This is a genomic window from Nostoc sp. DedQUE02 (assembly GCF_034531035.1).
In the GTDB taxonomy this organism is placed as follows: Bacteria; Cyanobacteriota; Cyanobacteriia; order Cyanobacteriales; family Nostocaceae; genus Nostoc.
In genome coordinates this window covers 57,672-110,151 of sequence record NZ_JAVRBY020000021.1, presented here as the reverse complement: position 1 = coordinate 110,151, position 52,480 = coordinate 57,672, and the positions used below count along the sequence as shown (strand labels likewise).

Below are 52,480 nucleotides of genomic sequence, written 5' to 3'. Positions count from 1 at the left end.
CCGCCGCCGAAGCCGCCGAAGCCGCCGTCGGCGCCGTAGCTGCTGCCGCCGCCGCCGCCGAAGCCGCCGGAGCCGCCGAAGAAGCCGGAGCCGCCGAAGCCGCCGTAGTTGCCGTTGCCCCCGTAGCCCCCGTTGTCGCCAGTGCTACTGGCAAACAGTCCGCCGCCGCCGTTGCTGCCGTTGCCAAACATACCGCCGCCGCCGTTGCTGCCGGAACCGCTACTACCACCTTGTGCTGCGTTATTACTAAAAGCAACATTCGTGAGGGAAACATTGCCATCATAGATAAACAAGCCGCCGCCCATACCAGCACCGCCACCACCACCGTTACTATCTCCGCCTTTAGCTCGTCCGTTGGTGATGGTTAAATTGGAAATACCGACTGTTCCTGACAAGATGAATAGGGGGCGCAAGTCGCCGTTATCGTTGATGCCGTTGTTATTAGCATCACCGCTAATGCTGTGGTTGTTGCCCGTAATAGTGATGTTGCTGTTCACCAAGGTCTTCATTACCCCAGTGATGCGAACATCGTTATCAATGGTAATGGTGTCATCCCCTGCTAATTGGTTAGCTTGGCGAATGGCATAACTGAGGGTGCCATTCGTATCACCAAGACCGTTATCAGTGGTTTGGTTAACGATGAAATTTGCCATTTGATTGATTTCCTCTGGTGTTAGGTAAATAAGAAAAAATACTAGGTTGGGTTGACGCAACGAAACCCAACATCTGCAAGTCTTTGTTGGGTTTTCACACGGTAAGCCCAACCTACAGTCTCTATGCAGCAACAAAGAGAGAAAATTCTCAGCTTGATGAATTCGCCGCTGGTATCGGCTGGGCGACAATCACATTCGCTCGGCTATTACTGGGGTTCTGCCAAAAAGACAACGCATCATATTGAGCAAATAAATCCGGTGGTAAGATTGTCGATCGCGGTTTAAACTCAACTTTGCGACGCACCTGATGTAAGCCTTTGGTATTCAGCCGAGAATCAAATTCCTCAGCTTCGTATTCCACACGATCGAAATCATGCTCAAAGGGTTCTTCTTCTATGAATTGATAAATTAGCGATAGGGTTTTATCCGGTGCTTGGGTTAATAAGTCATAGTCCACTAAAAGTAAACTTGCGCTGTGTTCGCTATAAAACGCTTCTTTGAGAGCGTTATAAGCAAACCCGACTAACCTTCCCCCACCACTCAAAGCTTCGGTGCGGGTGTAAACTGTGGAACCTTCGCCAGCATTGTTAAACATCCGCGACACATCAAAGGCGTTTTTTCTAATTAGCCGTTCGATGCTGTCCATAATCCAAGCCACATTTCGCACACAGCAAATTACCTTGGAGCCAGGAAATAGCTCGTGAATTAAGGACAATTTGCTACACCACAAGCGGTTAGTGTCAAAGATGACTTCTTTATCAGCTTGGGGCTGGTAGAATGTGGAAAATATCGTTAAGGTTAATGCCCGTTTTTGCTCTGGGGTGATAAAGACAGAATATTCGTTGTCTTCGCTCATCGCTTCCAGCATTCGGTTTACCAAACTCCCGACGGGACTTGTCATACTGGCGTGAAATCGGGGATTTTGCCGCAGTAAAGCTCCGAGTAAGGTGGAACCGGAACGAGGTAAGCCGGAGATAAAGTGGATTTTGCCAGTCATTACGGTTAATTAGCTTTGATTTGTTGCCTTGATATAAAAGCTTTTGCACCTATGGGTTCAATACTTTTCCGTTAAAGGGAAAAGGTAAAAGGGAAAAGGTTTAAATGCACCCTTTACCCCTTACCGTTTACCCTTTTCCCAAACCGCCAAAGTGGTGTTTGGCACTTATCCGAAAAGTATTGCCTATGGGTTGTGATTTCACAGGCTAGGCAGTTGTGACAATTTTGCTGTAGCGAAAGAAATTATAGAGCGATCGCTCCAACGACCGCATCGGACAAAGATCCAAGTTTTGACTAGGATCTTTGTCCTATATAATTAATACTTATGCCCTTATGCCGTTTTCGGTAAGTGATGATTAGCACTAGTATTTAAAGATTGAGCTAAGTGAATTTGTGCAATTTCAATGCCACAAAGGTGCAAGGCAATGCAATCAAATTGCTCTTGAAGACAACAAAGGTGCAAGTCGATGCAACAAAGGTGCAGGTCGATGTAACAAAGGTGCAAGCCAATGCAATAAAGGTGCAGTTAGGTGAGCAAGCATTTGCCCACCCAACAAAGTTAAACTTTCACAAAAAATCTGATGTAGATGTAGGTTGGGTTGAGGGATAAAACCCAACATCTCAAAGCACTATTTAGGTTGGATTCTCGCACGGTAAGCACAACCTGACTTTTCACGGGATCTGGAAAACCTCTCTCTAAATCTCTCTCCTACAAGGAGAGAGACTTTGAATCTTCCCCCAACGCTAGTAGGGAAGGGGGTTAGGGGGTTAGGTTTTTCGTTGGCTTTTCCACATGACGTGAAAAGTCAGAAGCACAACCTACGCATCTAAAAGACGTTGGATAAAATAGCGATGATTAAAGTGTGACGAAATTAGCAGCAGTCAGCGTCGTAGTATTAATACCAGTCAGCGTCGCCAAAATTTCATTAGTGGAAGTGACTAAGATATTGTTACCAGAGAAACTTAATTGCCCAAAGCTTAAACCACCATACAATCCAATCAGATCGCTACCCTTAACAAAATCAGTAATGGTGTCAGTACCTTGTCCACCAGCAAAGGCAAAGATATCGTTACCATTGCCACCTGTAAGGGTGTCACTGCCAGCACCACCATAAAACAGATCGTTGCCATTTCCACCTGTGAGGCGATCGCTACCACCACCGCCATAGAGGGTATCATCACCATTACCACCGTTGAGGGTATCGTTACCCGCGCCGCCATCCATCAGTCCATCGCCATACAAGATGTCGTTGCCATTACCACCGTCGAGGCTATCGTTACCCGCGCCGCCGTAGATGGTATCGTTGCCATTGCCGCCGTTGATGATGTCGTTACCAATAGTGCCAATTATGTTATCCGGTTGATTCGTGCCATTATTGTTAATACCGACAGCCACTGTCACTGTACCAGTATCAGTGAGGCTACCATCGCTAAGGGTGTAGTTAAAGCTGGCATTACCAAAGAACAGAAGATTTGGTGTAAAGGAAACAAAATCATCTGCACTGTTGTTGGCTGTGCCGTTATTATTCAGGACAGCAGTACCGTTGGTCGCACCGCTGACACCAGTGATGCTAAGGGAGGTGCTATCAACATCGCTATCATTGGCTAGTAGGGTGGCAACTGAAATGTTGACGGTAGTACCAAAGAATGTGGTAGCAGTATCATCAACAGCAACAGGGGCATCGTTAATAGGGGTGACAGAGAAAGCTTGAGTTTGTCCGGTTAAAGTCGCTGTGCCATCAGTGACATCGTAGGTAAGGTTAACAGTACCATTAAAGTTGGCATTTGAGGTGAAGGTATAAGTGCCATTGTTGTTATTTACCAATGCCCCGTTAGTGGCAGTCAAGTTGGTAACTGAGAGGGTATCACCAGCATCGACATCACTGAAACCTGCTAATAAGTCAGATGTATTAATGGCGATGGCAGTATCTTCTGGTGTGTTGCTTAATGTAGCTGTAGGCGAACCTGTGGGCGCATCGTTGACACCGTTGATGGTGAGGTTGACTGTAGCTGTGCTAGTGCCGCTACCATCGCTAATAGTATAAGTAAAACTGTCGCTGGCAGTCGCACCCGCAGCTAAAGATTCAAATTGACCGTTGGGGTTGTAGTTATAACTACCGTCACTATTGAGAGTTAATAATGCACCAGAAGCTAAGGTAATTTGATTACCCACATTAGCAGTATTGCCGTTGACTGCACTAACAGTGAGGACATCACTTGTATCTAAGTCACTATCATTGGCTAGTACGGTGTCACTGAAGGCGGTGTCTTCATTGATAGTGGCGCTGTCATCAACGGCAACTGGAGCAAAGTTGAATTGAAAGCTATCATAAGGAAAACCTCTAGGATCCGTTATGTTGTTAATACTAATGCGGGTAATGTTTGTGAATGATGATAAATCTACAAGATCTGAAGTACGACCATTACCATCAGTGATGATATCGACTGTAATGGGTGACGAACTTGTAGTTGTATAAACATCAATTTTGGCAACAGTACCAGCCCTATCATCTCCTCCTGCTACAAAAAACGATAAATCATTAACTGGTTGAGCAAAATCAACATTAAGATTTAGGTTTCCATTAATCTGGCCGCTTGAATTGAATGTACCGATTACGTTTGGTAGAGAAGGCCCAAAGGGATAAAAAACTGTTCTGACCGAATTCCCTGGATCGGATGAAAACGTTACTCCTGAATACTGATTAGTTAAAACTGTACCAGGAGTTAAATCGTCAAAATTGATAGTTGTCATAGTTATTACCTTCGTCGTTTGTTGTTAAGTTTGCTGTGGTGAAGTAGACTATAGAGCGGTGTCTGACGACAAGCGGAAGCAGCGCGTCTACCCCTCTGTGACTGCATCGGACAAACATCCAAGTTTTGACAAGAATCTTTGTCTTATATAATTGATACTTATGTGAAACGTGAGAGTGGCGTAGGCGTAAGCCTTGTCGTAGACATCGCTTCGGAGTTTTTCAAGCGACTTCCAAGCAAAAAATATTTGTTTGTAAGGACGCACAGCTGTGCGCCACTAAAGCGTATTGCATCCAAACGAGAATGCTATATCTAAGTGGCTCAATACCGTTTTGGCAAAGGAAATAATTTATCCTTAAACCTTTGACTCTCTGTGCCTTTGTTCGTTCAACGATTAATTAGGTTTGATTTGTTGCCCAGAGAAGTTGAATGTTCCTAGAGGCGAGACATTGTTTAACAACGGATTAGCATTGAGGTTGAAAAGGCGCAATGTGATAGTCCCTTGTACTGTCTGCGTTTGGGGATTAAAGGTGGCTTGGTAGTTGGCGCGGCCAATGCTACCGGCTCCTGCACTTCCAGGAAAAGCAAAGGTGATAGACCTAGCACTTACTCCAGTTTTGCCATTACACTTCCAAGCGCCTTGTCCACTAGTAAAGGGATTGAAGACCTTGGTTACACCACCTTGATTGGAGTCGGTGACAAAAAAGTTACCATCTGCGGTCAGTGTAATAACTCCACGAGAGGCGACGCTGTTATCTGCGTTGAAGATTGTTGTTAGATAAGCACCAGTGACATTAAGGCGACAAGGTGCTGTATTTACTAAAGTTTCGGGTACGGTGAAGTCGTTACTCCTAGCAACGTTAGGACTAGCAAGTAAGGTACTTGCCAAAACTGAACTAAACAATAAAGTATTGCCAAACCAAATTTTATTCATTGTCGGGTGAGGTAATTGCCTAAATTTTGCTGTGGCGAAATGGATTATATAGCGATCGCCTCAATCACCGCATCGGACAAAGATCCAAGTTTTGACTAGGATCTTTGTCCTATATAAGTGTTACTTATGCTTATTTGTAGTGTTAAAATTTTGCTGACGGATGACAAGTGATAGAGAGCTTTGCAAGAGAGGGGTAAAGGTTAAAGGGTAAAGGGTAAAGGGAAAATAACAAACCTTTTCCCGACAAATGCCAAGAAGTCTAAGGTTCTCATCTATGCAACAAAGCGATCGCACAAGTAATGTAAGTGCGATCGCTCTCTTAAAATGCGTTAATTTTACTTAGCTAATGATGTAACTGACTTTTTACGGCTAGGACGCTTGTACTCCGATTTTTTCTTCAATCCTACTGCTTGGGCTTGATCGCTATCTAATCCATATTGTCCGCGTACAACTTCTTTCATTGCTAAGACCGTATTGTGAAATTCCCATTCTGCTAATCGTGCAGCATCAGCCGCAGCCCGGTATAAAGTTTGTTTTTCAGTTTCCGCTTGTTGCTGGGCTAACATAGCTTGATAAGCTTGCTGTAATTTGGCAGCAGAGGCTTCAGCACGGTTAGTTTCATAAGTATTGATGGTTTGTAAACCGTGCCATGAAGTAACATCTTCACTAATTAATTGAGGGCGCAAACGGCGTGTTGTATTTTGGGTGGTCATATTAACATACTGCTGTCAGTGATGTATTTAATGTACCCATTGCCACTCTAAAGCTATCAGTAAGGTGAAAAATTTAAGTAGGGTGCGTTATGGACGGCAGTCCTAACGCACCGTAAATCCTTGGCGGTACGTTACGTTCGTGCGATAACACACCCTACAAGACTTATACTGAACAAAAAGAGTGGCAAACGTCACTACTCCCAATACTTCTCGCTTTGTGCATTTTTAACTCGGAATCGGGTTTGGGGTAAAGGGTAAAGGGTAAAGGTTAAAGGTTTTTTCTTTCCCTTTTCCCTTTCCCCTTTTCCCCTTAACCGAGAAGTATTGTCACTACTCCTTAATAACTGAGTCACGCTCATTTGTACAACTTGAATGCAACAAGGGTATATCCTAATACAATCAAGTTGCAAGTCAATGCTACTAAGTTGCTAGCCAATGCAACAAAGGTACAGGTTAATGCAAAGGATATCAGCATCAAAGAATTATCCAAGTAGATGCGATCGCTCTTTTTGCATGAGAAGCGATCGTCTGAATAAACGTATATGATGCTTGTATATATTTGATACAATTAACTAATGACTCTGGTTCTAATCGTCCTGGGTATAGTTACTGGCATTTGTTTATATGTTGGTCTGTTTCACCTGCTGATTGCCTGTGGAAAATTACAAACCAGGCTTCATTTGCACTTTGGGTTAGTTTGCTTAGGATGTGTTAGCTATATCCTAGCTTTAATGCTGAGATATCAAGCTGCTAACGTAGAAGACTACATCGCTGCTCAAAAATTGGTATGTTCTGTAGGATATATTTATGCTGTGACTGTTGTATGGTTTATAGCTGTTTTTACTAAAATAAAGCCAGTGCGTTTAATTTTGGTACTGAATAGCCTGTACGCCATCAGCCTGTTAATCAACCAAATTTCCCCAACAGGGATTCTCTACTCTCATGTAAGTAGCCTATCAAGTGTTTCTTTGCCTTGGGGCGAATCTATTTATTACCCAGAAGGTACACTCAATCCCTTATTCGGTTTTCAATTATTAGCTTTAAACAGTAATACTATTTTCGCTGTTTCTACTTGTTACCTTCAATATCGGCGCGGTGAGAAGCAAGCAGCACTTAGTTTAGGCGTGAGTTTAGCGATTCAGATAGTAGCTGTGCAACACGATCGCCTAGTAGATTTGGAAAAGATCCAATTTATCTACCTGACTGAATTTGGATATCTGTCCTTCGCGATAATTATGAGTCTACGCTTATCCAAAGATTTAATGCAAGCGGTGAAACTACGCGAACAATTGCTAGAAAGCGAACGGCTACGAAAAATTGCTGTGGAAGTTGAGCGAAATCGCCTCGCTCGTGACTTACACGATTCAGTCTCGCAGACATTGTTTACTGTAGCGACAACTGCCGAAGCTTTACCTAGAGTTTGGAAACGCAACCCAGACATAGCCCAACAAGGATTAGAGGAACTCGCCCAACTCACACAAGGGGCATTAGCAGAGATGCGAAATTTACTAATCGAGTTACGTCCCGATGGTTTGGCAGAGAAACCGTTAGGTGAACTAATACAGCAGTTAACCAAGGCAATTTCTGGACGGGCAAGTTTACAGGTAACAACAACGGTAAAAGGTGATTTTTCTTTATCTAGTGAGGTAAAGCTCGTTTTCTATCGGATTACTCAAGAAGCACTTAATAATATTATTAAACATGCCCAAGCAACGCTTGTATCAGTCAGCCTTGAGTACGATTCACAAAAGCTGGTTTTGGGTATCAACGATAATGGCTGCGGTTTTGACCTCAGACAGATACCGATATCATCTGGTCATTTGGGAATAGCAATTATGAAAGAACGGGCTGAGTCCATTGGTGCTACTTTCCATTTGTCAAGCTATCCAGGGGAAGGGACTGAGATTGTTCTGAGTTGGTCAAGCGCTGTAAATAAAAGTATTGGGCAGAAATAAAGTTAACTACTGAAATTGTCATTTGTCACTTGTACTGAGTTTCGACTACGCGGTAATCGAGCGAAGTCGAGATTCAACTACCTCGGAGCCGAAGTATTTTTCATATTTCATTGGTAAGGGTTTTAGATATATTGATTTTTGTAATATAGTGATGTTTATTTTCATTGACTCGCTTAAAAAAGACAGATTTTCATACTATGATTGTGGGATTTTTGCGTGATTGACTGGCGGCAAATAAAAAATTAAAGATTAAGAATTTCACGTATAAATACTGAAAATGGAAGAATAATGTAATGTAAATGTTTTAAAAATAGCTTTAATATCCCGGATTTATGTATGGAATATATGGAAAAAGATAAATCATTGAAACCGATTCGGGTAATTAGTGTTGACGATCATGAAATCCTGCGGGGAGGTATTAAATTTATCTTGCTGGCGTTTGATGACATTGAATTAGTGGGTGAAGCGCGTAATGCAGATGAAGCAATACATTTGTGCGAACAGTTGCAGCCAGATGTGGTGCTGATGGATTTGATGATGTCGGGGATGAATGGGGCACAAGCAACAAGAGCTATCCGCAAAAAATACCCAGAAATTCAAGTTTTAATTTTGACGAGTTTTCTAGAGAATGACTTAGTACAGCAAGCAATGCAAGCCGGAGCCATTGGCTACCTACTCAAAGGTATCTCGATTGATGAGTTAGCAGACACCATACGAGCTGCTGCGATGGGTCGCTCTATGTTGGCAGCAGAAGTGATTCAGGCTTTGCTGCAACCGAGCAAACCGTCATCCCAAACTGTCTATGAATTGAGCAAGCGACAGCAAGAAGTCTTAGCACTACTGGCTTTAGGATTAAGTAATGAAGCGATCGCTCAACAGATGAAACTGAGTCCTTCTACTATTAGGCATCATGTCAGCCAGGTACTAAATAAATTAGGAGTAACCAACCGCACTGAAGCTGCAACTACAGCAGTGCGAGTCGGATGTCTTTAGTATTGGTGAATCAACTTAGTTAATTTTGAATATTTTATATTGCAAAGTTTTAAGAAAATTGATTTTAACAAGAGTAGTAGCGATACCTACGGTGGGCTACGCCAGCGCTACTACTATTGTGCAGGTCGATGCAACTAAATTGCAAGTCGATGCATTTAAATTGCAGGTCGATGCAACTTAGTTGCGGGTAGATGCATCTAAGTTGTATCGACTTGCATCTAAGGTGCAGCCTGGTAGAGAAAGGAAAAATTCAAAGTTTCATTAACTCACAGCTTCCACTAGCTGCAACTAGGAGAATGCAAGTCGAATGTGTTTAATCATTCTAAACTCGTTGGTGCAAAAAGTTGCAGTGTTAGCGATCGCTAGTATTCTAAATACTAGCGATCGTCATATTTGCGATCGTTATCCTCTTATACTGGTTGTACCTACCTTCACCTTCTGCGCTCCTTCAACGATTTGGTAAAGTTTGTGTTCAAATTTCTGCATACACGCTGACCAATCAAATTCGAGTATAGAGGGGCGAGCGTGTCTAGTCATATCTGCTTTCAAACCGGGATTTTCCAGAATCGCAATTACCTTTTGAGCGAAATCTGTGGGGTTGTTAGGTTGGGCAAGGAAGCCGTTACGACCAGGAAATACCTGTTCTGATGTTGACGGTGCAACAACAGCAACCAAAGGGGTTGCAGATGCTAATGCTTCGTTATTTGTAGTGCAGAAGTTCTCGGTGACGGAGGGGTTAACAAAAACATCTGCTCTGGCAAACCAACCTAGAAGTTCTGTACCATGAGACTCACCCCATACAGTAACACCCGATCCAAACTTTTTAGCACGCTCACGAATCTCTTCATCTAGTGGGCCACTACCAACAATCACCAGATGCACATCAGGAATTTTCGCAGCTATGACTGGAAAGATATCAAGCAATTGGTTGACATTCTTTTCGGGTGTGATGCGTCCGACAAACAACAGAGTTGGTCGATTATCGTTAGGAATGGGATCGTAACAAATGTTTCGCGGGTGAAATTTCTCGCAATCGATACCTTGATAAGCGACGTATTCAGCACGTTGGCATTTCAGTTCTTCGTATTTAGTCAGTTGTTCTTTAGAAGAGAAGTAATTGAAGTCATAAGACTCACTAAATTGCTTGACTAAAACGGGAACGATGGGACGAACCAAATTGAAAAATCGCTCTCCAAAGTAATATTTGATATACGCAACAATATCTGTATGGAAGAGTGATATTATTGGTGTGCCTGTTCGTTTTGCATATTGAGTGCCGATTGGACGACCATAACCTTGTAAGAAAAATGAGTATAAACCTCTCATTTGGGCTGCTTCTTCAACCACGATAATATCGGGCTGAAATTTCTCCAACAACTTGGTATCGCTCCAATGCCGATAGTTTAATGGTTGAGGAAGAGACTTGTAAAATACCAGTGGTTCTGTAGGGAATGCGTAAGCAGAAAAATTGGGGAAAGATTGAATTTCTTCTAAACCTGGCATGGGGCGATCGCCAACATTTTTGGGGTAGCGATCATTGATTTGCGGATGGATTAGAAAAACCTCATGTCCCTGCTCTAGCAACCAACGAACTCGTTGGTGAACTGCAACGGAAACACCAGTTAAGAAAGGAGCATACAACCCTGTAAACAGTGCAATGCGAAGTTTTTGCTTAGTCATAATAAAGGGGAATATTTCACAAAATTGCTGGTTTTTAACTTAGGATTTACGCAGCAAATGTTTGATGAACATCCTGATTATTTGGCTCAGAAATTCCCACTAATACAGTTAGACTAAGGATTTACGCATTGTTAAATAGCCAAAATTGCCGATTATGAAGATGATGTTTCTAAGGTTTCTTGTTTGCGTGTAATAAACTCTGACCTCACTTCCATATACAAAGAGAGAAGCTTACTCCCTTTCCAGCAACAAAAGTTTTTCCACTTCCGTCTCAAAAGAGACTTAAAAAGACGTAGATAAGGTGTTGCTGGTTAGGTCTGGATTAGAAGCAAACCGCTATATCTACCTGGCTTAGAAACTATCAAGCTATCCAAAATACTAAGTCAAAATTCCCCTTAATATATTTCTACAAACCCTTGTCATGAATCGAAATAAATTTGGTTAATCAACAAACAAAAACTGTATTTTGACAAGGGTTATAGCTAATATAGTTCTACTAAATATAAGATAATATAATTTGAAGACTAGGGAATGTTTAGTGTAAGAACTTTCATACCCTAGTTTATATCTAACAATTTATTTCAGAGAGAAACCTTGCTATTAATCGGCTGATCCAACCATTGATAAGGGCGATATTCAACTAACCGAACATTCCAGGGCCCTTGAACTCGATAGCTGACACCGCGCCAAGTGACTGTTGAAACCCACAGGGATGATAGCATCGCTAACCCATAAACCCACTGTGTCAACGGAATCCCAATTAACATTTTAATGATTGTAGCAGCTGATAATTTTGTGATCGCCTGGTCATTAGAGCGAACTACTCGCTGTATCTCTAATTCCAACACCAGCATTATCAAGAGTAATGCGACAGTATAGACTCCATAGCAGCCTAACAAGAGAGTCGCAGCTTCCCATTTTGCCTCTAACAACGACTCTAGAACTAACACAATCAGTAGAGTCGGAAACAAAATGCTAGAAACAGCTTCACTAACAAGAGCTAACCAGCGTGGGTGATACAGTCGAGAAAAAAGGATGAGGCGCTTGAGATAGTCTATTAAGTTGAATAAATCAGTCTCTTCACGATTGACTATTAGCAGCGAAGGTACAAACTTTACCTGAAAACCATGTTTTTTCAGGATGTCGTGCATCATAAAATCTTCGCCTAAAGCTTGTCCCCACTTATCTAGCAGTTCTGTTTGGCGAAGCACTTCTGTTTTCACAGCCAAAGTTCCACCCCAAGGAATCTGAAAGATAAACATTTGCACTACTGTAGACACATTGCCGACGTACCGCACTAAAGAACCCCAATACCTACCTGTTGGCACGTACCAACGATTGCCGGTTGTTGCGCCTACTTTCGCATCGCCTAAAGGACTGACTAATTCTCGTAGCCAATTCACATGAACTATAGTATCAGCATCTACTAAAGCAACCACCTTGTAGGAATCATCCAACTCACGGACAGCTTGGATTAAAGAACTGCATTTGAGACTACAATTGTTGCGTACTATTCTTAAAGGGCTGATTTGAACATTAGTTGCTTCTTGCTCAGTGATAGTTTCACTGGCAATTTTCCAAGCGGGATCTTCGTGACTATCAACGATCAACTTTAAATCATACTGTGGATAGTTTTGATTTAGGAGCGATCGCAAACATCTAGGCAAAAACGGATCGGCTCCGCGTAAGCAAAGAATTACTGCGGTTTTAGGTAACTGATCGTCTGGTAATAAGTTTTTTTTAGATGAGCGCAGATACCATATAAAGACAAGCGTGAAACACACCTGAATAACCAGCCAACCCGTCAAAGACTTAGACAGAAATATCGCCAAATCTTCCATTAAATTTTTAGTCTCCGACAGAATGAGGGATTGGGCATTGGGCATGGGGCATTGAGAAGAGACAAGGTAGACAAGGAAGAGGGGGGAGACTTGGGAGAGAGTTGTTCAATAATTCCCCCTTGTCCCCCTTGTCCCCTTGTCTCCTTGTCCCCTTGTCTCCCTACTTCCCATTCCCTTTACGAATCCAGCGAATATTTCATGATGATATTAACTGTTGTATTTTTGTTTACAACAAAACTGGCATCACGAAACTTTGGTGTACCTGTTTTTATGGACACAGTTGGATTTTTAGAAATTCCAAAACCTTCTTTGGGAATACCAAAAAAGTCTTTATTTAATTTGCGATCGCCATTTTGATCGTCAACTACAGCGACAGCATAAGTTCCAGGTTTCAAACCGGAAAATTCTTTTTTTACAGAAGTGCCAGTAATCTTAGCGCAGCCACTTTGAGAGCCACTAGAATTACTCATCGGAAATCCTTTTTCACTTGAGTAAACTCGGAAGCAAATCTCACCTTTTTGGTGATGTATTCCATTTACCACAACACTAAGTGTTGCAGTTGGCTCTGCATTCACTGTTTTAGCAAAGCTGATGCTCGCTAAAGCCGCAAGCAAAACATGAGATAGTTGAGATAATTTCAGCATAATTTTGTAGTCAGAATAGGTGATTTTGGGATTGATTAAAAGCTGTATTCACCAGCTTTAATTTATGAACTGATCCGTTCAAAGTGTGATTTGCTGTTCTTTAATTGATGCTGGTTGCCAACCTTGCCAAAGTCTTTGCAGCGCTATTAGCAAATCTTTCAGCAAAAGATATTCTGTACCTTTTAACTGCTGATGTAGACTTCGATGACAACACAGGCGCTCATTCAAACTCAAGGGAGTACGCCATATAGAAAGTAAATACTCCCAGATAATTCTCCAATGTGGCAATAAAATTTGTCCTTTTTTTGCTGAATCAAACCACACTGCATACCCATAAAAATCAGGTAGTATACTCAATGAGGATTTTTCATTGTTGTTTGCTAACAACAAATAATTCGGAAAAAACATACTCATTGATTGTTGCGGATGACTTCTGGCAAAAAACAGGTATTCAGGGATTTCATAAAACCTACCAAGAATACCAAGTCTTAACAAAAGAATTCCATCTGCATTACCGTAACCACCCATAGGTGGTATCATTCTCAGGACATTAGCGCGAATTACACCATAACATTGATAACATAAATGCTTGGTCAGCAATTCGTGAAACCGCTCGTGTGGTTTTAATGCATCTGCCTTGAGTTTGATATCGTAGTTTTGGAGAAAACTCCCCTTTTCATCAATGAAATATACCTGGGAGTGACACAAGATTATAGTAGGGTCTTGGTCAAGCACCTCAATACACTTCTTGATAAAATCTGGAGCATGTAGATCATCATAGGCTACCCATTTAAAGTACTCACTTGAAGACAATTCAAAGACGCGGTTAAAGTTACGGGCACAACCGATATTTGTATCATTGCGGTAGTAAGAGATACGCTGGTCTTGTTCGGCATAAGCTCTACAAATTTCCTCAGTTTTATCTGTAGATGCATTATCTGAAATAATTAGTTCAAAATCTTCAAAGGTCTGAGCCAAAATTGAATCTATGGCTTCTCTGAGAAATTTTTCACCATTGTATACAGGTAATCCGATGCTCAATCGTGGCTGATTGCTACTCATAGAAAACAAGTATGCGGAAAATGGTGGATTATTTAATGCTTAATTACTAAGAAGTCAGAATTAAGAATACTTTGATATCAAGCTTAATAATTTCAAGTAAATCAAGCGCCTTCTAGCTTCTTGATTTTGTATCATTCTGAATTCTTACTTCTGACTCCTGACTTCAGAATTGCCAAAAATCTGTGAACTATTTCATCAAGCTTTGAATATCTGTTTTTTGCAGCCATTCATGTGTTCGCTGCATTCCTGATTCTAGGTCAATTGTTGGTTTATAATTTAACAGATTTTGGGCTTTGACAATGGAACAAGCGTAGGGACGAGTCATAAAATCTATAGACTCTGGAAAAATATCAACTTTTTTCCGAAAAAGTTTTTGCCCTTGAACACGTAACTTTAGAAACAACTTGATTTCATCTTTTGATAATGAAAGGGGTGCTTGTAAACCTTCCATTGCTGCTAAACGCATAAAATACTCTTTCCACGAAGTTTCTTGTCCGTCGGTGATATTAAATATTTCACCGTAGGTTTCTTTTTCCATCGCCAGAAAGATGCCATCAATCAAGTTATCTATATATACATGATTGATCACTCCTTTACTATCATTGGCACAAGCAAATAATTTTTGACGCATCATCAGAATTGGTCTAACTATCCAGGGGATACTTCCTGGGCCGTAAACATCTCCAGCCCTAATAATGATGATGCCAAAATCTGGGGAATTATTCAGTTCTAAGAGTGCTGTTTCAGCTTCTATTTTCGTTTGACAGTAGGGATTATTTTCGCCAGATAGTGGGCCGGATTCTGTAACCCCATTAGGATAGTTGAAACCGTAAACCATTACACTGGATAGATGCACAAATGTTTTGACACCAGCCTGTTTAGCAGCTTTAGCCATGTTGACAGTACCGCCAACATTGATATCACGAAAATGGTTAATTGTACCAGCTTCTTCGGCAATTTGATCTGTATGTAAAACGATATCTACTCCCTGACAAGCCTTTTGGGCAATAGTAGAATCGGTGATACTACCAATAATTATCTCAACACCTAAATGCTGTAATTGTTTGTTCTTTTCTGTAGAACTTTGTAGTCCACGAACCTTCATTCCCTGCGCTATTGCTAACTCGGCTGTACGCAAACCGACAAATTCATCGATTGCAGTAATTAGGAGAGTTTTGTTGTTGAGGTTCATATATTAAGGGTTATACCAATTTTAGATTTTGGATTAGAAGTCTGTTTTCGGTGAAAGAATACCAAATATTTTTATCTTATGCAGAAGTGCATAGAGAAAAGATAGGTAATCTTATAGGACTCATATTTGATTGCGTGAAAAAACTCAGTACAACTCAAAGAGTTTTCTTGACTATTGCCTATTGCTGCCTCCTACAAAAATAAATTTATAAATCAAATCGCATTGCTATTGTAGAGCTTTGCATCAGTTTATCGGAAATCGAATGGACAAGCTTTTCAAATCGCCATTAGTTAATGCAAAGCAATACTTTTAACAAGAATATAGTAATTGCTTAGAAAATATCTCCTGGATCGGCGGAACGGAGTTTATTGATAGCAAGCGCCCCAGAAGTTATGCACATAAGAACTGTTGAAGTTAAGACAATAAGTGCATTATTATTGGTCATAATTATTGGTAACTTAGTTGCTTCTGCTGCAAAGCTATACAACAATACAGAAGTAATAAATCCTGGAATATAACCTAAAATTGCCAAAATTAAAGCTTGTTGAAATACCACATTTAATAAATAGCTATTGGCATAACCAATGGCTTTTAAAGTGGCGTAAGCAACAAATTGGGTAGCAATATTGCTGTAAAGAATTTGATAAACAATAACCACACCAACAACGGCAGCCATTGTCAACATCAAGTTAAGAATAAAACCAATGGGTGTTCTAACAGCCCAATAGTTTTTTTCAAAATCAATAAAGCCTTGGCGGGTAAAAACTTGGACATCACTAGGCAAATTTGCCTGTAAATTTTTCAGTACGTTTTCAGCATTAGCACCAGGTTTGAGTGAAATCAAACCGATATCTATCATATCCGCCGGACGAGTATTGGGATTTATCCTCAAAAAAGTTGAGTCACTAACAAGTAAATTTCCATCTACCCCAAATGAAGGGCCTAATGTGAATAAACCACCAATTCTCACTCTATAGCCAATTAAGGAATTGTAGGGAAATATTTCAATTGTCTGTGCAGTCTCTCCCGCATTAAATTTTTGAGCTATTGGGCCAAACTCTGGGCGAGAACCTCGGTCAAAAAGCACAACATCGGGAATTTTGAGTTTATCTAAATTTTTCTCCACTTCTGGGAGATTCATCACAGGTCTACCTGGGTCGAAACCAATAACATATATTGAATATTTCTCACTAGTTGCCGGATTTTTGAGTTTGGCAAATTGCAAATACATCGGGCTAACTGACTCTACGCCATCAAAGCCTAGAGATTGATATAAACGAGTTCGCGAAAAACTTTGATTTGAGGTCAAAGATTTATATTGCGAACTCACTAAAAATAAATCTCCTTTGAGATTTTGATGCACAGCAGTTGCACTGGAATAAAGAGCATCTTGAAAACCAAGTTGCACAAACATGAGCAGCACAATAAAACCAATTCCGGCTACAGCTACTAGTAAACGAACTTTTTGCTGGGCTAGCTGTAGCCATGCTAAAGGAATTTTGAAAATCATGGATTTATTTGTTATTTGTCATACCCTGCGGGAAGGCGTTCGCGTAGCGTCTCGTAGAGAAGCGCCTATGTCATTTGTCATTTATCATTTGTCATTTGTGAATGACCAATGCTCCATGCATAATGACTAAATATGAATGGCGACATCCACCTGTAAGTTGGTTAAACGAGCAACCTTTTGACTATCTGCGGGATTATCGATGGAGATTTTCACTTCAATTATTCTGCGGTCTGTATCTGAGCCAGGGTTGATGCTGAAGATATTTTGTTTGTCAACTTGCCAACCAACTTCTTTTACAGTTCCTTTGATTGTTCCAGGAAATGCAGTGCTGGTAATGGTGGCTTTTTGTCCTACACGCACTTTTTGAATATCGGTTTGATACACCTCTGCAATCACATACATTTGAGATGTTTTACCGATTTCAGCAAATCCTTTATTGGTGCTGATTACTTCTCCGGTTTTAGCATGAATTTTTAAAATTTTGCCATTTATGGGAGATTTGATGTAACTTAAATCCAAGTCGGCTTTTGCTTGTTGAACAGAAGTTGTGGCACTGTTAACTTCAGTTTGTGCCACCTGAACGTCTACACTACGCACTTCGCTAATGCTGGTGAGTTGTGCTTGTGCTTGCTTGCGTTGTTCTTGGTATGTGTCTTGAGTCCGCTTGAGAGTGGCTTGGGCTTCTGTTAGTTGTTGTTGTGTAGTCTTTAGTTGCAAAGCTTTGCTATCTGCTACAGAAGCCGCGATCGCACCTTGTCTATATAATTGCTGATAGCGATTATTCTCGGCTTGAGCATTGTCTACTTCTGCTTGGATGCGGTCAATTGTCGCCTGTTGTGTCGCAACGTCTCCTTTATATTGTGGCTCTAAACGGGCAATTACAGCCTTTTGAGCATCAACATCTCCGGTTTTACCTCCAGATTTCACCTGCGCTAATTTAGCTTTGGCAACTTGCAGCTGGTCTATAGCCTGTTGCAATGCGGTTTTAGAACGACCATAATTTTCGAGATAGGCCAATAATTGCCCTGCTTTAACCGTATCTCCTTCTTTCACCAACAGTCTGTCTACTCGCACCCCATTATTGGAAGTGGGAGCAGTCAAAGTAGTAACTTCGCCTTCTGGCTCTAAACGTCCCAAAGCAGTCACAGCAACTTTCGCAGGCGTGGCAGCTTTTGGAGGATTTGCTGGCGCTGTCACAACTTTGGGTTTATACCAATAGGGTGTCAAACTATAGAAAGCGATTAATCCAGCCGCCAAAGTCAGAGAAGCTGCTAAAATTACTTGCGATCGGCCTACGGGTTTTCTGAATAATCTACTTTCTTTATTTACTGCCATCTTTTCATTCCAATTCTGCTTTTTTAGGAGATAACCTGGTTATATTTAGTCCATTAGATATAGACTCATCCTCAAATTACCAAGAGGGCTTTTACTCTAGGGTTTCTACTTTAATCAAATGGATGGGTCTAAATTGGTTTTATATGAATTGTTGTACGCTTTTGCCGCCCAAAATCACTATTTTGGCGTGAAAATTAATGGTGGTGTTACTTCAAAGCTTCCTAAGTTATATCCTAATTTGACATCTAAACCAGTAGCGTAAAATACAATCTCGCTAACCAGAAAACTTAACTCTCAAGAACAACGAAGCGCTAATAAAAATGCAATCAAAACTTGGATAAACTTTTCATTAACTATGGCTTAAAAAATAATTTTTGTCAATCGGTTCACTTTGCATAAATCTTGATTCTCTCACTACAATATTTGGTTTTAGTAGGATCAAATGCTGAGGTGATATATTCATCAATAATATATTGTCTGATAATTGAATACCAATAAATAGTTAATTGTTAAGCAGATTTGATATTACTAACAGATTATTGTTAGCAAGGTTGTGTAGTATAAGACATTATTATTGATTTTGCTCATAATAATTAATCGACGGTAAGAAACTGCGTTTACGTAAGACTTTACCCATCTCCGTAGGTTTCAAATAACTAATTTTTCTTAGTCAGTGGAGACAGACTTTATTTGTGTAGCCACAGATTCTATCCGCTTCAGCTTTATAACTGTCTTTTTAACTGATGCAATCATGATTATGTTTATCAAGTAACATACTAAAAATTAATATTTGCTTTATAAATAACCGCTTTGCTTCTTAACTTGACTTATATTGAAAAATAACCCAAAACTTTGGCTCAATTATGATGTTTCTCTGAGAAAACACACTTATGGTTATTCAGTTTATCTATGTATTCAGTGAATTGTTACTTACTAGACAACAGATTTAGATTGTTAACTTAATTCAGCACAAATTTATGGTTAATGCGTAGATAACAAAATATATGGCACATTTATATAGTGGCAAATTATACTTTTTTGCTTAATTTTATGCAATTTAACATCAGTAATTGTGGACGTTTCTTTATAAAATAACTTTAAAGAAATGATTTAATTTCTGTAAAGTATGTTAGTGTTTTTATTAATTCAATGCTTTAAAGTGGTTAAACAAACTAGTTATTTAATTGAAATTTTGAAATTAAAAATAACTAAAAATAACTGCTTTACCATCGCAGTCTGCCCGTTTAATTACTTTTTCAACTTGCATAAATTTGGATTCAAGGTGGTGTCTTTTGTGTAACGAACTTGTCAACTTTGCTGGTTCAAATAGCATAAAATACATTATCCCGGACGTTGAAATTGGCTATGGCATTGATTAAGATACAGAACGTTGCTATTAACAACAGCTATGTTGCTGTGGTTAGGCTAGATAATCAAAAGCTTTCGGGTGAAAAAACGTTTCTGTTCTCTTCGCTACTCCTCAGTTTTCATCACTCCAGTAGGATACCATTACTCAAAATCTTTACCATTACAAATGGATTAAATTAACTGGTCAAGCAGCTATTACACTCCAAGACTATTTTACCAGTTTTAACAACGTCATTGACTTATTACCACAATTGCAAAAGTCTAGCGTTGGATAACATTTTTTCGCAGTGTACCAAAGTCACCTAGAAACATAAGGCTTTACCTGGCATAATTCTAATTACTTTTTCGCCAGGATTTCAGAGGTGCTAACTGGTTGCACAACAAGAGTTTTTCATTAATTAGTAGGCAACAGAAATTACTGTAGCTACACAATCCACAGTACTCACTATGCCCTATGTCTGCTTATTCAATTGATACTGCCTTAGCGGAGTTAGAAAGCCTTATCAATAATTGTGAACAGGCTGTAATTAAGTCTATCGAGGGAAAAAAGATGAAGTTAGATAAATCAGTGTCAATCAACAAAATTAACAGACAATTACAACACAATCCTATCGCCATTGTTGGCATGGCTTCTTTATTGCCTCAAGCTAGAAACTTGCGGGAATACTGGCAAAATATAGTAAACAAAATTGACTGTATTACTGATGTTCCTTCGACTCACTGGAGCGTTGAAGATTATTACGATCCAAATCCTAGAACTACTGAAGATAAAACCTATTGTAAAAGAGGCGGGTTTCTTCCAGAGGTAGATTTTAACCCGATGGAATTCGGCATACCACCCAGCATTTTAGAAGTCACAGATGTATCGCAACTATTAAGTTTAGTGGTTGCAAAAGAAGCGATGGAAGATGCAGGTTATGGCGAAAAACGCGAATTTAACCGCGAGATGGTTGGGGTAATCTTAGGCGTGGCTATGGCCAAGCAATTAGGAATGCCACTTTCTGCCAGGTTGGAATATCCGATTTGGGAAAAAGCACTCAAAAGTAGTGGTTTATCTGACGAAGATACTCAAAAAATCGTTGATAAAATCAAAAGTGCTTACGTTAAGTGGGATGAGAACGCTTTCCCTGGAATGTTAGCTAACGTAGTCGCGGGTAGAATTGCCAATCGCCTAAACTTTGGCGGGATGAATTGCGTAGTTGATGCCGCTTGCGCTAGTTCCTTTGGTGCTTTAAAAATGGCAATTAGTGAGCTAGTTGAGCATCGTTCTGACATGATGCTAACTGGTGGTGTTGATACCGACAACACTATCATGGCTTACATATCGTTCAGCAAAACACCGGCGGTTTCTCCTAGTGAAAATGTCAAACCTTTCGATGCTAAATCCGATGGGATGATGCTGGGTGAAGGTATCGCCATGATGGTTCTCAAACGATTAGAAGATGCTGAACGGGACAACGATAAAATATATGCCGTAATTAAAGGTATTGGTACTTCCAGCGATGGACGTTACAAGAGTATTTATGCTCCGCGCAAAGAAGGTCAAGTTAAAGCCTTAGAACGTGCTTATGAAGATGCCGGCTTCTCTCCCGCTACTGTTGGGTTAATGGAAGCACATGGTACAGGTACAATGGCTGGAGATCCGACAGAATTCGGTTCTTTAAAAGATTTCTTTGATGTGCATGATGATAAAAAGCAGCACATTGCTTTGGGTAGTGTGAAATCGCAAATTGGACACACAAAAGCGGCTGCGGGTGCGGCAAGTTTGATTAAAACTGCTTTGGCTTTACATCACAAAGTATTACCACCGACAATTAACATCACCGAGCCAAACCCCAAACTCAACATTAAAAATTCATCCTTTTATTTGAATACCGAAACTAGACCTTGGATTCGTCCAGAAGGGGAAGCACCAAGACGCGCAGGTGTCAGTTCCTTTGGCTTTGGCGGCACTAACTATCACGTTGTTTTGGAAGAATATGAAGCCGACCAAAACGCCGCTTACCGCTTACACAGTGGTGCTAGTGAAGTGCTGTTGTTTGCTCCCACAGTAGAGCAATTGTTGAGCAAATCGGAAGAGATTTTAGGTAAGTTGCGATCGCCATCAGGTAATGCACATTACACACAATTAGTCAATGAGTGCAAATCGCCACAAATTCCCCTCTCTGCTCCCCGATTCGGGTTTGTCGCTGAGAATCTCGAAGAAGCTTGCAAGTTATTGCAAACTAGCATTGACTGGCTGAAACTCAAAGGAACAGCAGCATCTTGGGAACATCCCCAAGGGATTTATTACCGTGCTTCTGGTATGGAATTGGGCGGAAAAGTTGTCTCTCTATTTTCTGGTCAAGGTTCGCAATACTTGGAAATGGGACGCGAACTGGTGATGAATTTTCCTTTGATGCGCCGTCTGCATGGTTATATGGATAGCCTGTTGCTCAAAGATAATTTGCAGCCACTTTCAGAAATCGTTTTTCCTCATCCTGTGTTTGGAGAGGCAGAAAAAAATGTCCAAATTGCTGCCTTGCAACGCACAGAATACGCTCAACCAGCCATTGGGGTGTTGAGTGCAGGGATGTACAGCATCCTGCAACAAGCTGGATTTAAGTCAGATTTTGTTGCCGGTCATAGCTTTGGTGAACTAACAGCGCTATGGGCTGCGGGGGTTTTGAGTACAGAAGATTACTTGTTCTTAGTGAAAGCTAGGGGTCAAGCAATGGCTGCACCCGAAGATCCGGATCATGATGCGGGTAGTATGCTGGCTGTCAAAGAAGACATTAGCAAAGTGGAAGCAGTGCTGAGGCATTTTCCGCAAGTTGCGATCGCTAATCAAAATTCTCCTACTCAATTTGTCTTGGCTGGGCCTACCGCAGAAATAGCGAGAATCAAAGAGGCTTTACATGAGAAAGGATATACAGCTGTATTGCTACCTGTTTCAGCAGCGTTCCATACACCGCTAATCGCCTTTGCTCAGAAATCCTTTGCGATCGCTACTAAGTCTGTCAAGTTCCAAACTCCCAAAATCCCTGTTTACAGCAACGTTACCAGTAAGCAGTATCCCAAGGAAGCCCAAGGTATTCAAAAGATTCTGGAAACGCACCTTTCTAACTCAGTGCTGTTTAAGCAGGAAATTGAAAATATCTATGCGGCGGGTGGTACTTGCTTTGTGGAATTTGGGCCGAGAAGAATTCTTAGCAACTTGGTGAAAGAGATTCTTGGCGATCGCCCACATATTACCGTATCTTTGAACCCCAGCACTCAAAAGAATAGCGATCGCTCTTTGCGGGAAGCAGTTGTGCAGTTGCGGGTGATAGGCATGGCTTTGAATAACCTCGATCCTTACCAACTTCCCCAAACCATCCCGCCAATTGAGACTAAGAAGACATTAAATGTCCGTTTAAACGGAATAAACTACAGATCCGAAAAAACGAAAAATGCCTTCGCTCTCGCTTTGCAAGATGGGCATCAAGTCACATTACCTACACCCGAATATCCTGATGCGGCTCCCTTATTTAGCAGCCCAGGTGTAACTCCACCTCTGGCTGTAATTGAGACTAACGGACATAAAAAATCCACCCCAGCCATGAACGGTGTGACATTTAATATCATCACCCAGCCAGAGCAACAGATGAATCCTGTTACCCTGTCCCAACCAGTCCAGGAATCTAAGATGCAACCAACACCAGAAAAGCTTACAAATTACGAACAACTTTTAGCAAGTTTAGAATACCTCCTGACGCAGTTCCAGGAAAATCAAGCTGAGAATTTACAAGTTCACGGTACTTATCTCAACCATCAAATGGAATACGCCAAAGCGTTTTTCCAATTGATGCAGCAGCAGAATTCCTTGTTGAGCGAAAGTAAATCAACAGCCGAAACTGCCAAAATGAAGCTAGTTGTCATGGAAAGCTTAGAGCGTAGCATGATGCAGTTTCATTCCCAACAAGGTGAAACCCTACGCATCCATGAGCAATATCTTCAAGAGCAACTGGAATATACTAAGAGCTTTTTCCAACTCATCCAGCAAGAGTATTCTCAAATCATCTCAGGTGAGGGAGTAAGCGAACTAGCAGAGAAACTCAGCAATTTCACTCCGTTCACCACAGAAACAACTGTTACTGATGCACCCGTACCTGCTACTACCAAGATAGTAGAAAGCCAGCCTTTGCCTGTAACTGAGCCTGTAGCTAAAAATGGCTTAAATGTTACCCAAGAACCTCTCTCGGCTGCTGTAGAGCCTGTAGTTGAAACTTCTTACTCCCCACTTCCTACTCCCCACTTCGGAACTGTCGAGACAGTAGAGCCACCTGTCCCAGTAGTAGAACCTCAAGCTGAGGTTGTAGTCAAAATTAGCGCACCTCCAGTCGAGGAAGTTGTTGCCTTCACCCCAGAACCAGCACCCACAACTGCTGCACCTGTACCTGGCGCAACCATCGATATTGTTGACTTGGATAAAAACCTGTTAGCCATCACCAGCGACAAAACGGGCTACCCAGTCGAGATGCTGGAAATGGACATGGATATGGAGGCGGATTTAGGAATTGACTCCATCAAACGGGTGGAAATCCTGGGGGCGCTACAAGAAATGTACCCCAACCTACCCAAGCCGAATTTAGAAGAACTGTCAGAAAAACGCACCATCGGTCAAGTTGTAAAGTATCTGCAATCCCATGCTTCCAAAAGTATTACTGTAGAAATTGCAGTTCACGAAGTACAACAAGCAACTGAGATTGCAGTAGAGGCTGCACCCGTAGTTGAGGTAGTCGCTGCACCGGAACCAAGCGTAGTTGTTGCATTCACCCCAGAACCAGAACCCGCTCCCGCTCCCGCTACAAGTGATGAATTTGCAGACTTAGGTGAAACCCTGTTAGCTATCACCAGCGATAAGACAGGCTATCCAGTAGAGATGCTGGAACTAGAAATGGACATGGAAGCCGATTTAGGGATTGACTCGATTAAACGGGTAGAAATCTTAGGGGCGATGCAAGGAATGTACCCCAACTTACCCAAGCCGAATATCGAAGAACTCGGCGACCTCCGCACCATCGGTCAAATAGTCGATTACCTACAGCAGTTGGCTGGAGGTGAAAAAAAAAAGTCTGAGCCTGAGTTTGTCCAACAACCACCGGAATTAGAGCATAATATCCAGCGCCATCCCGTCAAACTCAGAAGCCTAGCACAACCCGATTATTTGGATTTCACGTTACCAGAGGGACACATCGGTTTAATCACCGATGATGGTTCCCTCACCACCTATAAATTAACTGAATCCCTAATCGAGAAAGGCTGGAAAGTAGTAGTTATCAGCTTCCCCCAATCGCTGATCGCTCAACAAGCGCCTTTACCCACAGGAGTAACCCGCGTCACCTTAGCAAACTTGAGTGAAGAACATCTGCAACAACAATTGCAAGCGATCGCATCTCACTGCGGAACGATTGGGGCCTTCATCCACTTACATCCAATGTTTGTAGGAAATCACATCGGCAGTATTTCTTATAACGAATCAGAAAAGGCGATCGTCAAGCACGTATTTTTGATGGCGAAACACCTGAAACCTTCTCTAAACGAAGCCGCAAAGCATGGACGTAGTTGTTTCTGCACAGTAGCTCACCTTGATGGAGCCTTTGGTTTAGAGTACAAAGTCAACTTCGGTGCGATCGGTGCTGGTTTGTTTGGATTAAGCAAAACTCTCAGATGGGAATGGCCAAAGGTGTTTACTCGTGCGATCGATTTAAGTCCCAGACTTGATGCTAAACAATCAGTACAAAACATCATCGCCGAACTCCACGATCCCAACCTTTATATAAGTGAAGTTGGGTATGGCTCACAAGGACGAGTTACCCTCATCGCCGATTAAAAATCTCTTCTCTCTTCTCTCTGCGCTTCTGCGCCTCTGCGTGAGATTTTCCTTTAGTGAGCAACATCTAAGTACGAGTTTCGTAAATTTGGGGACAATTGAGGATTTAAGTTTAAACGCAAAGGGGCGCAGAGTAAAGCGCAGAGGAACGCAAAGTAAGTTTTGAGTCGATTCGCTACGAGCGAGCTGAGGCAAAGAACCGCAGAGGAGACAGAGGAAGAGATAGGAAACAACTTGTAACCAGCTTTCTAGAGCATCTCTTAATTACGAATTGCGAACTTGTACTGAGCGTAGCCGAAGTATTACGAATTACGAATTAATACCAGAGGATTTATGACACAAACAGCCCAGCTTAGTCCATCATCTGTCTTTGTCGTGAGCGGCGGTGCAAAAGGGATTACGGCTGAGTGTACTATCAGATTAGCCCAACAGCAACCTTGCAAATTCATCCTCCTCGGTCGCTCTGAACTATTAGAAACCGAGCCAAATTACGCTCAAAATGCCGATGAATCCGCATTAAAAAAATGCATCATGGAAAATCTTCTTTCTCAAGGAGAGAAGCCTACACCCATAAATGTGCAAAAAATATATAACAAAATAACCTCTAGCCGCGAGATTAAAAAGACTCTAGCAGCAATTGAAAAAACCGGAGCTAAAGCAGAATATATCAGCGTCGATGTTACAGATACGTCAGCTTTACAAGAAAAACTTGCCACTGCTGTCCAACATCTCGGCCCAATTACCGGAATTATTCACGGCGCGGGAAACTTAGCTGATAAGTTAATTGAAAAGAAAACAGAAGAGGATTTTGAAAAGGTTTACACCGCTAAAGTTCAAGGTTTAGAAAACCTGCTAAATTGCGTCAATCCTAATCAACTTCAGCATTTAGTTTTGTTTTCTTCAGTAACAGGATTTTACGGAAATCCCGGACAATCTGATTATGCGATCGCAAATGAAATTCTGAACAAATCAGCCCATATATTTAAGCAAAGTTATCCCTCATGTCATGTAGTCGCTATCAACTGGGGCGCTTGGGATAGTGGCATGGTGACAGCAGAATTAAAGAAGATTTTTCAAGAGCGAAAAATCGAGATAATTCCCATTGCAGCCGGGGCACAAATGCTTGTTAAAGAAATGGATAATGCCAATCATCCAACTGCACAAGTTGTGATTGGTAGCCCATTAGTTCCAATGGCTACAGAGTTAGATTCAGAACTACGAACTCATCGTATCCGTCGCCAAATGACATTAGAGGCTAATCCATTTTTGCACGATCATACGATTGCTGGTTCTCCAGTTTTACCAGCAACTTGTGCAATGACCTGGATTATCAATGCTTCTGAACAATTATATCCTGGTTATAGATTATTTAATTACCAAGATTTTAAAGTTTTAAAGGGGATTACTTTCAATGAAACATTAGCGAAGGAACATATTTTAGAAATAGAAGAAATTTCTAAAGTTAATCTTGAAAGAATCGAACTTAAAGCCAAAATTTCGAGTAAAAACCCTGAAGGGAGAATCCATTTTCATTTTAGCGCTCAACTCAATCTCCAGCGTGAAATTCCAGATGCACCCATTTATGAATCTCTCAATCTCGAACCAGATAACATTATCACCGCGACAGGAAAAGCTTTTTACCAAAATGGTGGGGCGACATTATTTCACGGCCCCGGTTTTCAAGAAGTTAAAAGAGTTTTAAACATCAGTCCTGAAAAAATCACTACAGAATGTCTTTGGCCAGAACTCACACCACAGCAACAAGGACAATTCCCGGTGCAATGGGTAAATCCTTACACAACTGACTTGAGTATGCACGCCTTATGGATTTGGACACAACACTTTCATCAAGAAGGTTGTTTACCAGGAAAAGTGGAAAAATTTGAACAGTTTGAAGCAATACCACATAACGAAACATTTTACGTTTCTTGTGAAGTACTATTTAAGACACCAAGTAGTGCGATCGCCAACTTTATCATACACGATCGCCAAGGTAAAATCTATTCACGAATGCTCGGCGCTCATGCCATTATTTGGTCAATGAAAATGCTCAGAAGCTAGTAATTGGTCAAGTTTAAAGTTCGTAGTAAGGACTTTAGTCCTTCTTAATATAAGCACTGAAGTGCTTACTACAAACTATCAAAACCTTAGATTGCTATAAAGTGCCTCGTTCAAAGTTTGGGGAACAGCGTAAATCCTGCCTTTTAATTATCTCTTGCTAAATACCCAAACTCGGAGCATATAAATCGTGGAAAAAATAGCCATCATCGCATTATCATGCCTATTCCCCGATGCAAAGAATCCTGAAGAATACTGGCAAAACATCGTTAATCAAAAAGATTCGACATCCTCTGCAACCGTCGAAGAAATCGGAGTAGATCCGACAATCTTTCACAATCCAGTTAAAGGTACACCAGACAAAACTTATTCACTCAAAGGCGGATACATCCGCAACTTTCAGTTTAATCCATCTGAATACAATCTACCATCAGAATTTGTTGATAGCTTAGATAACACCTTCAAATGGTCATTGTATGCAGCTAAACAAGCAATTGAACAAAGTGGTTATTCGGGTAATCAAACTGTCCTTGCAAAATGTGGCGTAATTTTAGGTAATTTATCATTCCCAACAAAATTATCTAATCAATTATTTTCTCCAATTTACCAGCAAGCTATTAACCCTGTCCTTAGAGAGTTTTTGCAGTATGAAGACTTTAATTTAGCTGTCACAACAGCAACTAAAGCCTCTTTATACAATGCGATGATATCTGGTTTACCAGCATCTATCGTAGCTCAAGCTTTATCTCTATCCCAGATTAATTTATGTCTGGATGCTGCTTGCTCGTCATCATTTTACGCGATTAAACTAGCATCTCATTACTTATGGTCACACAAAGCTGATGTCATGTTAGCTGGAGCCATAAGTTGTGCAGATTCCCTGTTTGTGCGGATGTTATTTTCTGGTGTTCAAGGGTATGCAGAAAACGGCATCAGCCGCCCTTTAGATAAGTCGTCTAGAGGTCTAATTCCCGCCGATGGTGTCGGGATGGTGATGCTAAAAAGATATTCTGATGCCGTTAGAGATGGCGATAATATTCTTGCTACTATCTGCGGTAATGGATTATCGAATGATGGCAAAGGGAAGCATTTACTCAGTCCGAATCCTAAAGGACAAACCTTAGCTTTTGAACGAGCCTACAATGAGGCGAATTTTAGTCCAAAAAGCATCGATTATCTAGAGTGTCACGCCACTGGCACATTATTAGGAGATACAACCGAATTCAATTCTATCGAAACATTCTTTGGTCAACATCAAGCTGCGCCTCTAGTGGGTTCTGCTAAGGCCAATACTGGTCACTTGTTAACTGCTGCTGGCATGGTTGGCTTGACTAAAGTGATTTTGAGTATGTCTCATGGTGTAATTCCAGCAACCATGAATGTTTCGGAACCTTTAACTTCAGAAAAAGGTACAATTTCTGCCGATAAAATTGTTAGAAAAGCTACAGCATGGCCTAATAATAATGCACCAATTAAACGGGCAGCTATTAGCGCTTTCGGTTTTGGTGGCACTAATTCTCATCTGATTTTAGAACAAGGAAATACAGCAGAATCAATTGAATCAACTCCACCTGTTCCATCTACCAAAGTCGCTATTGTCGGCATGGATGCCTTTTTTGGTAGCTGCAATGGTTTAGATGCTTTTGAACGCAGTATTTATGATGGTACACAGCATTTTACTTCTCTACCGCCTCAAAGATGGCATGGGATAGAAAATCAAGAAAGTGTCCTGAAAGAGTACGGTTTAGCAGATGGAAAAGCACCAGTAGGGGCATATATCAAAGATTTTGAAATCGATACTTTATCGTGCAAAATCCCACCGAATGAAATAGAGAAATTAAACCCACAACAATTGTTGCTTCTGAAAGTTAGCGATCGCGCCGTGAAAGATGCGAAACTACAGGAGGGTGGCAATGTGGCTGTGATTGTCGCCGCCGAGACAGAATTCTCTGTGCATCAGCTACAGCAAAGATGGAATCTATCTTGGCAAGTTAAGGATGGCTTACTCAACCAAGGAATTTCTCTACCTGCGGAACACCTTTCCCAACTGGAAACCATTGTTAAAGATAGCATTCACCAACCAGTAGAAATCGGCGAATATGTCAGTCACATCGCCAACATCATGGCGAGTCGGATTTCTGCTTTGTGGAATTTCACTGGCCCTGCATTTACCATCAGCGCTGGCGAAAATTCCGCCCTCAAAGCGTTGGAAGTTGCCCAAATGCTACTCGCTACGGGAGAAGTTAATGCAGTGGTTGTTGGTGCAGTAGATTTAGCCGGTGGTGTGGAAAATGTCTTGTTCCGCAACCAATTTGCCCCAATTAATACGGGTGTAAATACGTTGGGTTACGACCAACAAGCTAATGGCTGGACGGTTGGCGAAGGTGCGGGTGCTGTCGTCCTCAAGCGCTACGAAGAAGCTAAGGAAGATAATGAACGCATCTATGCAGTAATTGATGCCATGAGTTTTGCACAAGGTAATTCTACTTTGAGTGACACTCCGGTAAAACCTGATGCTTCAGCTATCAGTAATGTCTGCAAACAAGCTTTCCAAATGGCAGAGATTCAACCCACAGAGGTTAACTATGTGGAAGTCTTCGGTAGTGGCGTTCCCCAGGAGGATGAAGCCGAAATCACAGGTTTATTGCAAGCTTATCCGAAGGTAGGTAATGGTTTGCACTGTGCGTTAGGTAGCGTCAAATCCAATATCGGCCACACCTATACAGCATCGGGAATTGCTAGCTTAATTAAAACCGCTCTCTGTCTTTATTACAGGTATATTCCCGCCACACCAAAATGGTCTGGTGTCAAAACACCGCAAGTATGGGAAGGTAGCCCCTTCTATGTGGCGATGGAATCAAGACCTTGGTTTGTCGATAAAGGCGGCACACGCAGAATAGCAGCAATTAATAGCATGGGTATAGATGGAAGTTACGCCCATTTAATCTTATCGGAAGAACCCAGCCAAGAGGAGCGCGACAACAGATATTTGCAACAAATGCCTTTTCATCTGTTTCCAATCGCAGTTAGCGATCGCTCCACTATACCCGATTTACTTAACCATCTGCAAAAATCCATCGAAGCCAGTTGTTCTTTATCAGCTACCGCCAGCCAAACATTCGCTACCTTTCAACAGCAATCTGATCCAAAATACGTCTTATCAATCGCAGGACGTAACACCAAAGAACTACTCAAAGAAATTGAATCTGCCCGCAAAGGTATAAATAATGCCTTTGAAAATGGCACAGATTGGCAAACACCAATAGGTAGTTATTTCACCGCGAAACCATTGGGTAAAACTGGAGCAGTTGCTTATGTTTATCCCGCAGCAGTCAATTCTTATATCGGCATTGGTCGCACTGTCTTCCGTTTATTTCCGAAAGTTTTCGAGGATTTAAAAAGTAACAATCTCTACAATCGGGCTGCCGATGTTGAAAAGTTAGTTTATCCCAGAAGCTTACCTAAATTGACAACTAGGCAACTAGAAACTCTCGAAAAGCAATTGTTAGATGATTCACTGGCAATGTTTGAAAGTGAAATCGCCTTTGCTAGATACATGACGGCAATTTTCCGAGACGATTTTAAAGTCAAGCCGCAATCTGTATTTGGGTATAGCTTGGGTGAAACTAGTATGATGGTTGCCCAAGGGGTTTGGAGTGATTTTGAAGGTGGAAGTAACACCTTAAACTCATCACCTCTATTTGGCGACAAGTTATCTGGGCCGAAAAATGCTGTGCGTGAATATTGGGGATTAACAGATTCACCAAACAACAATTTTTGGAATACCTATGTTCTCATGGCGACTCCATCGCAAGTTAGAGAATGCCTGAAACATGAAAATCGCGTCTACTTAACTCAAATCAACACACCAGAAGAAGTATTAATTGCTGGTGAAGATGCCGCCTGTAAGCGAGTGATTGCGACTTTAGGTTGCAATGCCTTCCCTGCTCCCTTCGACCATGTGATACATTGTGAAGCGATGCGATCGCAGTACGAGGAAATCAAGAAGGTAAACAGCTTACCATCACAAAATCTTCCTGGGATTGTGTTTTATTCTGCCGCCGATTATCAGCCAATTACACTTGATAGAGATACCATTGCCCACAACATCGCCAAAGGATTGTGCCAAGAACTTGATTTTCCGCAATTAGTTAATCGTGTCTACGGTGATGGAGTCAAAATATTTTTAGAAGCGGGTGCTGGTAATGTCTGTTCGCGATGGATTGATAAAATTCTCGGCAACAAAGAACATATCACAGTCTCTCTAAATCGTAGAGGCATGGATGACCATGCTGCAATGGTCAAAGCATTAGCAAAATTACTCAGTCATCAGGTGAATGTGGATTTATCACCACTGTATAGCAAAGCCCAAGAAAGTGCTAATTCCAGTAAAGCAACATTGAGAACAGTTACCTTGGGTGGGAAAGCGATCGCTGCTACAATTTTGAGTGATGAAAATCGCAAACTAGTTGAAAATTTGGTTGAGGATATTAAGTGCGAACGCTTCAAAATACAGCATCCAGATATACCTAATCTCCAACAATCTGAAATCACAGATTTTCTTAATACTTCCAACCACATCACCCCAGAAGAAACTTATTCCTCTAACATCTTGCCTCAGCTAGAAGAAGTAAAACCGAAAAATATCATTGATAACGTTTTTGAATCGAGAGAACAATTACAATCTTCTGAGTCAAGCGCAATTGGGCAGCAAAATCCTCTTTCTTCGCCACCTGTCATCACTCCAAAAACTAGTAGCATCATCAGCATGTTCGATTTAAATAAGACTCAGTATCAAAAGCTCAATGCTAATAATTCAAAGATAACTAAAGCACACACTGCCTTCTTACAAGCTAGACAAGATTACAGTCAACAAATGAGCGAAATAATTCAATTGCAACTAGCTTGCGCCCAAAACTTGCTTAACGACGAATCCTAATAATCCCAAATGTAGACTCCTGTCAATATGATTCGGTTAAGATCCCCCCGCCTACGGCGACCCCCTTAAAAAGGGGGTGAATAAAGAAAATAGCCCCCCTTTTTAAGGGGGGTTGGGGGGATCTTCAAGTGATAAACAAGCTAACCAAACCGTATTAAAACTTTTTCCAAGAGTTTACATCCTTCAACCTTCAACCTTATCATTCATTGTTTGTATAATCCGAGGGATAACTGCCGTGACAACCGTAGATACGGTACTAAGTAAACACGATAATGGCCTGAACTTCTCCACCTGGTCTTATAACAAAAACCAAGTTTGGAAAGGTTCTTTAGAAACTGTATCTTTTGAAAAACAAACCATCAAAGATAAATTGATGGTGTTAAATAAACCCTGCTACATCGTGAAAGTTGCCGGAAAAATCGGTGTCACTAATGAGGGTTATTTATCCCCTGGTGATAATGGCACAACAGCACAAGTAGAACTCTTAACATTTGCAGCCCCAATCCGCATTCAACAATTTGGAGATCCGAATTTTCTCTCTTTTCATGGAGTGAAATATGCCTACGTTACTGGCGCAATGGCTGGCGGAATTGCCTCTGAAGAAATGGTCATTGCACTCGGAAAAGAGCAAATTTTGAGTTCCTTTGGTGCAGGTGGTTTAACTCCAGAACGTTTGGAAGCAGCTATCAATCGCATTCAACAAGCTTTACCTCAAGGCCCTTATGCATTTAATTTAATTCATAGTCCTAATGAACCTGCGATTGAACGCCGTGCTGTAGATTTATATCTCAAATATCAAGTGAGAACAGTAGAAGCATCTGCATTTCTCGACTTGACTGCCAACATTGTTTATTATCGTGTTGCTGGATTGGGATTGAATAGTGCCAATCAAATTGAAATCAAAAATAAAGTCATTGCCAAAATTTCTCGCCGAGAAGTTGCTACTAAATTTATGCAACCAGCACCGGCCAGAATTATCAAAGAACTTCTGCAACAAGGGTTAATTACTGAGTTACAAGCAACTCTTGCAGCCAAAGTCCCAATGGCTGATGATATTACCGTCGAGGCTGATTCTGGAGGTCATACAGATAACCGTCCCCTGGTTTGTGTGTTACCTTCTATTATTGCCTTGCGGGATGAAGTTCAAGCACAATATCATTACCAAACACCCATTAGAATCGGCGTTGCAGGGGGAATTGGGACACCACAATCAGCATTAGCAGCTTTCATGATGGGTGCTGCTTATATAATGACCGGTTCCATTAATCAATCATGCGTTGAATCTGGGGCTTGTGAACATACCAAAAAGTTACTAGCTCAAGCAGAAATGGCTGATATGATAATGGCTCCAGCAGCAGATATGTTTGAAATGGGAGTCAAATTGCAAGTTCTCAAACGGGGTACAATGTTCCCCATGCGAGCGCAGAAATTATTTGAACTCTATCGCGCCTATGATTCCATTGAAAGCATCCCCCTTGCAGAAAGAGAGAAATTAGAAAAACAAGTTTTTCGCAAAACTATTGCCGAAGTATGGGAAGGAACTGCGGCTTATTTGTCTCAAAAGAATCCTGAGAAACTTGGGAAAGCAGTTAATAATCCTAAACTAAAAATGGCGTTGATTTTTCGCTGGTATCTAGGATTATCTTCTCGCTGGTCTAGTTCTGGTGAAAAAGGTAGAGAAGTCGATTATCAAATTTGGTGTGGCCCGGCAATGGGCGGTTTCAATGACTGGGTACGCGGTTCCTACCTGTCTGAACCAAATAATCGTGGTGTAGTTGATGTTGCTAATCAAATTATGACTGGTGCAGCCTTTTTGTATCGCGTTCAAAATTTGAAAATTCAAGGGCTGCAAGCTTCCGATTATTACAGTCAATATCACCCTGTTCGTTCTACATCATTGTTGGAGATTTAAAAATGACTATAAAACAGTCTTTCACAGCAGACGATATTCAAATATTTTTGGTATCTAACTTAGCTAAATTGCTAAACGTAGCAACTGATGAAATAGATGTCAAAGAACATTTAGAAAACTATGGGTTAGACTCAGCCCAAGCAATGATTCTAGTAAGTAACTTAGAAAAGTTGCTAGGATTTCAACCCTCTCCGTTGCTGCTGTGGCATTATCCAAATATTGAAGCTCTTTCACAGCGTTTAGCTGAAGAAGTGCAAGATGGTTCGCCAATTCAAGATACAAAGGTAGTAGCCTCTAATGCCAACGCTGCACCCTCAATTCTAGATTTAAGTGCCGAGGCTGTTCTTGACCCTACCATCAATCCCGGTGCCGCATCTAATGTGCTTGTGGGTGAACCCAAGAATATCTTTTTAACTGGAGGAACGGGCTTTTTAGGAGCTTTTCTCATCCGCGAATTGCTACAGGAAACTAATGCGGATATCTATTGCTTAGTACGTGCTGCTAATGCCGAAGAAGGCAAAAGCAAACTCCAAAATAATTTGCAACAATATGCAATTTGGCAGGAAGAATTTAGCTCCAGAATTATTCCGATTGTCGGTGATTTATCTCTGCCATTGTTAGGTGTTGGCTCTGAACAGTTTCAAATTTTAGCTACCAATATTGATACTATCTATCATAGCGGTGCTTTGTTGAATTATGTTTTTCCATACTCAGCACTGAAAGCTGCTAATGTTTTAGGAACCCAAGAAGTTCTGAGATTGGCTTGTCAAATTAAAGTCAAGCCTGTACATTACGTTTCTAGTGTGGCTGTTTTTGAATCCACGGCTTATGCTGGCAAGGTTGTCAAAGAACAGGATGAATTCAATCATTGGCAAGGTATTTATCTTGGTTACTCTCAAACTAAATGGGTAGCCGAAAAGTTAGTTAAAATTGCTCGTGACCGTGGACTGCCTGTAACTATTCATAGACCACCACTGATTTCAGGTGATAGCAAAACAGGCATTTGTAACACTCATGACTTTATCAATTTGATGACCAAAGGTTGTCTACAAATGGGATATTTCCCTGATGTAGATTATATGTTGGATATGTCACCTGTGGACTATGTAAGTAAAGCGATCGTTTATCTATCACGGCAGAAAGAATCCATAGGTAAAGCTTTTAATTTACAACATCCTCAACCTGTTTCTTTGAAAATACTAGTTGAGTGGATACGCTCTTTTGGTTATTCAGTTGAAATGATTCCTTATGAAAAATGGCAATCTGAGTTAATCAACAATGTAACTTCTGCGGACAATCCTTTGTACACTCTGCGGCCATTTTTGCTGGAACGTTGGTCTGATGAACAACTGACTATTCCTGATTTGTATTTACAAGCTAGAAGACCACATATTAGCTGCCAGGATACTCTTCATGCATTGGCGGGTAGTTCTATTGCTTGTCCTCCAATTGATTCTCAATTGTTTATGACTTATACAGCTTATTTGATTCAAAGCGGTTTCTTGAATATCGCTTAGTAATTCATAAATTGCGTAGTAGCGTGTCAAGGCTAAAATGTTGCAATAGATTAGCGGTAAAAACATCGAATTTATAAAGTTCAAAGCCCATTCCTTAACGCACTATTTTAGTCTAGACATGCCAGTAGGATGTGTTAAGAACGTAACGCACTATTCCCGATACTTTCGGTGCGTTACGGAAACCGTAACACATCCTACAAAATATTTTTTAGTTCATGTTTTTTACAACACAGTATTACTGAATAGCCAATATTCCAGATGCCAGCAACAACTCATATACTAACAGTGGCAATATAGTTAGTTGCCCTGTTTTTTTATGCTCAATAATGTAAATTTTTAGTATTCACCTCTTGACAGAAGCAATCGAGGATAGAATGGTTAGTGTCGGGCATAAAAGTTTGATTTTAACTGCTGGCTGTTGTGAGTAATCCAAGGGTAGCGCTAGGAATTTAAAATCACTAAACTTCTTTAATGCCCCACTTATTCGATGCATAAATCCTAAATTTGCGTTTGGACAGACACATCTATCTAAGCCATCACCCAAGCATTTGAAAGGGTAATAACTTAAGACGTTTATCGTCGGTTCAGATATTACGCGTACTTAATTGTAGAACGAGAACGACTGTAAATGCAACGCAGCTTCATCAAGTTGAATTCACCAACATTCTTACATGAACAGAACACATCGATATCAGAGCAAACAAACTGCTCTTATTACTGGGGCAGCCGGTGGAATTGGCTACGAATTAGCCTGTATTTTTGCTGCTCATGATTACAATCTAGTCTTAGTAGACAGAAACGGACTAAAGCTAGTAGAGATTGCAGCTAAATTCCAAAAAAAATTCGGAAATCTTGTCAAAACTATTGTTAAGGATTTATCTATATCAACTGCTCCTGAAGAAATTTTCACGGAGTTGCAACTCGCCGATATTAATATTGATGTGCTGGTAAATAATGCTGGATTTGGTATCTATGGATTATTTCACGAAACAGACCTAGCTACTGAATTGGAAATGCTACAGGTAAATTTGGTGTGCCTCACCCATTTAACTAAGCTATTCGTGAAGCACATGGTAAAACAAGGTGAAGGCAAAATCTTAAACGTCGCCTCGGCTGCTGCTTTTCAACCTGGGCCTTTGATGGCAGTTTATTTTGCTACTAAAGCTTATATCTTATCTTTTTCGGAAGCGATCGCTAATGAATTAGAAGGTACAGGTGTCACTGTGACAGTTCTTTGCCCAGGCTCAACAGAATCTGGCTTTCATGAAAGAACGGGAATGGCTAACTCTAAGTTGCTCAAGGGCAAAAAGATGATGGATGCACAAACAGTAGCCGAAATTGGTTTTCACGCCTTAATGAAGGGCAAAACCATTGTCATTCCTGGTTTTATGAATAAACTACTGGCAAAATGCGTCAGATTTGTACCCAGGAACCTGGTGACAAAAATTGTGAGAAATATGCAGGAAGATAAGTAGGGGGAGCAGAGGAGGCAGGGGAGAATAAGTAACTTAATTAATGACTAATGACTAGGATTAATACTGCCAACACTTCAAATTCCAGCCAAAATTCTCTACAGCAACGGCAGCAACATAATTGTTTGCAGGTACTAGTTCAAAAAGACTCCAGTCTTCAGATATCTGTAACTTGGCTGGTTCTGTAGGAGTCAGCGACACTTCAACTTGCTCTAACTGAGATAATCCGTCTCCAGTTGCTTTTAAATAAGCTTCCTTACAAGTCCAGTAACGGAAAAATACCTCTTGCTGTTGGTTGGGAGATAGCGATCGCAACATTTCATATTCTCTCGGTAAAAAGAACCGTTTGGCAAGAGCTTCTAAATCAGACATTGGGCGAATATATTCTAGGTCTACACCAATTGGGCGAGTACAATTCACCGCACACAAACCCAATCCTTGGGAGTGAGACAAGTTAAATGCCAGTCCACTATCGGCAAATGTATCTGCTAATATTGGTTTACCACGCTGTTGATAATTAAACTGCACTTGTCGGGGTTGGACATCCAAATAGCGACCTAATATAGTTCGGAGAATACCGCGACCAGCAATGAAACGCTGCCGATGTTCCTGAAAATAGAACCGTTCAGCACGAGCCATTTCGTCACTGGAAAGAGTTGCTGCTAAATTTTGTAGTTGTGTTTCTGGTTGTTCAAGGTCTATGCGCCAGACATGAATCTCATCCGGTAACAAAGTTACATCTGTCGGTGCAGGTAGCCAGAGATGCTCAATAGCAGTCATGATAATCTATTTAGGTAAAGTAAGATTTATGTTTCTTCTCCGGCTAGAATCTTCTTGCTGTCGTACCAAATTTTTACAACGTTCTCTACCTGCTGTCAACGTAAAAATAAGCAACAAGCCAATTTTTCATTAAGTCTAATTTTATCACTCTCAATTTATAATTTTTCTGTTGATATTAAGTGCATCACTTTGACTTAATAATTGTTTAAAATATTCATCTTCAGCCAAATCAAATGCTTGGTTAATTTAGTGTTTTTATATAGTTTAATAATTCACACTTCCTCTCAAAAAACTGTTCACTAATTATACTAAAATAATACTACGTAATTTTATTTTTGGAGATATCTAATGGGAATCTATCGTTTCGTGTTATCAATCTTTGTTGCCATAAGCCATACAGGAGTACTTATAAACGGTTTAAACCCTGGAGTAATAGCTGTAATATCATTTTTGATTATAAGTGGATATGTAATGACAGCTTTGATATATAAAAATTATTTAGAGCCTAAAAAAATTGTTTGGTTCTATCTCGATCGAATTTTGAGAATTTATCCACAGTATTTATTTAACATAATAGCAGTTTTAATTATTTATTCTGTGTTTGGATTAAACTCTCACTATCTTAGTAAACCTACAGAAATTGGTTTATTACAAAATCTTTTGATCATACCTATGGGATTTTATATGATTCCTTGGGTAGGAGATAAATTTATGATTATTCCACCTGCATGGTCGCTAGGTCTTGAAGGATGTTTTTATATTTTAATTCCTTTTTTTTTAATATATAAATTACAAAAAATTTGTTTCATGTTATCATATATAGTTTTTTTGCTGGCTTATCTAGGAATTATTCACACAGATTATTTTGGCTATAGATTAATATTTGGAACAATATTTATGTTTCTTTGTGGTAGCTTTTTATACAAAAATAAAGATATTAGAACAAATCAGCCAGTAAAGTACACATTAATTTTTTCTTGTTTATTATTGGCAGGAACTTTTTTATATCCTCCTTTAATATTGCCCTATAATCAAGAAGTATTGATAGGATTAATATTAGGAATAATAATTATATCTTTGTTAATAAAAATTCCAAGAACATATTTTGATGACTTCTTTGGCAACCTCTCTTACGGATTATTTTTATCTCATTATTTAGTTATTTTTGAGTTTGAGAAACTAGGAGTAACCTGGAAATTAAAATGGATTTTGTTAATGCTATTATTTTCTATATTTCTTTCAGCAATAGGTTTTTTCGTTTTTGAAAAGCCAGTAATTGCTTGGCGTAAAAAAATTAGAAATCAATAAATGAGGCGGTTGGTTATGAAACCATGATTTGGCTATCTGAAGTAGATATCTCTATCACCGAAAAATATTTTTTATCAAAAAGTGTTAGATCTGGAACAAAAAAATATTGCCAAAGCTTGTTAAAAACTTATTAGAGTTACTTTTTTGTAGAACGTAGTGAGGATGAATGATCATTAATTTGCAATACTTTGCCTTTTTTGTCCTGCTACTGGTAATGCTGCTATTAGCAATTAAGCAAATGAGCGTTGCTTTGGATGAAGTAGATATTGAGCGCTTTACTCTCTGGACAGGTATTGCTTCTGTCATTGCTGGTTTACCAATAATATTGTGGTAGCTTCTGGGTCAATACCATCTTCTCTATTTTGGGCTTCCAAGTAATACGACTCCATCTGTCGAGTATCCTACAACTAGAATATCGTCTCGCTTATTACTCTATTCGTTGTTGCTCTAACCATTCTAAAACCCGATTCCATGCCCACTAAGGATCAGAATCGTTTACTTGACGCTGACAATTTTTACTACTCAAATAGCCAACATGGCCGCCATACTGGGTGGGAAACAAATCTATTGGATAAACTATTTTTAGTAATTCCGGGGATAAATGGTATAAAAATTGCAGGATACATTGGTGACTGGGGTGACTGGGATGATAGGTCAAATTATCGGTGGATGCTACCAAATTCTAAATCAATTTGGCAAAGGTGGATTTGGAGTTACTTTCACAGCCATTGACATCAGACGACCAGGGAATCCTCAATGTATCGTCAAGCAGTTTAAACCAATGTCCAGCGACCCAAATACTTTGACAATTGCTAAAAGATTGTTTGACACCGAAGCCGAAAAGCTAGAACGGTTAGGACATCACGACCAAATTCCCCGCCTGCTGGCGTTCTTTCCAGAAAACCAAGAATTTTATTTAGTACAGGAATATATAGAAGGTCACGACTTAACTCAAGAATTAATCTCAGGTGAACAACTGAGTGAAGCTACAGTCATTAAACTTTTACAGGATATCTTAGAAGTTTTGGCTTTTGTTCATCAACAGAACTTAATTCATCGGGATATTAAACCCTCGAATATTCTCCGCCGGCGCTCTGATGGCAAAATTGTTTTAATTGATTTTGGTGCAGTTAAAGAAGTTAGTACTCAGGTTATAAATCCTCAAGGAAAGACGACTTTGACTGTTGCTATTGGCACTCCTGGTTATATGCCTGCTGAACAAGTAAAAGGTAAACCGACTTTCCACAGTGATATTTATGCAGTGGGAATCATTGCCATTCAAGCATTAACGGGGATAAATCCTTACCCTGTAGGACTACCGACAGATTCACAAACAGGGGAGATTGTCTGGCGCACACACGCTCAAGTTAGCCCTAAACTAGCAAATATCATCGATAAAATGGTTCTATATGACTACCGCCAGCGTTATGGTTCAGCAAATGAAGTATTGCAAGCTATCAAAACACTATCACCTAAACCGCGATCGCGGAAACTTTGGCTAAGTGTGAGTGCAGTAGCAATAATTACTCTTTTAATTTTATGGATTTTATACCAATTTATTAACCCCAAACCAACACTTTCAACTTCCGAAGAGCGTGGCATCACAATTAAATATCCATCAGACAACTGGCAACCAATAAAACCACCTAGCAATGATATTGACAGCGAGGTGATTAAATTTATTCCTAAAAATCAAAATCAGGTAGATTTTTGTACCTTAGAAATAATAGTTAATATTAATGAGTTACCTCAGCAATTGTTATCTCTAGAAGAATATAAAAATTCGGCGATTCAAAAAATCAAAAAGAATAATCCAAATCAACAAGTTAAAGATGATTCTCAACCATCAACAACGTTATCAAACTTTAATGCTTATAAATTAACCTATACCCGCCAAGACGGACAATGTAAGCTGAAAGTGATGGAAATTGGCACAGTCAGAAATGGCAAAGCATATTTTATTAGTTATACTGCTGAGGAAAAAGAATATAATAAGTATTTAGAATTAGTGGAAAAAATGATTAATTCATTTAAAATTAAGGTTGAATAAATTGAGTAATTTGCAGTCAAAATTTATGATGACATTATCAAGAAAAGATAATACATCGAAGTTTATTAGTTATAATTATAACCTAATTAATTTTTATCCATCCAATTTATCCAAGGGTACAGCAGAGGCTTTTTTGTCATGAATTCATTTATTCAGCCAATCAATTTGCAGATATCATCTGATTCTTTAAATCAAGGTGAACAGGCTATTCGTCAAGAACTAGCCCTACAGTTATATGCACAAAATATTTTTACTTTTGCTCAAGCGCGTCACTTAGCTAACTTATCTGTCTGGGAATTTCAGCAGATTTTGGGGCAATATAAAATTGAACGTCATTATAATGAAGCAGATTTAGCCCAGGATATTAAGGCAGGAAAATTGTAAACATTTGAATAAATAGCAGTGGTAACATAATACTTATTACCTAATAAACCAGTATAGAGATTAATTATGACACAGCAGGCTTTTGAAGGGACTTGGGAAGAAATTATGCAACACGCCTCTGAATTTGCCGGACAAAGAGTGAGGCTGACAATTTTGACTGGTGAAACGGCTAGTCAGCTAGTAGAAGAAAACTTAGCCAAGCGGTTGGAAGGAAGAGTGGGAAAAGTTCATTTTCAACCATCCAATTTATCTGAGCGTACAGGAGAGGCTTTTGCTGAATTACTAGAAAATCAGTATAATTCTTCAACATTAAATCAGTGATTATTTGTGATGCCTCTGCCCTGATTGCTCTAATTAACAGAAATGATTCTAATCACCAGCGTTGTCTAGATATTTTACCTCAGCTATCTGCACCGCTTGTGACAACTTGGTCTTGTTTTACAGAAGCAATGTATCTACTAAGTCGGTATGGTGGCTGGTTAGCACAACAAGAATTATGGGGTTATGTTGCTGATCAAATTCTTATACTGCATACTAACACTATAGAAGACCAACAGAGAATGCAAGTGCTGATGGAGCAATATCAAGATACACCAATGGATTTAGGAGACGCTTCCTTGGTGGCTACTGCTGAATCTTTAAATCAGAGAAAAATTTTCACACTAGACAGGGATTTTCAAATATATCGACTTTATGGCAATCAAGCATTTGAGGTCGTTCCGTGAAAATCAGTTATTGCAGTAGAAAATAGCTACTCAGACAGCCGCCAAATTTTGATAGTCGCGTCATCACTACCACTAGCTAAAGTTCTGCCATCTGGACTAAACGCAACTGAATTAACCCGCTTAGAATGACCATTGAGAGTAGCAATTTCTTCTTGCCCTGTGGCTATATTCCAGATTTTGATAGTCGCGTCATTACTACCACTAGCTAAAGTTCTGCCATCTGGGCTAAACGCAACTGAATTAACTTCATCAGAATGACCTTTGAAGGTACGAATTTCTTGCCCTGTGGCGAGATTCCATATTTTGATAGTATTGTTCGTACCGCTACCAGCTAAAGTTCTGCCATCTGGACTAAAGGCGACTGAATTAACCCCATAGTGACTATCGAGAGTACGAATTACTTTCCCTGAGGCGGCATTCCAGATTATGATACGACCATCAGATATACCAGCAGCTAAAGTTCTGCTATCTGGGCTAAAAGCGACTGGCTCAATCCACTCACCCCTCATATCGAGGTTAGTAATTCCTTGCCCTGTGGCGATATTCCAAATGTTGATAGTATCTCCCCAACCACCAGTAGCCAAAGTTTTACCATCTGGACTAATGGCAATTGAATGAACCCTCCGAGAATTACCTTGGAGGATACGAAGTACTTTCCCTGTATTAGGGTTCCAGATTTTGATGGTTTTGTCCAAACTACCACTAGCTAAAGTTCTGCCATCTGGACTAAAGGCAACTGAAGTAACTTCATCAGAATGACCTTTGAAGGTACGAATTTCTTGTCCAGTGGCGAGATTCCATATTTTGATAGTACCGTCACCACTACCACTGGTTAAAGTTTTTCCATCTGCGCTAATTGCGACTGAATAAACTCTTCCTTCGATGTATGAATAAGTGTCACTTATTTTAATCACCTTTGTGGAATGTCCAGTCAAAGTCTTTGCAAAAATAAATTTACTAGCTGTATTTTCAGGTGGTGAAGTAATAGCTGGTGGTTGTGCAGATGAGGCAAGACTCAAATAAGTCTTCAACGGAATACCCAACACAGTAACAGCATTCGTATCTGGGCGAGTTGTAGCGCGTCCATGAATCCCGACTAATTTACCCTGCTCATCCAGTATTGCTCCCCCACTCATCCCCGGAAAACCACCTATGTCATACACAAAGGCGTAACCATCCTTTGGGTTTGTCACCAGACGCGAAATTGCACCCCTACGAAAATCCATGTCTGATGTTCCTTGGGGATAACCTGCTACAGAAATACTTGTACCTAATGCTACTTGGTCAGAATTGCCCTTTTCGGCTACACGATAATTTTCGTTACTCGTAAACTGAAAAACCGCCAAATCAACGCCAGGAAATCGCTTTACTTGGCTATTATTGAATGTATATTTTTTACCATCTGGTGTCTGAACTGTATAGCTACCTTTGAGTTGGACTACGTGCCAGCAAGTGACAACATTATAAACATTACCTTGATGCTCAATAATTACCCCAGAGCCAATATTTGCACCATCAATGCGGACTGTAATTTGTTTAGCAATTTCACTAACTTCTGAGGGTGTCAACGCTGTAGCTACTGGTTGCACAATGACAATTGCTATACCCAATAATACTGCCGAAAGTCCACCTGCAAACCTCATGATTTACCCTCAATATCATTTTGCAAAATTTCTTTCCTAATGGGTACAGCCATACTAGAACGTGTAATTAATTCTTGCAAATTTTGCTCAGGCTGGGAACCATCTTGATATACTTCCGGTGTATTCCAAATTGGGTCTTTGTGCAAACTATTTATACCCACAACTTCACCATGTATATTTAGCAATGGCGCTCCACTCATTCCTTTACGGACATCGTTGGTATACCCAATTTGGTAGCCTTGCTCTAAAGCCTTATCTAGCAATAAAGATACTTTACCAGAGGTAAACACAAACTGATTATTGAAGATTTTTTCTGCTTGGCTAGACAGCTTTTGATTAGTCACATTAGATGTAAATCCACCCACAAACACCTCATCCCCAAGCTGCAAGTTACACGCATCTTTGACATCAGCAACTGTATAAACTATATCAGGGCTACGAAATTGCAACACAGCCAAATCATCCTGCTGTAATTCCACAACCTGCAAGACAGAAGCTTGATAAATATGTCCATCTGCTGTTTGAATTTGATAGGGAGGTTTAGCTGCTCTCAGAACGTGAGCATTAGTGATTATTGTATAAATTTGTCCTTCTCGCTGTAGTAGAGTACCTGAACCTAGTAACTCTTTTGCAGATATTTTGACAGTGATTTTCTTCGCTAATTGTTGCAATTGCTCTAGCGAAAGGGAAGTTGATGTCCGAGAAAGTCTGGTAATCTCACCAGAAATGCTTTGCTGTCTTGGCAATGCTAACGAAATACCACCAAGACAAATCAGTAAGCAAACTGTATACCCTAGTCTGCTTCTTAACCATTGCCAATTCATCTTATAGTAAACTCCCCAAAAAACTGCAAACTAGAAGCGAGATTCTACGGGTTCAGTTTTGGGATTGTTAACACTAGAAGCCGATTGACCACACTCCTGACCGTCTACGAGTTGCTTAACATTAAGATACAAATCACCTTGGTCTTCAGTAAAAACTTGACATCCACTCAAATCCACAGGCTTACCTTCAACACCACGACGGAAATCAAGTATCTGTTTAAGAACCGCACCTGTATCACTTCCTGGTCTGAGAGTGACTAATATATTTTCTGATGTACAAGGTGCGCCCTTGCGATTGGTAATGCACAAAACTGAATAATTGTTGAAATTATTTCGGCTGGTGATGAAAAGTGAGCCATTATCGTAATAGCGTTGGAACCTAGCACTAACAATCTTACAACGCTGTGCAGGTGGAAACTTTTTAAAATCTTGAACTACCCAACGGATAAATGTCTCATTTCCCCGTGAGGTGCGTACCTTGGTAACTGGTATATTACCTTCGCGTGTGCAGAAGAACTTGTTTGCCTCAGCATAACTCGGCTGGTTACTTGTGGTGGCAACTGCCAAAGCTAAAGCTGAAATCACAGAACCTGTTGCTACTCTTGGTAATATGTGAGCAAATAACCTCAGTTGCATAATATATATAAGTATTAACTACTAAAAATACTTGACTGTAATAGAGGAAGTTACAACGTCAAATTGCAGATTTTCGGAATTAAGCTCAAACTATATCAGTAAAAATTAGGCTTTTTGATAAAAAATTATCAAGATGACTTACTTTTTGACGAGCGCTCACAACCTAGTACAATCGGACTACCAGATTTTAAAATTACGAATTACGCTTTTCCTCCAACCATTGTAAAATCCGATTCCATGCCCACCAAGGGTCAAAATCTTGTAGTTGACGTTGACATTCTTTACTGCTCAAATAACCAACATGACCGCCGTACTTAGTAAGTAACAAATCTATTACGGGATTGCGATCGCACGCTTCTTCTAATTCTGGTATGATACTTGGGTCAAAAAGTGGGTCATCGGCAGCATATAAAATCAAAGTCGGTTTCGAGATTTGCGGCAATATTTGTAAAGCACTACTAGCTTGGTAATATGCTTCCACAGTAGGAAAACCAAGTCGGTTAATTACCAATTCATTATCAAAACCCCAGATACTATTTGCCCGTTCAATCGCTGCTGGGTCAAGGCTTCCAGGATGGGCATCATGAATCCGCCACGCCAGTTTTTTTAAATTTTGGGCAATCCCTGCTTCCAAATATCTACCGAAAGGCTTTGTAACCAGATAAGATAGCGATCGCTCCGAATCTAAACTCGGACAAATTACCATACCACCGCCAATATCGCTATCTTCTAATCCTAAATCTTCATCCTCCCTAATCACCTCACCAGCAACCTTCACCGCCCATAACGCCAATTGCCCTCCTAAAGAATACCCTGTAAACCAAAATTTACCCGGACATCCCATTTCCTTAGCAGCAGCAGCGATGCGAACAAAATCTTCCCCCTCATACAAACCATCAGAGGTGAGAGTCGGGGACAAAACGGCCGTTTTGCCGTGGGCACGCCAATCAAATAACACTATTGCGTATCCTTGAGCATAGGCTTTACGTCCTAACACCCTCAAATACCATTCCGTCTCTAACTCTCCAGTAATGCCATAAGTACCGATTATCGTGCTATGAGCATTTTTAGGGATGGCAACCAAGCCAAAAATTGGCACACCTTGGCCACCAATAAAGATTTTTTCGTGATAAGAAGGTTCTGGTAATAAAGTAGTACTTTGCCAGTGACGTTTTCCCCACAAAGCAGTGTATACAGTCATCATTAGACCGTTTTGTAAAAACCAAGACGGATTGTAGGGCGGAGTATAACACATCATAGACTATAAGATTTCGTGTAATTGAGTCTTGATTTCACAGTCATTTAATCTTAATATTTATGTAAGATTTAGAAACTTTTTTAGAATCGATTCAAAAATCTTTGTATCTATCAAAGGTTGTTAATTATCCTTAATAAGTAGTAATAAATTTTAAAGAATGCCGAGGATTCTTGTCATAGACGATGACCCAGCGATTTCAGAACTAGTTGCCGTCAACTTGGAAATGGCTGGCTACGATGTTAGTCAAGCTGAAGACGGCATCAAAGGTCAAGCGCTGGCTCTCCAGCTACAACCAGACTTGATCATGCTCGATTTGATGTTGCCCAGGGTAGATGGGTTTACCGTTTGCCAACGCCTGCGCCGCGATGATCGCACCTCTGAGATTCCCGTGTTAATGTTGACGGCTTTGAGCCAAACTCAAGACAAGGTGGAAGGCTTCAATGCTGGCGCAGATGACTACCTCACCAAGCCTTTTGAAGTTGAAGAACTGCTGGCGCGAGTGCGGGCACTTTTGCGGCGGACTGACCGCATTCCCCAAGCCGCAAAGCATAGTGAAATTCTCAACTATGGCTCATTAACCCTCGTTCCCGAAAGATTTGAGGCAATATGGTTCAATGAGACGGTGAAATTAACTCACTTGGAATTTGAGTTACTTCACTGCTTATTGCAACGCCACGGTCAAACGGTTTCTCCTAGCGAAATCCTCAGAGAAGTTTGGGGCTACGATCCTGATGATGACATAGAAACGATTCGAGTGCATATTCGCCACTTGAGAACCAAGCTAGAACCAGATCCGCGTCATCCCCGCTATATAAAGACAGTATATGGTGCTGGATACTGTCTTGAATTACCCGGTGTACCTCCATCAAGCGAAGGGGCTTCAGTAACAGTCGTTGAATAAAATCACGCTAAATACCCTTAATTAAGCCATGATTTAGGCATTGAAAAAGAATTCAGCTATTCTGAAGTCAGGAGCCAGAATCAACAGTTATCAGTTATCAGTTAAGAATTTGATTGTCGATTGGGAGTCAGAGTCCTCCACTTAATTATCAGCGATCAATTATCAGTTCAAAATTGATAACTGTTCACTGATTTAACCCCGCACTGAAACTGTGATAACTGATAACTGTTGACTGTTCACTGATTTAATCAGTCGCGGGTCTGAATCGCCGACTTTCTTGGTCTGACAATTCAGGGGTATCTAGAAAACCTCACTTCTATTTCTCTCTTCCTTTGAGGAGAAAGACTTTGATTTTTCCGCCAACGCTACAAGGGTTGGGGGTTAGGTCAATCGTTAGCTTTTCCACATAACCTGAATTGTCAGGGTTATGGGTAGGATTTTTCGATGGTATAGAGACGTTGCATTGCAACGTCTCTCAGTTTACCGAGTTATACGTGCCGAGAAGCCCCTAAATTCTATTTATGGGGGCTAGGCACGGGCGATTTTAATCGTCGTGATACATCAATTTTTCTTTGAGTAATCGCATTTCTAGCATCACCGCTTCAACTTCATCTAAGGTGTTGTAGAAATGTGGTGCAATCCGAATTCCAAGCGGAGGACGATAATCCACGATAAAACGACGAGCAATTAAATGTTCACAAATTTTTTGAGTAATGCGACTGCTGTCCTCTGTAGAACCATTTATATAATTAACAGTAATTGCACCTCCACGTTTCACAGGATCTCGTGGTGTATTGACCGTGAAACCGAATTCATCCGCCAAAGCGATGATGCGATCCGTCAATTCCAGTGACTTTTTCCGAATCGCTTCAACTCCTACCTCAGTTATAATTTTCAGCCCACTTCTTGCTGTATATAAGCATGGAACTTGAATACTAGAGGTAAGAAAGCGATGCATCCCTAGAGTAAAGTTGACATCTGGCATATTAAAAGCGAACGGTTCGCGATCTGCTAACCAACCCCGTATTGCCGGTTGAAACTGTTCTTGTAAATTCTGACGAACATACATAAAAGCAGCACCTGGCCCACCACATAACCACTTCAGTACACCCGACATTAAAATGTCTATATCAAGCGCTTTGACATCAATAGGCACTACACCTGCGGCTTGGTAAGAATCAAGAATCACCAGCGCCCCCATTTGATGGGCACGATCAATAATAGATCGCACATCTTGAAGGGCACCAGAACGAAAATAAACATGCGAAATCGGAACAATTAATGTAGTCTCGTCGATTGCGGCACAAATTTTCTCTGGATCGATGGTAATACCATCTTCTGATTGAATGACTACAGGTCTTGCTCCATATTTTTGCCATCCTTGCCAAACATAAGAAATGCTGGGAAAGTGCAAGTCTGTATAAACTACTTTATTTCGCTGACCTGAAAAATCAAGCGAACTGGCAATTATAGCATTAGCAATTGTTAGGTTATGAATTAATACAACATCTTCTGAATTTGCACCAATGATGTTGGCAAACAAGCTACTTACCTCATTGACTAATGGAAACCATTGATGCCATGCTTCCACACCTGAAAATTCCCACAATTTAGTGTAAACATCCAACTCTGCTTTGGCTTCTTTTGGCATAGCACCCAGTGAGTTAGAAATCATATAACAAGCAGTTTCAAGAATTGGAAAATGCCGACGATATTGTTGAGCTAGGATGTCCATAATTAGTGATAAATATGATTAAAAAATAGATGTATAGCAGTCCTAACTCATTTGTAAAATATTTGAATCAAAACCTAATTTACAGAAAGTCTAATTTAGATTTTCTGATATAAATTTTCTACTGGACAAGCATCAATCACTCGGTATTTGCACTGTTTTACAGAGTTTTTGGTTAGCTAGATATAATTCAGGAAAATACCGTTGTTCAGCGATCGATTTATTCAAATATTTCACCCAATCCGATCCGGCAGTTCCGTAAGACACCTTAGCTAAATGTTTGGTACTTACCTTCAGATGCATACGCTTCCAATCTGTAATGGAGACATCCATTTTTAGTAAATTTTCTGCTAACTCTATTAAGTCTTTCTCTTGTCCTTCAGTCAATAATGTTTCAAACAACTCTACAGCATCTTTGGAGCTAGATAGTCGCTGAGATACGATAGTAATAAACATTGAGCGTAATGATGATTGCTTAACTTTGTCTCCAACAAAGTTAAAATGTGCAACGTCCTTATTTTTTAATTTGACAAAATTGGGTATTGTGCCACCTAATTGTTGTTTATCTGCAATTAAGTTTTCCCAATAGAATTTTTCTTTCTTCGGCAATACCTGATTCCTGGTTTCGTGATTTTCTGGATTAGAGCCTGAACTTTCGCTAGGTGATGCTTTTCGTTCTAGACCTGCGAGAATTTCTATGATGCGAAATTGTGTAGATTGAAATCCACTCGCTGAACCTAAAGCTTTGCGAAAAATCAGGAACTCTTGAGTTGAAAAACATTCAATTAAAATATTAAAACTATTAATTAAAGTAGAAAAATAATGATTAATTCTTTCAACTGCATTAGTGGCATTGGTGATATCGCATGGGGTATCGCTGAGGGCACGAATTGCACGCTCACCTTCGTGAATTATTAGACGGAACCACAACTCTGTTTGCTGATGATAAACTAAAAAAGTCATCTCATCATGGTAGTCAGTAATAGGTTTCTGAATTGAGAGAAGTGTTTCTAATTTAATATAATCATCATAATGTAAGTCTCGTTGCAGCGCAGTTCCTTCCATATAATCTAAGAAGCGATCGCCATAACGCTCTTTTAGTAAATTAATTACCCGTTCCAGTTTTTCATTCATCTTTTTATCAAAAGTTATCCGATAATTTTGGGGCTGTAGTTGATTTTTACGGTAGCGTCTAAATTGGATATATGATTGCTCCAAGCAATAAATTTGCGTCTAGTACACAGATTTTTTCCCTAAATTTGAGCGTACTTCCTTCACGAATAATCACATCCAAATATCGCCCAGCATTGAAGAGATTGGTTGTACTATCAACCAAGCTCTCGAACACTATAAAGTTTGCTTGAGTGTGCAATGTTGATTCAGAATTGCCAACAATACGGATATTGGAGATTAAATGTCGGCAGTAGCGAGGAGCATGAAAGCTGGTTTTTTGGATACCTGAAACGCGATCATGAAGCATCCCAATTCCTTCACAGTACATTAATGCCAGAGGTAGCCCGCGATCGCAATTTTCACGAGTAACGATTTTATAAACACAATCTTCTGTAAAAAATGATGTCCAACGCTCAATCTCCTCATCAACGGCATTGGCATACTCGTAATAAAAAAGTTCTAGTTCTTCACGAGATATTTTTTGCTCTAAATTCATGTAGTCCGTTGGCATAACTACACTCCCATTACATTTCTATAGTAGGTATAAAAGGCACGAATAGCCGACTCTGTTAGCATGTGATCTGCATCCTCGCAACCATTACCTCCCATCTTCAGGATGGCGGCTTCTCGATCATAAGGATTAATTCCATTTTGTAAGCACTGCAAAATTTCACTATCATCAGCTGAGACATAACCTGCCGGGCCCATTAAATTTGCCTGTCGCAAACGCTGTGCCTTAATTTCAGGAGTGTCATCAGCATAGCCAAAGAAAGTCCAGACTAGTTCCGAGCGATCGGGGCTAGAAGGTACAATTTGACGGGTTGCCAGAGTATTAACCTGCTGTTGCACAATCAAATTAGGATAGAGAGTTTGCATTACACAAGTTTCATAACCTGGAAATTCATCAGTAGCTTCCAGCAATTGTGGGCCTTGTAACTTCATACTGTTAACAAATGAAGTTGTCTCTGTCTTCACTTCTTTTGATACCTGTTTTCCTTTAGACGAAATCAAACAGGCATGACGACCTGTTTCATCTATGCGGACTTCAGACTTTTGATCCGCACGCCAGAGTCCAAATGTAACCAAAAAAGCATGGAGTATCGTGGCATGATAGGGGTCTTTGGTATTCTCGAAAATGAGTTTCCAATTGCTATTAATCACTTGCCGAAAATAGCCCAATACATATAACTCTCTGCCATCAAAGACACGATCAAAATAATTGAGCATCGTTGAACCTAAATATTCCTCAAAGGTTTCCATGTTTGGCTCAAACGACGCAAAAAAGACGCCATGCCGCTCTGTAACATTCAACCTATGCAACCCATAGTTTTTAGGGTCAAAATCATCTGCCATACCACCCTGACCATTCACTCCTTTCTGAAACGGAATTCCTCGTAGATTTCCTTGAGTATCGAAGTTCCATTGGTGGTATGGACACTGAAACGATGTAGCATTGCCAAAATTATGCAAGCATAGTTGCGCTCCATGATGAGTACACTGATTGACAAAAGCATTCACAGTACCATCTTTAGCGCGGACAAGAATGATTGGTATACTTCCTACCGTACTGCGCTTAAAGTCTCCAAACTTTGGGATCTCCGCACCAAGTCCGACATAATTCCAACTTCGTCCCCCAAATATGTAAGTTTGCTCTTGTTTGTAAATTTCTGGGTCGGTATAGAACCGA

At 40.4% G+C, this 52,480-nt stretch carries 36 protein-coding genes and 2 pseudogenes (1 of these 38 running past the window's edge); 17 read left to right on the top strand and 21 right to left on the bottom strand.

The features are described from left to right. Positions 1–653, bottom strand: a pseudogene (locus RMX98_RS17945) (hypothetical protein); the annotation flags it as partial. A gap of 148 nt (positions 654–801) precedes the next feature. Next, entirely contained in the window at positions 802–1,650 is an 849-nt protein-coding gene (locus RMX98_RS17940; protein WP_322678023.1) for a sulfotransferase, read from the bottom strand. Positions 1,651–2,034: 384 nt separating this feature from the next. Between RMX98_RS17940 and RMX98_RS17935 the strand changes: the two genes are divergently transcribed. After that, positions 2,035–2,259 carry a hypothetical protein gene (locus RMX98_RS17935; RefSeq protein WP_409881592.1) on the top strand — a complete coding sequence of 75 codons (225 nt, stop codon included), beginning with the start codon at positions 2,035–2,037 and terminating at the stop codon, positions 2,257–2,259. Between the two features lie 246 nt (positions 2,260–2,505). Here the strand turns inward: RMX98_RS17935 and RMX98_RS17930 are convergent, their stop codons facing one another. The 3 genes from RMX98_RS17930 to RMX98_RS17920 form a co-directional block, all read right to left on the bottom strand. Then, positions 2,506–4,401 (bottom strand): cadherin-like domain-containing protein, encoded by a 1,896-nt coding sequence (locus RMX98_RS17930; RefSeq protein WP_322678025.1) that lies wholly within the window; start codon positions 4,399–4,401, stop codon positions 2,506–2,508. 393 nt (positions 4,402–4,794) lie between these two features. Continuing rightward, positions 4,795–5,334 (bottom strand): hypothetical protein, encoded by a 540-nt coding sequence (locus tag RMX98_RS17925; RefSeq protein ID WP_322678026.1) that lies wholly within the window; start codon positions 5,332–5,334, stop codon positions 4,795–4,797. Between the two features lie 335 nt (positions 5,335–5,669). Next, positions 5,670–6,047, bottom strand: a complete 378-nt coding sequence (locus RMX98_RS17920; RefSeq protein ID WP_322643246.1) for a hypothetical protein — start codon at positions 6,045–6,047, stop codon at positions 5,670–5,672. A 575-nt stretch (positions 6,048–6,622) separates the two neighbouring features. Between RMX98_RS17920 and RMX98_RS17915 the strand changes: the two genes are divergently transcribed. Together RMX98_RS17915 and RMX98_RS17910 are read left to right on the top strand one after the other, a co-directional pair. Further along, positions 6,623–8,002 carry a sensor histidine kinase gene (locus RMX98_RS17915; protein WP_322678027.1) on the top strand — a complete coding sequence of 460 codons (1,380 nt, stop codon included), beginning with the start codon at positions 6,623–6,625 and terminating at the stop codon, positions 8,000–8,002. Between the two features lie 345 nt (positions 8,003–8,347). Beyond that, a complete protein-coding gene (locus tag RMX98_RS17910; protein WP_409881335.1) occupies positions 8,348–8,995 on the top strand; it encodes a response regulator in 648 nt (215 codons plus the stop codon). A gap of 402 nt (positions 8,996–9,397) precedes the next feature. Here RMX98_RS17910 and RMX98_RS17905 read toward each other — a convergent pair whose 3' ends face one another. The 7 genes from RMX98_RS17905 to RMX98_RS17875 all read right to left on the bottom strand — a co-directional run bounded on the left by RMX98_RS17905 (position 9,398) and on the right by RMX98_RS17875 (position 18,259). Further along, a complete protein-coding gene (locus RMX98_RS17905; protein WP_322678030.1) occupies positions 9,398–10,675 on the bottom strand; it encodes a glycosyltransferase in 1,278 nt (425 codons plus the stop codon). Between the two features lie 581 nt (positions 10,676–11,256). Then, positions 11,257–12,516, bottom strand: coding sequence for a glycosyltransferase family 2 protein (locus tag RMX98_RS17900; RefSeq protein ID WP_322678031.1), 1,260 nt, complete (start codon positions 12,514–12,516; stop codon positions 11,257–11,259). Between the two features lie 176 nt (positions 12,517–12,692). After that, positions 12,693–13,160 carry a DUF2141 domain-containing protein gene (locus tag RMX98_RS17895; RefSeq protein WP_322678032.1) on the bottom strand — a complete coding sequence of 156 codons (468 nt, stop codon included), beginning with the start codon at positions 13,158–13,160 and terminating at the stop codon, positions 12,693–12,695. A gap of 78 nt (positions 13,161–13,238) precedes the next feature. Then, a complete protein-coding gene (locus RMX98_RS17890; protein ID WP_322678033.1) occupies positions 13,239–14,222 on the bottom strand; it encodes a glycosyltransferase family 2 protein in 984 nt (327 codons plus the stop codon). Between the two features lie 187 nt (positions 14,223–14,409). Then, entirely contained in the window at positions 14,410–15,414 is a 1,005-nt protein-coding gene (locus RMX98_RS17885) for an NAD-dependent epimerase/dehydratase family protein (protein ID WP_322678034.1), read from the bottom strand. Positions 15,415–15,745: 331 nt separating this feature from the next. Further along, entirely contained in the window at positions 15,746–16,924 is a 1,179-nt protein-coding gene (devC, locus tag RMX98_RS17880; RefSeq protein WP_322678035.1) for an ABC transporter permease DevC, read from the bottom strand. A 126-nt stretch (positions 16,925–17,050) separates the two neighbouring features. Further along, positions 17,051–18,259, bottom strand: coding sequence for an ABC exporter membrane fusion protein (locus tag RMX98_RS17875; protein ID WP_322678036.1), 1,209 nt, complete (start codon positions 18,257–18,259; stop codon positions 17,051–17,053). A 1,365-nt stretch (positions 18,260–19,624) separates the two neighbouring features. On the opposite strand from RMX98_RS17875, the pseudogene RMX98_RS17870 reads away from it, so the two are divergent. The 7 genes and pseudogenes from RMX98_RS17870 to RMX98_RS17840 all read left to right on the top strand — a co-directional run bounded on the left by RMX98_RS17870 (position 19,625) and on the right by RMX98_RS17840 (position 37,382). Further along, positions 19,625–19,902 (top strand): annotated as a pseudogene (locus RMX98_RS17870) (hypothetical protein). Positions 19,903–20,081: 179 nt separating this feature from the next. Further along, positions 20,082–25,481, top strand: coding sequence for a polyketide synthase (locus tag RMX98_RS17865; RefSeq protein ID WP_322678037.1), 5,400 nt, complete (start codon positions 20,082–20,084; stop codon positions 25,479–25,481). 333 nt (positions 25,482–25,814) lie between these two features. Further along, complete coding sequence (locus tag RMX98_RS17860; RefSeq protein WP_322678038.1) at positions 25,815–27,542, top strand: SDR family NAD(P)-dependent oxidoreductase; 1,728 nt, start codon at positions 25,815–25,817, stop codon at positions 27,540–27,542. A gap of 187 nt (positions 27,543–27,729) precedes the next feature. Then, positions 27,730–32,478, top strand: a complete 4,749-nt coding sequence (locus RMX98_RS17855) for a PfaB family protein (protein WP_322678039.1) — start codon at positions 27,730–27,732, stop codon at positions 32,476–32,478. Positions 32,479–32,713: 235 nt separating this feature from the next. Further along, a complete protein-coding gene (locus RMX98_RS17850) occupies positions 32,714–34,390 on the top strand; it encodes a PfaD family polyunsaturated fatty acid/polyketide biosynthesis protein (RefSeq protein ID WP_322678040.1) in 1,677 nt (558 codons plus the stop codon). A 2-nt stretch (positions 34,391–34,392) separates the two neighbouring features. Next, positions 34,393–35,907, top strand: a complete 1,515-nt coding sequence (locus RMX98_RS17845) for a thioester reductase domain-containing protein (protein WP_322678041.1) — start codon at positions 34,393–34,395, stop codon at positions 35,905–35,907. 671 nt (positions 35,908–36,578) lie between these two features. Beyond that, entirely contained in the window at positions 36,579–37,382 is an 804-nt protein-coding gene (locus RMX98_RS17840; RefSeq protein WP_322678042.1) for an SDR family oxidoreductase, read from the top strand. A 57-nt stretch (positions 37,383–37,439) separates the two neighbouring features. On the opposite strand, the gene hetI is transcribed toward RMX98_RS17840, so the two are convergent. After that, complete coding sequence (gene hetI, locus RMX98_RS17835; RefSeq protein ID WP_322678043.1) at positions 37,440–38,159, bottom strand: 4'-phosphopantetheinyl transferase HetI; 720 nt, start codon at positions 38,157–38,159, stop codon at positions 37,440–37,442. Between the two features lie 348 nt (positions 38,160–38,507). Between hetI and RMX98_RS17830 the strand changes: the two genes are divergently transcribed. The 6 genes from RMX98_RS17830 to RMX98_RS17805 all read left to right on the top strand — a co-directional run bounded on the left by RMX98_RS17830 (position 38,508) and on the right by RMX98_RS17805 (position 42,626). After that, positions 38,508–39,467, top strand: coding sequence for an acyltransferase (locus RMX98_RS17830; protein WP_322678044.1), 960 nt, complete (start codon positions 38,508–38,510; stop codon positions 39,465–39,467). 166 nt (positions 39,468–39,633) lie between these two features. Continuing rightward, positions 39,634–39,801, top strand: a complete 168-nt coding sequence (locus tag RMX98_RS17825) for a hypothetical protein (protein WP_322678045.1) — start codon at positions 39,634–39,636, stop codon at positions 39,799–39,801. 312 nt (positions 39,802–40,113) lie between these two features. Beyond that, entirely contained in the window at positions 40,114–41,517 is a 1,404-nt protein-coding gene (locus RMX98_RS17820) for a protein kinase domain-containing protein (RefSeq protein ID WP_322678046.1), read from the top strand. A gap of 138 nt (positions 41,518–41,655) precedes the next feature. Further along, positions 41,656–41,901, top strand: a complete 246-nt coding sequence (locus tag RMX98_RS17815; RefSeq protein WP_322678047.1) for a UPF0175 family protein — start codon at positions 41,656–41,658, stop codon at positions 41,899–41,901. Between the two features lie 66 nt (positions 41,902–41,967). After that, positions 41,968–42,222: a hypothetical protein gene (locus RMX98_RS17810; protein WP_322678048.1), complete on the top strand. Its 255-nt coding sequence runs from the start codon at positions 41,968–41,970 to the stop codon at positions 42,220–42,222. After that, positions 42,219–42,626 (top strand): type II toxin-antitoxin system VapC family toxin, encoded by a 408-nt coding sequence (locus RMX98_RS17805; RefSeq protein ID WP_322678049.1) that lies wholly within the window; start codon positions 42,219–42,221, stop codon positions 42,624–42,626. The genes RMX98_RS17810 and RMX98_RS17805 overlap by 4 nt, the downstream gene beginning before the upstream one ends. A 26-nt stretch (positions 42,627–42,652) precedes the next feature. Here RMX98_RS17805 and RMX98_RS17800 read toward each other — a convergent pair whose 3' ends face one another. From RMX98_RS17800 to RMX98_RS17785, 4 genes are all read right to left on the bottom strand, one after another. Continuing rightward, positions 42,653–44,269 carry a trypsin-like peptidase domain-containing protein gene (locus tag RMX98_RS17800; RefSeq protein WP_409881330.1) on the bottom strand — a complete coding sequence of 539 codons (1,617 nt, stop codon included), beginning with the start codon at positions 44,267–44,269 and terminating at the stop codon, positions 42,653–42,655. Next, on the bottom strand, positions 44,266–45,093 hold the full coding sequence (locus RMX98_RS17795) for a serine protease (RefSeq protein ID WP_322678051.1): 828 nt from the start codon (positions 45,091–45,093) through the stop codon (positions 44,266–44,268). Before RMX98_RS17795 ends, RMX98_RS17800 begins: the two co-directional genes overlap by 4 nt. A 30-nt stretch (positions 45,094–45,123) precedes the next feature. Continuing rightward, on the bottom strand, positions 45,124–45,729 hold the full coding sequence (locus RMX98_RS17790) for a COP23 domain-containing protein (RefSeq protein WP_322678052.1): 606 nt from the start codon (positions 45,727–45,729) through the stop codon (positions 45,124–45,126). A gap of 193 nt (positions 45,730–45,922) precedes the next feature. Next, entirely contained in the window at positions 45,923–46,987 is a 1,065-nt protein-coding gene (locus RMX98_RS17785; protein ID WP_322678053.1) for a YheT family hydrolase, read from the bottom strand. A 157-nt stretch (positions 46,988–47,144) separates the two neighbouring features. Here RMX98_RS17785 and RMX98_RS17780 point away from each other — a divergent pair, with 157 nt between their 5' ends. After that, on the top strand, positions 47,145–47,888 hold the full coding sequence (locus tag RMX98_RS17780; RefSeq protein WP_322678054.1) for a response regulator transcription factor: 744 nt from the start codon (positions 47,145–47,147) through the stop codon (positions 47,886–47,888). Positions 47,889–48,432: 544 nt separating this feature from the next. On the opposite strand, the gene RMX98_RS17775 is transcribed toward RMX98_RS17780, so the two are convergent. The 4 genes from RMX98_RS17775 to RMX98_RS17760 form a co-directional block, all read right to left on the bottom strand. Continuing rightward, on the bottom strand, positions 48,433–49,623 hold the full coding sequence (locus RMX98_RS17775) for an aminotransferase class V-fold PLP-dependent enzyme (RefSeq protein WP_322678055.1): 1,191 nt from the start codon (positions 49,621–49,623) through the stop codon (positions 48,433–48,435). Between the two features lie 132 nt (positions 49,624–49,755). Continuing rightward, on the bottom strand, positions 49,756–50,754 hold the full coding sequence (locus RMX98_RS17770) for a tryptophan 2,3-dioxygenase family protein (protein ID WP_322678056.1): 999 nt from the start codon (positions 50,752–50,754) through the stop codon (positions 49,756–49,758). A 58-nt stretch (positions 50,755–50,812) separates the two neighbouring features. Further along, a complete protein-coding gene (locus tag RMX98_RS17765; RefSeq protein WP_322678057.1) occupies positions 50,813–51,304 on the bottom strand; it encodes an aromatic-ring-hydroxylating dioxygenase subunit beta in 492 nt (163 codons plus the stop codon). Positions 51,305–51,306: 2 nt separating this feature from the next. After that, positions 51,307–52,480 carry the 3' portion of an aromatic ring-hydroxylating oxygenase subunit alpha gene (locus tag RMX98_RS17760; protein ID WP_322678058.1) on the bottom strand. 77 nt of this gene lie beyond the right edge of the window, so only the last 1,174 of its 1,251 coding nucleotides appear in the window; its start codon lies beyond the right edge, outside the window; the stop codon is at positions 51,307–51,309.

What these genes read in the sequence shown, in the direction of transcription:
- RMX98_RS17940 (WP_322678023.1), bottom strand. Translation starts at nt 1,650, where the DNA reads ATGACTGGCAAAATCCACTTTATCTCCGGCTTACCTCGTTCCGGTTCC.
- RMX98_RS17930 (WP_322678025.1), bottom strand. Translation starts at nt 4,401, where the DNA reads ATGACAACTATCAATTTTGACGATTTAACTCCTGGTACAGTTTTAACT.
- RMX98_RS17925 (WP_322678026.1), bottom strand. Translation starts at nt 5,334, where the DNA reads ATGAATAAAATTTGGTTTGGCAATACTTTATTGTTTAGTTCAGTTTTG.
- RMX98_RS17920 (WP_322643246.1), bottom strand. Translation starts at nt 6,047, where the DNA reads ATGACCACCCAAAATACAACACGCCGTTTGCGCCCTCAATTAATTAGT.
- RMX98_RS17915 (WP_322678027.1), top strand. Translation starts at nt 6,623, where the DNA reads ATGACTCTGGTTCTAATCGTCCTGGGTATAGTTACTGGCATTTGTTTA.
- RMX98_RS17910 (WP_409881335.1), top strand. Translation starts at nt 8,348, where the DNA reads ATGGAAAAAGATAAATCATTGAAACCGATTCGGGTAATTAGTGTTGAC.
- RMX98_RS17905 (WP_322678030.1), bottom strand. Translation starts at nt 10,675, where the DNA reads ATGACTAAGCAAAAACTTCGCATTGCACTGTTTACAGGGTTGTATGCT.
- RMX98_RS17900 (WP_322678031.1), bottom strand. Translation starts at nt 12,516, where the DNA reads ATGGAAGATTTGGCGATATTTCTGTCTAAGTCTTTGACGGGTTGGCTG.
- RMX98_RS17895 (WP_322678032.1), bottom strand. Translation starts at nt 13,160, where the DNA reads ATGCTGAAATTATCTCAACTATCTCATGTTTTGCTTGCGGCTTTAGCG.
- RMX98_RS17890 (WP_322678033.1), bottom strand. Translation starts at nt 14,222, where the DNA reads ATGAGTAGCAATCAGCCACGATTGAGCATCGGATTACCTGTATACAAT.
- RMX98_RS17885 (WP_322678034.1), bottom strand. Translation starts at nt 15,414, where the DNA reads ATGAACCTCAACAACAAAACTCTCCTAATTACTGCAATCGATGAATTT.
- devC (WP_322678035.1), bottom strand. Translation starts at nt 16,924, where the DNA reads ATGATTTTCAAAATTCCTTTAGCATGGCTACAGCTAGCCCAGCAAAAA.
- RMX98_RS17875 (WP_322678036.1), bottom strand. Translation starts at nt 18,259, where the DNA reads ATGGCAGTAAATAAAGAAAGTAGATTATTCAGAAAACCCGTAGGCCGA.
- RMX98_RS17865 (WP_322678037.1), top strand. Translation starts at nt 20,082, where the DNA reads ATGTCTGCTTATTCAATTGATACTGCCTTAGCGGAGTTAGAAAGCCTT.
- RMX98_RS17860 (WP_322678038.1), top strand. Translation starts at nt 25,815, where the DNA reads ATGACACAAACAGCCCAGCTTAGTCCATCATCTGTCTTTGTCGTGAGC.
- RMX98_RS17845 (WP_322678041.1), top strand. Translation starts at nt 34,393, where the DNA reads ATGACTATAAAACAGTCTTTCACAGCAGACGATATTCAAATATTTTTG.
- RMX98_RS17840 (WP_322678042.1), top strand. Translation starts at nt 36,579, where the DNA reads ATGAACAGAACACATCGATATCAGAGCAAACAAACTGCTCTTATTACT.
- hetI (WP_322678043.1), bottom strand. Translation starts at nt 38,159, where the DNA reads ATGACTGCTATTGAGCATCTCTGGCTACCTGCACCGACAGATGTAACT.
- RMX98_RS17830 (WP_322678044.1), top strand. Translation starts at nt 38,508, where the DNA reads ATGGGAATCTATCGTTTCGTGTTATCAATCTTTGTTGCCATAAGCCAT.
- RMX98_RS17825 (WP_322678045.1), top strand. Translation starts at nt 39,634, where the DNA reads ATGATCATTAATTTGCAATACTTTGCCTTTTTTGTCCTGCTACTGGTA.
- RMX98_RS17820 (WP_322678046.1), top strand. Translation starts at nt 40,114, where the DNA reads ATGATAGGTCAAATTATCGGTGGATGCTACCAAATTCTAAATCAATTT.
- RMX98_RS17815 (WP_322678047.1), top strand. Translation starts at nt 41,656, where the DNA reads ATGAATTCATTTATTCAGCCAATCAATTTGCAGATATCATCTGATTCT.
- RMX98_RS17810 (WP_322678048.1), top strand. Translation starts at nt 41,968, where the DNA reads ATGACACAGCAGGCTTTTGAAGGGACTTGGGAAGAAATTATGCAACAC.
- RMX98_RS17800 (WP_409881330.1), bottom strand. Translation starts at nt 44,269, where the DNA reads ATGAGGTTTGCAGGTGGACTTTCGGCAGTATTATTGGGTATAGCAATT.
- RMX98_RS17795 (WP_322678051.1), bottom strand. Translation starts at nt 45,093, where the DNA reads ATGAATTGGCAATGGTTAAGAAGCAGACTAGGGTATACAGTTTGCTTA.
- RMX98_RS17790 (WP_322678052.1), bottom strand. Translation starts at nt 45,729, where the DNA reads ATGCAACTGAGGTTATTTGCTCACATATTACCAAGAGTAGCAACAGGT.
- RMX98_RS17785 (WP_322678053.1), bottom strand. Translation starts at nt 46,987, where the DNA reads ATGATGTGTTATACTCCGCCCTACAATCCGTCTTGGTTTTTACAAAAC.
- RMX98_RS17780 (WP_322678054.1), top strand. Translation starts at nt 47,145, where the DNA reads ATGCCGAGGATTCTTGTCATAGACGATGACCCAGCGATTTCAGAACTA.
- RMX98_RS17775 (WP_322678055.1), bottom strand. Translation starts at nt 49,623, where the DNA reads ATGGACATCCTAGCTCAACAATATCGTCGGCATTTTCCAATTCTTGAA.
- RMX98_RS17770 (WP_322678056.1), bottom strand. Translation starts at nt 50,754, where the DNA reads ATGAATGAAAAACTGGAACGGGTAATTAATTTACTAAAAGAGCGTTAT.
- RMX98_RS17765 (WP_322678057.1), bottom strand. Translation starts at nt 51,304, where the DNA reads ATGCCAACGGACTACATGAATTTAGAGCAAAAAATATCTCGTGAAGAA.